General features: G+C 65.0%; 48 protein-coding genes and 2 pseudogenes (1 of these 50 only partly in view). 18 read left to right on the forward strand and 32 right to left on the reverse strand.

Features of this window, described 5'->3' with window-relative positions; translation table 11 throughout:
• Positions 1-165: 165 nt before the first annotated feature.
• The gene (locus tag CRT23_RS19060; protein WP_103711252.1) at positions 166-1476 is read right to left on the reverse strand and encodes a dicarboxylate/amino acid:cation symporter; all 1311 of its coding nucleotides are present in this window, start codon (positions 1474-1476) and stop codon (positions 166-168) included.
• Positions 1477-1679: 203 nt separating this feature from the next.
• Between CRT23_RS19060 and CRT23_RS19065 the strand changes: the two genes are divergently transcribed.
• Entirely contained in the window at positions 1680-2558 is an 879-nt protein-coding gene (locus tag CRT23_RS19065) for a LysR family transcriptional regulator (protein WP_103711128.1), read from the forward strand.
• A 570-nt stretch (positions 2559-3128) separates the two neighbouring features.
• The gene (locus CRT23_RS19070) at positions 3129-3641 is read left to right on the forward strand and encodes a DUF892 family protein (RefSeq protein WP_103711129.1); all 513 of its coding nucleotides are present in this window, start codon (positions 3129-3131) and stop codon (positions 3639-3641) included.
• Between the two features lie 124 nt (positions 3642-3765).
• Here the strand turns inward: CRT23_RS19070 and CRT23_RS19075 are convergent, their stop codons facing one another.
• Complete coding sequence (locus CRT23_RS19075) at positions 3766-4128, reverse strand: cytochrome c family protein (protein WP_103711131.1); 363 nt, start codon at positions 4126-4128, stop codon at positions 3766-3768.
• A 474-nt stretch (positions 4129-4602) separates the two neighbouring features.
• On the opposite strand from CRT23_RS19075, the gene CRT23_RS19080 reads away from it, so the two are divergent.
• Both CRT23_RS19080 and CRT23_RS19085 read left to right on the forward strand, forming a co-directional pair.
• Positions 4603-4881, forward strand: a complete 279-nt coding sequence (locus CRT23_RS19080; RefSeq protein ID WP_103711133.1) for a hypothetical protein — start codon at positions 4603-4605, stop codon at positions 4879-4881.
• 126 nt (positions 4882-5007) lie between these two features.
• The gene (locus CRT23_RS19085; protein ID WP_103711254.1) at positions 5008-5403 is read left to right on the forward strand and encodes a DUF4149 domain-containing protein; all 396 of its coding nucleotides are present in this window, start codon (positions 5008-5010) and stop codon (positions 5401-5403) included.
• Positions 5404-5484: 81 nt separating this feature from the next.
• Here the strand turns inward: CRT23_RS19085 and CRT23_RS19090 are convergent, their stop codons facing one another.
• The 7 genes and pseudogenes from CRT23_RS19090 to CRT23_RS19120 form a co-directional block, all read right to left on the reverse strand.
• Positions 5485-6405 (reverse strand): hypothetical protein, encoded by a 921-nt coding sequence (locus CRT23_RS19090; RefSeq protein ID WP_103711135.1) that lies wholly within the window; start codon positions 6403-6405, stop codon positions 5485-5487.
• 148 nt (positions 6406-6553) lie between these two features.
• On the reverse strand, positions 6554-6928 hold the full coding sequence (locus tag CRT23_RS19095) for a hypothetical protein (protein ID WP_146056424.1): 375 nt from the start codon (positions 6926-6928) through the stop codon (positions 6554-6556).
• Between the two features lie 41 nt (positions 6929-6969).
• Positions 6970-8099 (reverse strand): annotated as a pseudogene (locus tag CRT23_RS19100) (patatin-like phospholipase family protein).
• A gap of 181 nt (positions 8100-8280) precedes the next feature.
• Positions 8281-8760, reverse strand: a complete 480-nt coding sequence (locus CRT23_RS19105) for a MucR family transcriptional regulator (protein WP_245436373.1) — start codon at positions 8758-8760, stop codon at positions 8281-8283.
• 26 nt (positions 8761-8786) lie between these two features.
• On the reverse strand, positions 8787-10280 hold the full coding sequence (locus CRT23_RS19110; RefSeq protein WP_103711139.1) for an efflux transporter outer membrane subunit: 1494 nt from the start codon (positions 10278-10280) through the stop codon (positions 8787-8789).
• Between the two features lie 9 nt (positions 10281-10289).
• Positions 10290-11855 carry a DHA2 family efflux MFS transporter permease subunit gene (locus tag CRT23_RS19115; RefSeq protein WP_245436375.1) on the reverse strand — a complete coding sequence of 522 codons (1566 nt, stop codon included), beginning with the start codon at positions 11853-11855 and terminating at the stop codon, positions 10290-10292.
• Complete coding sequence (locus CRT23_RS19120; protein WP_103711140.1) at positions 11852-13123, reverse strand: HlyD family secretion protein; 1272 nt, start codon at positions 13121-13123, stop codon at positions 11852-11854. The genes CRT23_RS19115 and CRT23_RS19120 overlap by 4 nt, the downstream gene beginning before the upstream one ends.
• A 179-nt stretch (positions 13124-13302) precedes the next feature.
• Here CRT23_RS19120 and CRT23_RS19125 point away from each other — a divergent pair, with 179 nt between their 5' ends.
• Positions 13303-13962 carry a TetR/AcrR family transcriptional regulator gene (locus tag CRT23_RS19125; protein ID WP_103711142.1) on the forward strand — a complete coding sequence of 220 codons (660 nt, stop codon included), beginning with the start codon at positions 13303-13305 and terminating at the stop codon, positions 13960-13962.
• Between the two features lie 148 nt (positions 13963-14110).
• Here the strand turns inward: CRT23_RS19125 and CRT23_RS19130 are convergent, their stop codons facing one another.
• From CRT23_RS19130 to CRT23_RS19140, 3 genes are all read right to left on the reverse strand, one after another.
• On the reverse strand, positions 14111-14332 hold the full coding sequence (locus tag CRT23_RS19130; RefSeq protein ID WP_103711143.1) for a hypothetical protein: 222 nt from the start codon (positions 14330-14332) through the stop codon (positions 14111-14113).
• A 26-nt stretch (positions 14333-14358) separates the two neighbouring features.
• Complete coding sequence (locus tag CRT23_RS19135; protein ID WP_055949616.1) at positions 14359-14781, reverse strand: hypothetical protein; 423 nt, start codon at positions 14779-14781, stop codon at positions 14359-14361.
• 72 nt (positions 14782-14853) lie between these two features.
• Complete coding sequence (locus CRT23_RS19140; protein ID WP_103711145.1) at positions 14854-15114, reverse strand: hypothetical protein; 261 nt, start codon at positions 15112-15114, stop codon at positions 14854-14856.
• Positions 15115-15322: 208 nt separating this feature from the next.
• Between CRT23_RS19140 and CRT23_RS19145 the strand changes: the two genes are divergently transcribed.
• Positions 15323-15589 carry a hypothetical protein gene (locus tag CRT23_RS19145; RefSeq protein WP_103711147.1) on the forward strand — a complete coding sequence of 89 codons (267 nt, stop codon included), beginning with the start codon at positions 15323-15325 and terminating at the stop codon, positions 15587-15589.
• Positions 15590-15916: 327 nt separating this feature from the next.
• On the opposite strand, the gene CRT23_RS19150 is transcribed toward CRT23_RS19145, so the two are convergent.
• A complete protein-coding gene (locus CRT23_RS19150; protein WP_103711148.1) occupies positions 15917-17497 on the reverse strand; it encodes a DHA2 family efflux MFS transporter permease subunit in 1581 nt (526 codons plus the stop codon).
• The gene (locus tag CRT23_RS19155) at positions 17494-18711 is read right to left on the reverse strand and encodes an HlyD family secretion protein (RefSeq protein WP_103711258.1); all 1218 of its coding nucleotides are present in this window, start codon (positions 18709-18711) and stop codon (positions 17494-17496) included. Before CRT23_RS19155 ends, CRT23_RS19150 begins: the two co-directional genes overlap by 4 nt.
• 75 nt (positions 18712-18786) lie before the next feature.
• Between CRT23_RS19155 and CRT23_RS19160 the strand changes: the two genes are divergently transcribed.
• The gene (locus tag CRT23_RS19160; protein WP_103711260.1) at positions 18787-19473 is read left to right on the forward strand and encodes a TetR/AcrR family transcriptional regulator; all 687 of its coding nucleotides are present in this window, start codon (positions 18787-18789) and stop codon (positions 19471-19473) included.
• A gap of 376 nt (positions 19474-19849) precedes the next feature.
• On the opposite strand, the gene CRT23_RS19165 is transcribed toward CRT23_RS19160, so the two are convergent.
• The 5 genes from CRT23_RS19165 to CRT23_RS19190 form a co-directional block, all read right to left on the reverse strand.
• On the reverse strand, positions 19850-22012 hold the full coding sequence (locus CRT23_RS19165) for a TonB-dependent siderophore receptor (RefSeq protein WP_181017387.1): 2163 nt from the start codon (positions 22010-22012) through the stop codon (positions 19850-19852).
• Positions 22013-23058: 1046 nt separating this feature from the next.
• Complete coding sequence (locus CRT23_RS19175) at positions 23059-24402, reverse strand: cytochrome P450 (RefSeq protein ID WP_146056425.1); 1344 nt, start codon at positions 24400-24402, stop codon at positions 23059-23061.
• Positions 24395-25651 carry a methyltransferase gene (locus CRT23_RS27875; RefSeq protein ID WP_146056426.1) on the reverse strand — a complete coding sequence of 419 codons (1257 nt, stop codon included), beginning with the start codon at positions 25649-25651 and terminating at the stop codon, positions 24395-24397. The genes CRT23_RS19175 and CRT23_RS27875 overlap by 8 nt, the downstream gene beginning before the upstream one ends.
• Positions 25648-26025 (reverse strand): hypothetical protein, encoded by a 378-nt coding sequence (locus CRT23_RS19185; protein ID WP_103711155.1) that lies wholly within the window; start codon positions 26023-26025, stop codon positions 25648-25650. The genes CRT23_RS27875 and CRT23_RS19185 overlap by 4 nt, the downstream gene beginning before the upstream one ends.
• A 221-nt stretch (positions 26026-26246) precedes the next feature.
• Entirely contained in the window at positions 26247-27428 is a 1182-nt protein-coding gene (locus CRT23_RS19190) for an acyltransferase (protein WP_103711157.1), read from the reverse strand.
• A 705-nt stretch (positions 27429-28133) separates the two neighbouring features.
• On the opposite strand from CRT23_RS19190, the gene CRT23_RS19200 reads away from it, so the two are divergent.
• Positions 28134-29342, forward strand: a complete 1209-nt coding sequence (locus CRT23_RS19200) for a serine hydrolase (protein WP_103711161.1) — start codon at positions 28134-28136, stop codon at positions 29340-29342.
• A 228-nt stretch (positions 29343-29570) separates the two neighbouring features.
• Here CRT23_RS19200 and CRT23_RS19205 read toward each other — a convergent pair whose 3' ends face one another.
• Positions 29571-30542 carry an AraC family transcriptional regulator gene (locus CRT23_RS19205; RefSeq protein ID WP_103711163.1) on the reverse strand — a complete coding sequence of 324 codons (972 nt, stop codon included), beginning with the start codon at positions 30540-30542 and terminating at the stop codon, positions 29571-29573.
• 163 nt (positions 30543-30705) lie between these two features.
• Here CRT23_RS19205 and CRT23_RS19210 point away from each other — a divergent pair, with 163 nt between their 5' ends.
• Positions 30706-31284 carry a DUF308 domain-containing protein gene (locus CRT23_RS19210; protein WP_103711165.1) on the forward strand — a complete coding sequence of 193 codons (579 nt, stop codon included), beginning with the start codon at positions 30706-30708 and terminating at the stop codon, positions 31282-31284.
• A gap of 832 nt (positions 31285-32116) precedes the next feature.
• Here CRT23_RS19210 and CRT23_RS19215 read toward each other — a convergent pair.
• From CRT23_RS19215 to CRT23_RS19240, 6 genes and pseudogenes are all read right to left on the reverse strand, one after another.
• A pseudogene (locus tag CRT23_RS19215) lies at positions 32117-32370 on the reverse strand (inorganic phosphate transporter); the annotation flags it as partial.
• 290 nt (positions 32371-32660) lie between these two features.
• On the reverse strand, positions 32661-32990 hold the full coding sequence (locus tag CRT23_RS19220; RefSeq protein ID WP_103711264.1) for a sulfite:cytochrome C oxidoreductase subunit B: 330 nt from the start codon (positions 32988-32990) through the stop codon (positions 32661-32663).
• 11 nt (positions 32991-33001) lie between these two features.
• Positions 33002-34207, reverse strand: coding sequence for a molybdopterin-dependent oxidoreductase (locus CRT23_RS19225; protein WP_103711167.1), 1206 nt, complete (start codon positions 34205-34207; stop codon positions 33002-33004).
• Between the two features lie 48 nt (positions 34208-34255).
• Positions 34256-35332, reverse strand: a complete 1077-nt coding sequence (locus tag CRT23_RS19230; RefSeq protein ID WP_103711266.1) for a putative sulfate exporter family transporter — start codon at positions 35330-35332, stop codon at positions 34256-34258.
• Positions 35333-35349: 17 nt separating this feature from the next.
• Positions 35350-36720 (reverse strand): MFS transporter, encoded by a 1371-nt coding sequence (locus CRT23_RS19235; protein WP_103711268.1) that lies wholly within the window; start codon positions 36718-36720, stop codon positions 35350-35352.
• Positions 36721-36790: 70 nt separating this feature from the next.
• On the reverse strand, positions 36791-38461 hold the full coding sequence (locus tag CRT23_RS19240; protein ID WP_103711169.1) for a choline dehydrogenase: 1671 nt from the start codon (positions 38459-38461) through the stop codon (positions 36791-36793).
• 144 nt (positions 38462-38605) lie between these two features.
• Between CRT23_RS19240 and CRT23_RS19245 the strand changes: the two genes are divergently transcribed.
• Entirely contained in the window at positions 38606-39634 is a 1029-nt protein-coding gene (locus CRT23_RS19245; protein ID WP_103711171.1) for a histone deacetylase family protein, read from the forward strand.
• A gap of 159 nt (positions 39635-39793) precedes the next feature.
• Entirely contained in the window at positions 39794-40039 is a 246-nt protein-coding gene (locus CRT23_RS19250; RefSeq protein ID WP_103711173.1) for a hypothetical protein, read from the forward strand.
• A gap of 38 nt (positions 40040-40077) precedes the next feature.
• On the opposite strand, the gene CRT23_RS19255 is transcribed toward CRT23_RS19250, so the two are convergent.
• The 4 genes from CRT23_RS19255 to CRT23_RS19270 are packed head-to-tail and all read right to left on the reverse strand — an operon-like array spanning position 40078 to position 44945.
• Entirely contained in the window at positions 40078-40992 is a 915-nt protein-coding gene (locus CRT23_RS19255; protein ID WP_181017388.1) for a CoA-binding protein, read from the reverse strand.
• A complete protein-coding gene (locus tag CRT23_RS19260) occupies positions 40989-42131 on the reverse strand; it encodes an ATP-grasp domain-containing protein (RefSeq protein WP_103711175.1) in 1143 nt (380 codons plus the stop codon). The genes CRT23_RS19255 and CRT23_RS19260 overlap by 4 nt, the downstream gene beginning before the upstream one ends.
• On the reverse strand, positions 42128-43591 hold the full coding sequence (locus tag CRT23_RS19265; protein ID WP_103711177.1) for an aldehyde dehydrogenase family protein: 1464 nt from the start codon (positions 43589-43591) through the stop codon (positions 42128-42130). Before CRT23_RS19265 ends, CRT23_RS19260 begins: the two co-directional genes overlap by 4 nt.
• 46 nt (positions 43592-43637) lie before the next feature.
• Complete coding sequence (locus CRT23_RS19270) at positions 43638-44945, reverse strand: MFS transporter (RefSeq protein ID WP_103711179.1); 1308 nt, start codon at positions 44943-44945, stop codon at positions 43638-43640.
• Positions 44946-45183: 238 nt separating this feature from the next.
• On the opposite strand from CRT23_RS19270, the gene CRT23_RS19275 reads away from it, so the two are divergent.
• Positions 45184-46044 carry a LysR substrate-binding domain-containing protein gene (locus CRT23_RS19275; RefSeq protein ID WP_103711180.1) on the forward strand — a complete coding sequence of 287 codons (861 nt, stop codon included), beginning with the start codon at positions 45184-45186 and terminating at the stop codon, positions 46042-46044.
• An 81-nt stretch (positions 46045-46125) separates the two neighbouring features.
• The gene (locus CRT23_RS19280) at positions 46126-46338 is read left to right on the forward strand and encodes a hypothetical protein (RefSeq protein WP_103711182.1); all 213 of its coding nucleotides are present in this window, start codon (positions 46126-46128) and stop codon (positions 46336-46338) included.
• A 154-nt stretch (positions 46339-46492) separates the two neighbouring features.
• Here CRT23_RS19280 and xsc read toward each other — a convergent pair whose 3' ends face one another.
• On the reverse strand, positions 46493-48268 hold the full coding sequence (gene xsc / locus CRT23_RS19285; protein ID WP_103711184.1) for a sulfoacetaldehyde acetyltransferase: 1776 nt from the start codon (positions 48266-48268) through the stop codon (positions 46493-46495).
• 208 nt (positions 48269-48476) lie between these two features.
• On the opposite strand from xsc, the gene CRT23_RS19290 reads away from it, so the two are divergent.
• The 5 genes from CRT23_RS19290 to CRT23_RS19320 all read left to right on the forward strand — a co-directional run bounded on the left by CRT23_RS19290 (position 48477) and on the right by CRT23_RS19320 (position 55594).
• On the forward strand, positions 48477-49253 hold the full coding sequence (locus CRT23_RS19290) for an IclR family transcriptional regulator (protein WP_103711186.1): 777 nt from the start codon (positions 48477-48479) through the stop codon (positions 49251-49253).
• A 40-nt stretch (positions 49254-49293) separates the two neighbouring features.
• Positions 49294-50244, forward strand: coding sequence for a bifunctional enoyl-CoA hydratase/phosphate acetyltransferase (locus tag CRT23_RS19295; protein ID WP_103711188.1), 951 nt, complete (start codon positions 49294-49296; stop codon positions 50242-50244).
• Positions 50245-51837: 1593 nt separating this feature from the next.
• Positions 51838-53721, forward strand: a complete 1884-nt coding sequence (locus tag CRT23_RS19310; protein ID WP_103711190.1) for an AAA family ATPase — start codon at positions 51838-51840, stop codon at positions 53719-53721.
• Positions 53715-54839, forward strand: a complete 1125-nt coding sequence (gene mcrC / locus CRT23_RS19315) for a 5-methylcytosine-specific restriction endonuclease system specificity protein McrC (RefSeq protein ID WP_103711192.1) — start codon at positions 53715-53717, stop codon at positions 54837-54839. The genes CRT23_RS19310 and mcrC overlap by 7 nt, the downstream gene beginning before the upstream one ends.
• Positions 54836-55594 carry an ASCH domain-containing protein gene (locus tag CRT23_RS19320; RefSeq protein ID WP_103711194.1) on the forward strand — a complete coding sequence of 253 codons (759 nt, stop codon included), beginning with the start codon at positions 54836-54838 and terminating at the stop codon, positions 55592-55594. Before mcrC ends, CRT23_RS19320 begins: the two co-directional genes overlap by 4 nt.
• A gap of 4 nt (positions 55595-55598) precedes the next feature.
• Here CRT23_RS19320 and CRT23_RS19325 read toward each other — a convergent pair whose 3' ends face one another.
• Positions 55599-56994, reverse strand: partial view of a DEAD/DEAH box helicase gene (locus CRT23_RS19325; RefSeq protein WP_103711196.1) — the 3' end only. Its footprint extends 1583 nt past the window's final position; the window shows 1396 of its 2979 coding nt (coding positions 1584-2979); its start codon lies off the right edge, out of view; the stop codon is at positions 55599-55601.

Here is a 56994-nt window from a genome sequence, read left to right on the forward strand (position 1 = left end):
GCCGGTCATCAGCGCGGTCTGGGGCGGCAGGCCGCCGCAGGGCGGGTGGTAGGGCGAGGGGGTCATGGGGCGTCTCCGGTGGTCCGGTTTGGACTGCGCAACCGGCCGGACGGCCGGGCAACTGCAGGGGGCTGACCGCACTGGGCAGGTGTCGTGGGATCGCCGTCAGGTCGAATGCGGCGCCGCGACGGGCGCGTCGAGGATCGCGGCCGTGTCTGTCGTGACGTGTCCGTCGAGGACACGCTGCGCCTGCGCCCGGTCGATGTCCCCTTCCCACGCGGCGATCACCACGGTCGCCACGCAGTTGCCGATCAGGTTGCCGAGGGCGCGGGCGATGCCGACGAACCAGTCGATCGACAGCACGAGCACCAGTCCGATGACGGGGATTTCCGGGACCGCCGACAGGGTGGCGGCCAGCACGACGATGGCCGAGCCAGGCACCCCGTGCGCGCCCTTCGAGGTGAGCAGTGCGATGCCGAGGATCAGCATCAGGTGACCGAAGGAGAGATCCGTATTCGTGGCTTGGGCGATGAAGACGGTGGCCAGGGTCAGGTAGAGCGAGAAGGCATCGAGGTTGAACGAGTATCCGGTTGGGATCACGAGGCCGACGGTCGAATCCTTGATGCCCAGGCGCTCCAGCTTGCGCATCACCTGCGGCAGCACGCAGTCCGAGGAGGCGGTGCCGGCCACCACGGTGAGTTCTTCGCGCAGGTAGGCGAGGAGCTTGAGGATGCTGAAGCCGGCCAGGCGCAGGATGCCGCCGAGCACCACGAACACGAAGAACGCCACGCCTGCGTAGAACAGCACCACCAGCATGCCGAGCTGCTTCAGGGAGCCGACGCCGTACTTGCCCACCGTGAAGGCAACGGCACCGAGCACGCCGAGTGGGGCGAGCCTGACGATGAAGCCGATGATCTTGAACAGAACCTCGGTGATGCGCTCCAGGCTGTCGGCCAGCGGTTTCCCACGATCGCCCAGGAGGGACAGACCGGATCCGAACAGGATCGCGATGATGAGAACCTGCAGGATATCGCCCTTGGCGAAGGCATCGACCAGCGTGGTCGGGATGAGCTTCATCAGGAAGTCGACGGTTCCGGTGATCTGACCGACGCGGTCGGTGTAGCCGGCGATCGATTTCGCGTCCAAGGTTGCCACATCGACGTTCATGCCGTGGCCGGGGGCGAACGCGTAGGCGAGGACGAGGCCGAGAACCAGGGCGAGGGTCGTCACGGCCTCGAAGTAGATCAGGGATTTGAGCCCGACGCGGCCAACCTTCCGCAGATCGCCGGCGCCGACGATGCCGTGGACGACGACGCCGAAGACGAGCGGTGCGATCGCCATCTTGATCAGCTTGATGAATCCATCGCCGAGCGGCTTCAGCGCGATCGCAACATTCGGCCAGACCATGCCCAGGACGATGCCCAGAGCCAGGGCCGCGACAACCTGCCCGAACAACGATGCGAAGAACCGCTTCATCATACCCCCCGTACCGCGTCCGGTCGTTCCATACCCCGACACTCCGGTTCGACATGGTGTCGTTCGCCCGGCAGGCGCCGGACGGGAATTCTGCTGCATGTCGGCCCGGGCATGCCTGCCGCTGCGGCAGCATGTTGCCAGGCAATCTAGACGTCAAATATTTCATCTGTCTCGATTGATATGTTTCAAATATAAGAAGGGGTATGGAACTCCGGCACCTTCGCTACTTCGTGGCCGTCGCCCGGCATCTCAGCTTCACCGCCGCCGCCGCGAGCCTCGGTGTCGCCCAGCCGCCCCTGAGCCAGCAGATCCGTGATCTCGAGGCAGAGGTCGGCACCGCGCTGTTCGAACGGACGACCCGTCGCGTGACGTTGACGCGGGCGGGCGCCGACTTCCTCGTGCAGGCGCTCGACATCCTGGAGAAGTCCGGCGAAGCCATCGGGCGCGCCCGTGCCATCGGTGCCGGTGCGGCCGGCATCGTCAATGTCGGCCTGACAGGGTCGATGCTGGCCGGCCCCCTCGGGCGCGCCATTCGCGACTTCTCGGTGACCTATCCCGACGTCGCGCTGCGGATCCACGAAATGTCGCCGGACCGCCAGATCGCGATGCTGAAGGCCGGACAGACCGACATCAGTTTCCTGCGCAGCCCACCCCAGGACCTCGACCTTGCCAGCGAACGGGCCTGGTGTGAGACCGTCACCCTCGTCCTGCCCAGAGGCCACCGGCTCGCCGGGATGGCGGCCATCGACCTCGCCGATCTGAACCGCGAGCGCTTCGTATTCCTGCGGCTCTCGGATTCGCTGTTCGCGAAGTATCTTTGGGAATGCTGCATCGAAGCGGGGTTCACGCCGGACATCACGCATCAGGTCGTCGAAGCCGCGTCGTTGACGAGCCTCGTCGCGACGGGGCTCGGGATCGCCATCATTCCGGAATTCGTTGCCCGCTTGGCGCACGCGGACGTCGTCTACAAACCGATCAGGGGGAAGCCGATTCACGCCGACGTCTATGCCCTGTGGGCGAGAGAGAAGGCCGGGCCTTTGATCCGCAATTTCCTGGAGCTCGTTCGCTCCGCAGGACCCTAGTTCGCGTCGCATGACTGGCGAAGATTGCTGCGAAAAGGATCGAGCGTGGAGAGGGGGAATGGCTTCGGCGCAGAGCTGGCGTCAGGATCGCTGCTGCCGGCGTCCTCGATCTCGTTTCCAGATTCCGTCTTTCTGGGAACGGGGTTACCTCGGCGCCCTCAGGGATGGGCTAGCAAGTTTTACCGGCCACCATCCAGCGCCTATCCGACCGGCTTGTGTGCGCTTCAAGTTGTCCCGGACGCGCCGCACCGAAACCCTGACGGCCTCCGTGCCCCGCAGGCCTCGCAACCGGTTGGCGACTTCGTAGACCTCGACCCTACTCACCATGATCCCTACCCCGGCACCGTTCGCGGCATCATAACGCCTGGGCGTAAAGAACCGGTCTCCATGCGGATGCGCCCGGCCACGCATCCCGGTCGATGAGTAGCGCAGGACGCTACCCGATACGCGAGTCCTTCACCCCGGCACCCATAAGGCTTGGCGGGGCGCTTCCGCCGCAGGATGCATCTGGAACGCAGGTAGTCGCGTCACGTTGGCCGCCGAACCCTATGACAGCGGAGCAATGACTATATGGCCAGCACGGATATCGGCAAGATCTACGCGGGAGCACTTCGGAATACACGCGCCCTGGAGAAGCAGGGCCTCGAACAGATGGAGCGCCAGCTTTCCGGATTGGAGCGCTATCCCGACTACGCCGCCGTCCTGCGTCGCCACGTCGGGACCACGAAGGCGCAGATCGACCGTCTGGACAAGGCCCTGGCCGACGTGGGCGAAAGCTCATCGTCCCTGAAGGAGACGGTCACCAGCGTCGCCGGCTCCATCGGGGCGGCGGTCCATGCCATCGCCCAGGACGAGACCCTGAAAAACCTCTACGCGGGCTACGCCTACCAATACGATCAGGTCGCCGCCTACCGTTCCCTGGCCGTCATCGCGGAGCGGGCCGGCAAGGCCGATCACGCCTCGGCCTTCCACAGCGCCGCCGAGGATGAGGCGAAGGTTGCCGAGGAGATCGCGGGCCTGATCGAGCCGGTCACCAAGACCTATCTCGACCTCACCCTCAGCGGCGCCAAGGCCGATAGCTGAGCCCGTCCCGGGCGGCCTCGCGGTGGCCGCCCGGCCCTTACTTACGTGCCGGAGGCCAAGGCGGGACGGAGGCGCTCCCACCGGCCGGAAACGCCTACCCTGGCGTCCCCGGCTTCGGCAGCGCCTACTTCATGGTCGCGAGATAGGCGATGACGTCGGCGACCTTCTTGTCGTCCTTGAGACCTTGATAGACCATCTTGGTGCCCTTCACTTTGTTGGCGGCAGGCCCAATCAGCCATTCCTTCAGATTGGCCTCGTCCCACGTGATGCCCGACTCCTTGAGTGCCGTCGAATAGTTGTAGCCCTCCACCGACGCGGCCTTACGTCCGACGACGCCGGTCAGGTTTGGGCCGACGCCGTTCTTGCCGAAGGCATGGCAGGCCTTGCAGGCCGTGAATGCCTTCTCGCCAGCAGCCGCATCCTGGGCGCGGGCGGAAACAGTGGGGATGACGAGCGCGACGGCGGCTCCGAGAATAAGATTACGCATCGGTATGGATCTCCAGGTGCGACAGTGGACGCTCGCCCGTGACCGGTTGGCCACGCCGCAGAACCTGAGTCGCTCACTCAACCTAGGAAGGATACTATCTGCGACCCGGGGGAGACCGATGCGGCCAAAAGCAGCCTGGCCGCTGCGGATTAAACTCGACCTACAAGCTCGATGAGGATCGGCAGGCATTGGTGGTGTCATCCAGCATGATGACGTCGGTACCGGTCACGTGCGGTGGTTAAGCGCATCGTCAATGCGGATTGGCTTCACAGATAGCGCAGCTACGACCGAGAGCGTGCTCACTGTCCATGCAGTCTTAAGTCAGGACATGCTTCGCCACCCCTCAAAGCAAGTCAAAAACGGTCATCGGCAACCCGACGGCCGCGGCAACGCCCTATCACCAGGCCCTATGACGCCGATGAATGCTTGGGTCCCCCAATGTTTCCGAACCACCTTGATCGGAGAATTTTGAAAATGCCGGTCCGCTCTTTCCTGCTCGTGATGCTGGCATCGGTTGCGACACCAGCCCTGGCCCTGCAGCCGCAGGACACCTTGCGTGACTGGACTGCCGCATCCGGCTCGGATCGGGACAGCCTGCTGCAGCAAATGGAGAAATCCGGCGGGGGAGGTGCTTCCCGCAAGAACGTGCTGTCCTGCCTCAACGACGCTGCGGGCATGGATGCCCATGCCGAGTTGGCGATCAGCGATGTGTTCATGGCCTGCACGAAGCATAAACCCGAAGATTCGATCTGAGTGCCAGTCTCCGCTCCCAACGCTTGCGGAGCAGGCAAACGCTGCCCCGCCCAGGGGAACGGCATCAGCCAAGCCAGAGAAACGAATACCGCCCGCAAGGCTGGACGAAACCAAATGATTGGAACGATGCTCTCGCAAGCCGCTATCCTCCTGACCGCCCTCCTGTTCGGCGGGATGATCCTGTACTCGTTCGGCTTCGCCTCGTTCCTGTTCAGCGCCCTCCCCGCCGACGCCGCAGGCCCGCTCCTGCGCCGCGCCTTCCCGCACTTCTACGTCTTCGTCATAGGATGCGCCCTCGCCGGCGCGGCGCTGACAGCCAATGTCGATGGGACCTCCGCCCTCATCCTCGGGCTTATCGCCGCCACGGCACTTCTCGCGCGCCAGATCCTCATGCCGGCCATCAACGAGGCGACCGACATGGGCAATCGCCGACGCTTCGGCGTACTTCATACCGGATCGGTCCTGATCACCCTGGCCCACATCGCCGGTTCGGCTGCGGTGATCCTGAGGCTTTCCGCCTAGGCGCCAAAAGTCGACGCTTCCTCAAAGGCGCACGGACCGTCAGGTACGAACACCTCATTTCCCGCCCAGGCTAGCGAAACCTCAGCGCGCGGACGGCTTTCCGGTGCGGATCAGGTGTCGCACGTCCGCGCCGGCCTGGTTGACCGCGCCGATCCGCTCGATGAGCTGGGCCGGCCGGCTGCCGCGCAGGCCCGCCAGCGTCAGCTCCCCGTCGCGGACGTAGGTGTAGACACCGCTGACCGCGAACGCCGAGGCGTAGGCGACATGGTCGGCCAGCCCCACGGTCGCGGCTTTGAAGGCGTCGGACGCGTAGAACGTCCGACGCACAAGCGGCGAACGGAACGCCAGTTCCAGGACCGCGATCAGCCGACGTTCGTCCGGGACCGCATGGTCCACGTCTGGCGCGGGCGGAGCAGGCTTGGCGTTGTCGTAGGGGTCCGGCAGGTGGAGCCGCACCTTGAGGACCGGGGCCTCTGCCGCGAGAGCGCGAGCCAGTCCCGCGATGCGCTCGCCGAACTTCGACGCGTTCCCGTGCGAGGCGCCGAGGTGGAGCTCGATCCGGTCGAGGCCGTCGTCCCCGTTGGGGGACGCCTCCGCCACGCGGTCCACCAACGTCGTCGACCCATGCGGGAGTGCATACGCGACCGTGGCGGCGAACATGTTCTGCTCGTCGGCAAACAGGATCGGGCAGGCCTCCTCAAAGGCTGCCTGATCAGCGGCGGAGATGAACCCGATCTCGACGCCCCCGTCCAACTCGTAGTCCGGAAATGGCCCGATGCCCTCGACCACCGGCCACAGATGCGCGTCCCGTTCGCGGTCGAGGTGCCTCTGCACGTACCAGCCGAGACCGGGGATGCGCGAGCACAGAGGGCCGTGAACGTCCCGCCAATAGGTCGCGAAGAGCTCATGCGGAACCCGGGGGCGGCGCAGCACCGTCGTGTAGGTGTTGATCGCGATGGTGGCATCGCGCTCGGAGTAGTCGCTGGCTGTCGTCGTGGGCATGTCGGTTCCTATCGCCAAGTTCAAACTGATCCTCAGGACGCCGGGGCATCCTCGGCGCGGCGTTCGGGCGCGAGCTCTCCGAACCAGTACGCGGCAGTGACGCCGCCATTTATCAGGAAGCCTCGTCGATGCAGTCGCCGTACAGCCGCTACTCGGGCGGCCGTCGCAGGCAGCTCTTGACGATGGGCGCGCACGCGGCGTCGTGGCTCATCAACGACGAAGTGTCGCCGCTGAACGTGACGCCGGTGACCCGGTCCCCCGCGATCCGGACGGTGGCGTGGCAGTATCCATTGAACGACAGGCTGACCAATCCGGCCGACATCCCAAACGTCCGGGTCGCGTTCGCAAAGTAGGTCAGCAGCGTGGTCCTGCCCATGACCAGTCGCTGGTCGGGCAGGCCGAGGCACGTCTGGACGTCAAGCGCGGACATGCCGACCAGATCGACCTTGGCCGCCTGCGCCACCCGCTCGTCGATGGCGGCGCAGCCAACCAGGGAGCCCACGAAAAGCAATGCCGACATCACCCCGAGCAGGGTCCTAGCCCCCCTTGTGCCTCCGGCCCTCGTCATCGAGACGCGAGCTTCTTCGCAACGACGGGTGCGACCGGGACCGTGCCCTGCCACGCGGTGCCTGAGCGGGCCTTCTCGTAGCCGATCTGGTAGAGGCTGCGCATGTAGGCGGTGTCGAAGCCCTTCGCGGTGGTCGTACGCGGCGCCGCTTCGTCGATGTACGTGAGGTGGAATCCGATCCGGTTCGCCCGGGCGAAGGCGTAGGTTGCGGCGAGGCTCGCGCGGCTGCGCGCCTGACTGCCGGTCGCCACCGTCTGCTCGACGATGGACAGGGTGTCGTTGCGAACCAGCTCGAAGTCGGGCTCGATCCGCCCATTCATCAGCACGTAGATGTCGACCTTCGACGGGGCGACCGAGCGGCCACGGCCGTTCGCGATGACGGCTTGCGGGACCGTGAACACGGGCGTGACAACCGAACCGTCGACGTGAAGCTCCTGGAAGCCGTGCCCCGCTGCCTCGACGTCGAGGAGTTGCGCCGGGAAGACGGCGGGTATGCTGGCCGAGGCCGTGAGGACGTCCCTGAAGAGCGCCGGAGCGCCACTCGCGGCGATGGCGCCCATGTTCCAGATCATGGCGCGCTTCGAATCCAAATTCGTCGTGACGACGAGGAGGCGTCGGCCCTTGGCGTACTCGGCCGCGACCGCCGCGAGCAGGTCCGGCGTGACGTAGCGCCCGACGAGATCGCGCAGGCGCCCGTCGCCGAACAACCCGGACCCGAACACGACATTCACGAGGCTCGGGTCCTTGACCAAGGTGCCGGCGACGCCGCTGGTGTAGATTTCGTCCAGTACCGGGTCGTAGGCCGATCCCAAGAAGGCGAAGGGCGCGGTCAGAGCGCCGGTGGAGACGCCCGAGACGAGGCTGAACTCGGGCCGGGTCCCGCTCTCCTTAGCACGCCCGCGCCGTAAGCCCCGTCGCCACCGCCGCCCGACAGCGCAAGGTAGGCGAACGGTCGGCCTTGCGCGCCGGGCGCCGCCATCATGGTACTCAGGGTCGCCATCGGCGCATCCGCGAAGGCTCGGGCATTCGGGATGCCCGTGACTTCCGCGATTTGCGCCTCAGCGGCAGTATAGGCTTGGCGCGGCACCGAGGCACAGGCGCCCAAAGTCAGCGTCGCCGTCAGCATAAGCACTTGAGTCGGCGTGGGCGACCGCTTCGACGACTTCATCGGGGTTCATCCTATGGTGCGCTTGGGGGGGCGGAAACCCGGGGGATAGGCAAACGGCCGGTCCGATGACGATCGGGAAGGTCGAACCGGCCGTCGCACCGCGCGCTGGGGGCATGCGCGCGATCCGAAAAAGGATGGGTCAGGCAGGGCGAAGGCCCAGATAGGATGGGGACGGGGCTCCACCGGCTGGAGCGCGCTCAGTCGAGCCAGGTCGCCGTGTTCCGAGCCCGATGTCCTTCGCGAACTTGGACCGCCGCTGACTGAAGCCAGGGGCGACCATGGGGTAGTTGTCGGGCAGTCCGAACCGTTCGCGGTATGCGTCCGGATCGAGCCCGTGGACCCTGAGATGGCGCTTCAGCACCTGGTAGGTCTTGCCGTCGATGAAGCTGACGATGCCATCCGGTCGAACCGACGCTCGGACCGCCTTGGGCGAGCACCAGCGCGGATCGACCTCGACCGGGCCGGGCGGGAGGTTGTGGCAGAGGGAGCGCAGGCTGCCATGGACGAGCCTGAGCAGGTCCGCGAGCTCGCAGGCCGGCAGGCTATTGTTCGCGACGTAGGAGCGAACGACCGCCGCCGAGCAGGCGAGCACCGGGTCGTCCGTCTTGTTCCCAGTCATGTGCATCTCCGGGTCGGCAGGAAGGATCAGCGTTGGACGAGGGCGACGCGCTCGGTGGGCAAGCCCCAGCCGAGGCCGAGGCTCTTCTGCAGTGCGACGTAGTCGTTGGTGTACTCGGCCTGCGCCTGGGCGAGGCTCTGCTCGGCCTGCAGGCGCTGGCGCTCGACGTCGAGCACGTCGATGGTGCTGATCGTGCCGGCCGTGTTGCGCTGGTCCGTCAGCATCGAGGCCTTGCCGGCCGAGGCGCTTGCCCGGGCAAGGCGGGCGACGGTGGCGCGCTGGTTGCCGTAGCGCGACAATGCAGTTTCGGCGTCCTGCATCGCCTGGAGCACGGTCTGCTCGTACTGCGCCAGCGCCTCGTCCGTGCCTGCCTCGGACTGCCGGATCTGTGCGAGCGTCCGGCCGAAGTCGAGGATGCTCCAGGACAGGGTCGGCCCGAGGTTGTAGGTCGAGGCGGCGAGCGAGCCGATGGACCCGATGTTCGGCGAGACCCAGCCGGCGTTCCCGATGAGGTTCACCTTCGGAAAGAGCTTGGCGACCGCCTGGCCAATCTGGGCGTTGGCGGCCGCGACCTGCCGCTCGGCCCGGCGGATGTCGGGACGCCGGCGGAGCATGCCCGCCGGGTCGCCGACGGCCAGGGTGGACGGCGGCATCGGCACCGACCGGGCCGGCTTCAGGAGGGCGTCGACGGCTCCCGGCTCGCGGGACACGAGGACGGCGATCTGGTTCAGGGATTGGTCGATCTGGGCCTGGAAGGCCGGCGCCTGGGAGGCCGTGGTCTCGAACTGCGTGCGCAGGCGTTCCACGTCGAGGGACGAGGCCGCGCCGCCGGCAAGCCGCTGCTGGCTGAGCCCCACGGCCTCGCGCTGGAGGGAGGCGGCGCGCAGCGTCAAGGCGAGGCGACGCTGAGCGCCACGGAGCGTGACGTAGGCCTGCGCGACCTCGGCGGCGACCTGGACCTGGGCGTCCGCTACCGCGGCCTCAGCGGCCTCGCCCTGCGCGGCAGCTTGCTCGATGGCCCGCTGCTTGCCACCGAAAATGTCGATTTCCCACGTCGCGTCGAAGCTCGCGTTGTAGAGGTCGAAATTCATCGATTTCGGGATGGCGCCCCCGGCGCCCCCGGCAAGGCCGCCGAGGCCGCCGCCGACGAAGTCCCTGACGGGAACCTGGTTGTTCAACGCCACCGTGTTGGTGGAGATGCTGGGCGCGAGGTCGGCCGTACGCTGGCCCAGCACGGCGCGTGACTGGCGCAGCCGGGCGGAGGCGACCTGCACGTTCGTGTTGGTCGCCAGCGCCTCCTCGACGAGGTCGGAGAGGATGGGGTCGCGCAACGACGTCCACCACCGGGCCGGCGGATCGACGGCAACCATCCGCGTGGAGGTGGCGCGGACGAACGGGGCACCGGTCTCGGCACGCGGCGCGGCGACCGGCGGTCCGGCATAGTCGGGGCCGACCACGCAGCCGCCAAGGAGTCCGGCGACCGCCAGGGCAAGGCCGGGACGGAAGTTCAGGGGAAACATCGCGCGGCCTCAGTGCGTCGCCACCGGGCCGCCCTTCGGCGGCGGGCGCAGGAACAGGACGAGCGGCAGGACCGCGAGCAGGATCCAGCCGAAGACGAAGTACAGGTCCGAGAAGCTCATCACGGTCGCCTGCGCCGAGATCATCCGCTTCACCCCGCTGAGAGCCAGCCGCATGGCCTCGGGGCCACCGGAGCCGACCATGGCGTCGATGCGGTCCTGGACGATCACCGAGTTCGCGCGCACGGACTCCTCCAGGCGGGCGTTGTGGAAGTCGTCGCGGCGCTGCTGCAGGGTCGAGATCAGGGCGAGGCCGAAGGAGCCGCCGAGGTTGCGCGCGCCGTTGAACAGGCCGGAGGCGTCCTCGGCCTTGTCCCGTGACACCGCGGTGGCCGCGGCCTGGTTGAGGAACAGCAGGGAGAAGGCTTGGCCCACGCCGCGCAGCAATTGCGAGCTGACGAACTGCGGGCCTGCGTCCTCGGTGGTGAGGCCCGACTCCATGAAGCAACTGGTGGCGTAGCACAGGATGCCGAACCCGATGGCCACCCGGATGTCGAGGAGCCGCACCAGCATCGGGAAGAACGGCATTAGCGCGAGCGTCGGGATGCCCGAGATCAGGACGACGTAGCCCGACTGCTCCGAGTTGTAGCGCGGCACCTGACTGAGGAACTGCGGGATGATGTAGAGGATGCCGTAGAGCGCCCCGCCGATGGCGAAGCTCATCAGGAAGACGCTGCCGAAGCTGCGCGTGAACAGGATGCTCATGTCGATGACGGGCTCGCGCGCCGTCAGCTGCCCGAGGACGATCAGCACGAAGCCGAAAGCGGCGAGGACGCTGAACCAGACGATGAAGGAGGACTCGAACCACTGCTCGCGCTGACCCTCCTCCAGAACGATGGTCAGGCAGCCGAGCCCGACCGCGAGCCCGACGATGCCGAGCCAATCCCCCTGCAGGATGCGCTCGATCGGCGCCGGCTTGTGCGGCAGGCCGACGAGCAGGAGCACGACGAGGCCGATGCCGATGGGCAGGTTGAGGAAGAACGAGTAGTGCCAGCTCACGTTCTCGGTGAGCCAGCCGCCGACCAGGGGACCGAGCACGGGGCCGAGGACGGCCGTCAGCCCGAACAGGGCGACGCCGACCGGACGCTGCGCCGGCGGCAGCCGCGTCGAGACGATGCTCAGCGCCGTCGGGATCATGGCGCCGCCGGTGAAGCCCTGCCCGACGCGTCCGACGATCATCGTGCCGAGGCTTCCCGAGACGCCGCACAGCATCGAGAAGCTGACGAACAGGACCGTCATGACCAGAAGGAAGCTGCGCAGCCCGAAGACCTTCTCCAGCCACCCGGACAGCGGAATCATGATGATCTCGGCCACGAGATAGGCGGTCGAGATCCAGGTGCCCTCCGAGCCGGAGGCACCGATCTCGCCCTGGATGGTCGGCAGCGCCGCGTTGACGATGGAGGTGTCGAGCGTCGCCATCAGCGCGCCGATGGTGCCGGCGGCGACGGCGAGCCATGCGGCTGCGTCCGCCTTCTCGCCGCCTTGCGGCTTGTGCGCGGATGGGTTCTCGGCGTTCACGGCCGGGCCTTCGCGCTGCGGGTCCGCTGGGCGGGCTGGGTCCCGGGCCCGGCCTCGGAGACCTTCGGCTCGTCGGTCTCCTCGTCCTCCTCCCCTTGGTCGTCGCGCGCCCCGCGGGTGTCCACGGAGACGACGACGGACAGGCCGGGGATCAGAACCTTGCGTGCCTCGCCGCCGGCCTTGAAGCGGATGCGGACCGGAACGCGCTGGACGATCTTGGTGAAGTTGCCGGTGGCGTTCTCCGGCGGGATCAGGGCGAATTGCGCGCCCGTTCCCGGGGAGAAGCTGGCGACGCGCCCCTTGAGGTCGTGGCTGGATAAGGCGTCGACCGCGATGGTGACGGGCTGGCCGACCCGCATCAGCCCGATCTGGGTCTCCTTGAAGTTTGCCTCGATGTAGAGGTCGTCCACCGGGACCACCGCCATCAACCGGGTGCTGCCCTGGACATACTGCCCGATCCGGGCGGTGAGGTCGCCGATACGACCGGCGATGGGGCTTTTCACCACCGCGTGGTCGAGATCGAGCTGTGCCGCGGTCACACCCGCCCGAGCCTGCTCGACAGCGGCCTTGGCCTGCGCGACGGCGGCCTTGAGGGAGGCGACCTGCTTCTGCGCGGACTGGACCTGAGCCTCGTTGACGTCGACCTGAGCCTGGTTCTGCTCGGCCTGGCTCTTGTACTGGTCGAGCTTCTCCACCGTGTCGGCACCGGACGCAGCCAGCGGCTTGTAGCGCCGGACCTGCTCGGCCGAGAACTTGGCGGTGACCTGCGAGGCCGCGACCTGGGCCTTGGCCTGGTCGATCTGCGCCTGCTGGCGGACGAGGTCGGCCTCGGCTCGTGCGACGTCGGCCTGCCGGGCGTCGACCTGCGCCTGCTGCTGGGCGAGCTTGGCGCGGTACTGCCCGTCGTCCACCGTCGCGAGGATTTGCCCGGCGGTCACGATCTGGTTGGCGGCGACCGGCACCGTCGCAACGTATCCGGAGACCTGGGGCGAGATCGCGACCTGATCCGCCTGCACGTAGGCGTCGTTGGTCTCCTGGATGAAGCGTCCGACGGTCCAGTATCGGAAACCCCAGATGCCGCCCCCGACGAGGACTGCAACGAGGAGGACGGCGAGGAGAACCTTCACCCAGGGCTTCTTCAGCGCGGAGGGCTTCTTCTCTTCGGATTGGCTGGACTCCTCCGGGCGTCCCTCCTTGGGGCCACCAGCATCGGAGCGTTCGGTCCCATCCGGGGGCGCCCGGCCTTCGTCCTCATTCGCGCGCGCCATCAGAAATCGATCCAGATAAAGAAACTGAATCGTTCCCTACAGAGTTTGTTTCCCGACTGCAACTTGGCGTGAGACGGCAGCGGCCCGCCTTGCACAAGGTGAGGACATGGGAGCTATGCTTGACGTATCGTCCCGTGCTAAATGTTCTGCGCACGTTTCCGTGAGCCGGTGAGGTCGTCGTGAATGCCAAGGACGTGACGCCGCGGGCGCCGAGCCGCCTCGGTCGCCCTCCACGCGGCTCCGAGGGCGAGGCCACGCTGCGCATCCTCGCGGCGGCGAAGCCCGTCTTCCTGAACGAGGGTTTTGAGGCGACGAGCATCGATGCCATCGCTGGGTCGGCGGGCATCTCCAAGAAGACCATCTACGGGCGCTTTTCCTCCAAGGAGGATCTCTTCGAGGCCGTCATCGTCCGGTTCATCGAGGAAAACGTCCCAGCCATCGAGCTTGCGGCTTCGCAGGCCGGCCCCGTGGCGGAGCGGCTCCATCGTATCGCGCTTGCGGTGCTGGAGGTCGCCCTCACCGTCGACACCATCGCCGTTCGCCGTATTATCGTCGCCGAGGCCGCGCGCTTCCCGGAGTTCGCTCGGCTGCTGCACGATTTCGGACTTGCCCGTGTCGCCCCGCTGATCGAGCGATGCCTTGAGGAAGGCAACGCCTCAGGCGAGATCGCGGCCGACGACGTCAGGCACGCCGGCGACATGTTCCTCAGCATCGCCATTCGCGGTTTCATCGACAAGGCGGAGCTCGGCCTGGACCGTCCGGGCCTATCGCACGTGAAGCGGGAAACGCTGAGACGCTCCATCGAGTTCTTCATGGCGGCGTGCCGGAAGCGAGATTAGCCGGTCCGTGGGAAAGGCCCGCCGGCACAGTGCGGAGAGGCCGCCTTGCTCCCCGGGCGGCTCCTTCCTCCGCCGGGAAGCGCTGAGTGAAAAGATACGTTCTAGGGCCCGGACCGCACAGCATGGGGCGCGGATACCGGAAAGGCGCTCAGGAACGGAGATAGCGGACCATGATCTCGCCGGCGGCCCGACGAGCATATCCGGGGACGTCCTCATCACGGTAGGGCGGGACCAGTTCGGTCGGGTCGAGTTCGCCGAGGACGCCGTCGAGTTCCTCCGCGGTGAAGCCGCCTTCGAGCGCCTCCTGGATGGCGCGGCGCGCATACGGACGCGCCTGTGGCCATGGGCTGGCGCGCCCGTACCCGTTCAAACGACGTCGTGGGGCCCTCCTCAACATCACTCCCCGTCGGTTACGACGGAGGCAGGAGCCGGGCGATGCGAGGCGAGCAGGGCGTGTGAGACAGGGGAGCCGACGCGCGCGACCGACGTGGACGGCATCATCGCCGCGCCGGAGGCGACCAGTCCCGCCATCATGCGCAAATCCTCGGGCTGGCGCGGGTCGGAAGCGACGCGCTCGGCATCCGCCTGCAGGCGCATGTTGCACGCCTTCGACGGCAGGCCGTCGTCGGGCGTGCAGGCATCGTGGCGGGCGCACGCGGCATCCAGCGCGTCGACCGGTGCGGCGGGAGCGTTGTTCCCTGGGCCGCAATAGTTGCCGTACAGGAGCAGCTTCGGCTTGCCCGCCGGCGAGCCCTCTTGGGCGTTAGCCGGCACCGCGAGGGCTGCAAGGAGCCCGAGGGCAAGAAAAGATTTGGTCATGGGTTCTCGTCCTTAGGTTCACGTGTAAGCCGGGGCGGTCGAGCCGCCTTCGGTTGGGGAAAGGCTTGCGTCTCAGCGCCGGATGGCGGTTCGCCGAGCTCCATCGTCCCGCGGACCCGCGTCGAACACGGCCCTGCAGGCGGGGCTCAGGCTGGCTTCCTGCGCCCGCATGCAGGCCACGATCCGACCGCGGTCGGGTATCGCCGTCAGGCAAAGGCGCATGACGTCTTCGCGGCACAGAGCCACCTGCTCTTCCTCTCCGGCCCTGGCACCGGATTGACCGGTTACAAGGATGCCCAGGACCAGGGCGACGTCGAGGAAAGGCTTCGTCATCGTATCGGTCCCGTCTCGGTACGCCCGGGCATCCAGTTCGGGCAGGGTCCGACATGGAACGTTAAGGATACGACTTCGTTCCGTTTAAACGTCGAGTGTTCCGAAGCCTCGGTATCCGGGGATCAGGCGGCATACTTGACGCTGCATCCGGGCATGGTGACCGCGAGTGCGCCAATGATGCGGATCGGAACACGGGGTATGGACTGACATGCTGGCACGGATCGCGGCGGGCGCCATGGGCGTCATTGTTCTGTTCGAACCCGTCTCGGCCAAGGATGCGGTCGGCGCCCGCGCTCGCGCATGGGTGGCGAGCGTGGTGGAACGCATGGAAGGTACGGCTGCGCTGGTGGCCGCGACGACCCGTGGGCGAAAGGTCCGGACCATCGACGTCCACCTCCGTGTCGCCGCCGATGGCACCGTGCAGGACGTCGCGTTCGGGAACCCGGTTCTTATGGACCCCTGGAAAAGCGTCTGAGGGGGGGGCGGTCCTGGCCGCCGGTCCGTTCGGCCCGCCACCGAACGCGTTACTCGCCCTCGACGGAACGACCGACCTGGATTTTCCCATGAGGGTGTCCGACCGACGGCAATGAGGGCGGCGGCCTCGATGTGTCCCATCCCAGGTTGGTGACGGCCTCGCCTAGGTGCGCGACAGGACTGACGCCTTGCCCGCGAAGGTGGGAATCGCCGCGGCACGCAACGTATCCGAAAGGTGTCGTGGCCGACCCGCGCAGGGGGCGGAGCGCAGGTCGGCCACTGATCGCATGGTCACAAGGCGGACCATGCGATCCGTCGAGCGGCAGGTTCAGTGGGCCTCGATGGGGCCCGCCGTCCGCTGCGGCTTTTTCAGGATGGCGACAACGCCCAGGCTGAGGACCAAGCTGACGCCGACGATGTAGAACCCGTCCGCGTAGGCCATGACGTAAGCCTCGCGGCGAACCTGCTGGGCCAGCATGCCGATAGCGGCGCCCTTCGCGGCCGCCTGGTCGGCGATATGCCCGTGCAGGCCGGCGGCCAGCGCGGCGAGGCGTTCCTGGGTGCGCGTGGCGTTCACGGTGATCGCCTCGGCCAGCACCGAGAAGTGCATGTGCTCGCGCCGGTCGATCATCGTCGAGAGCATGGCAATGCCGATGGAGCCGCCGAGGTTGCGCATCATGTTCGACAGCGCCGAGGCGTCGGCCGTGTCGCGCGGGGCGAGGCCCGCCGTCGAGAGCTGCGAGAGCGGGATGGTGAACAGCGGCTGGCCGATGGCCCGCATCAACTGCGGCAGGATCAACTGGTCCATGCCGACGTCGTGGGTGAGGCCGACGTTGATCCAGCAGCTGGCGATGAAGAACAGCGTCCCGGTCACCACCAGCAGCCGGGCGTCGAAAACCCGCATGATCAGGGGCATCATCGGGAACAGCAGCAACTGCGGCAGCCCGGACCACATCACCACGTAGCCGATCTGCTGGGCGTTGTAGCCCTGGATCTGCGCGCAGTAGACCGGGATGATGTAGATCGAGCCGAACGAGACCGCTCCGAGGACCGTCATCAGCACGCACGAGCCCCCGACCGAGCGGTTGCCGAGCACCCGCAGGTTGATGAAGGGCCGCTCGGCCATCAACTCGCGGACGATGAAGCCGGTGATACCGGCGGCCGCCAGCAGCGACATGTTCACGATGATCTGCGAGCCGAACCAGTCCTTCCGCTGGCCCTCCTCCAGCACGTAGGTCAGCGCCGGCAGGCCGGTGGCCATCAGGCCGATGCCGATCCAGTCGCCCTTCAGGAGCTCGGCCCACCGCGCCGGCACGTCGTCGAAGGCGCCGAGCTGGATGCCCATCGCGAGCGGGCCGAAGATCAGGTTCAGGTAGAAGATGTAGTGCCAGGAGAAGTTGTCGGTGAGCCAGCCGCCCACCGTCGGGCCGATGGCCGGGGCGAAGGTGGCGGTCAGCCCGAACATCGCGATGCCGATGGTCTGCTGGCTCTTCGGCAGGCGCGTGCGCACGATGACGATGGCGGTCGGGATCAGCACGCCGCCGGTGAAGCCCTGGCCGGCGCGGAACAGGATCATCTGCGGGAGCGATGTCGAGAGCGCGCAGGCGAGCGAGAAGGCGGTGAACAGCATCGTGTTCACCGACAGGTACCGTCGCAGGCCGATCACCGAGGAGAACCAGCCGGTGAGTGGGATCACGATGATCTCGGCCATGAGGTAGGCGGTTGAGATCCAGCTTCCCTCCTCGGTGGAGGCGCCGAGTGCGCCCTGGATGTCGGCGAGCGAGGCGTTGGTGATCTGGATGTCGAGAATGGCGGTGAACGCGCCGAGGATCGCGCCGAACACCGCCAGCCAGTCGCGGGCGCTCGCCTTGACTTCAGGCGCCGTCGTGGCCGTCGCGCCGGCGCTCATCGCGGCAGCGCCTCGCTCACGAGCGCCGGGCGCGGCTTGCCCTGCCGAGTCTCGACCCGCTCGACCTCATACCGTGTATGCACCGTCGCCTCGACCGAGAGGCCCGGACGCAGCCGGGCGAGCAGCGGGTCCCCATCATCCAGGGCGATGCGGACCGGCACGCGCTGGACGACCTTGGTGAAGTTGCCGGTGGCGTTCTCCGGTGGCAGCAGGGCGAACTGTGCGCCTGTGCCGGGCGAGAAGCTCTCGATACGCCCTTCGAACGCGTGTTCGCCAAGCGCATCGACCGTGAAGGTGACGTGCTGACCTTCGACGATCCGCCCGGTCTGGGTCTCCTTGAAGTTCGCCACGAGGTAGATGTCGCGGCCCATCGGCACCACGGTCAGCATGCCCGTGCCGGCGGAGACGAACTGTCCGACCCGCAGCGAGCGGTCGCCGACCACGCCGTCAACGGGCGCCGTGATGGTGGTGTAGGTCAGGTTGAGCTGTGCCTGCTCGACCTTCGCCTGCGCCGCCTCAAGGCTCGCCTTCGCGCTTCCCTCCAGGGCGCGGAAACTCTCCACCTGCTTCCGGGCTGCATCAAGGGAGGCGATGGCCTTGTCGTGTGCCGCCCGCTTCTGGCGCAGGTCGGCATCGGCCTGCTGCTGGCGCTGCGCCGTGCCCGAGCCGGTCTGCAATAGGTTCTGGTAGCGGGTGTATTCCTTGCCGGCGAAGTCGAGAGCCGCGTCGGTGTTCTCGACCTCGGCCTTCGCGGACTGGACCTGGGCCTGCTGCTGCAGGATGGCGGCAGCGGTGCTGAGGAGCTGGGCCCGACCCTTGCCGACCTCTGCCTCGGCCTGCTTGAGCATGACCCGATACTCGCGGTCGTCGAGGCGGGCGACGACGTCGCCGACCTTCACCGGCTGGTTGTCGCCGACCAGCACCTCGGCGACGTGGCCGGCGATGCGCGGGGCGACGGTCACCTTGTCGGCCTGCAGGTAGGCATCCTCGGTCGTCTCCAGGAACCGCCCGACCGTCCACCAGTGCCAACCGTAGCTGCCACCACCGCCCAGGGCGGCGAGGAGGAGAGCGGGAAGGATCCAGCGCGCCTTCCGACGCTTGGCAGCCGGTGCAACGGCTGGGTGGCCCGAGGCGGCCGGTGTGGGATTGCCCCCGGTCCCCGTGATAGCGGTCGGAGCTTCCGTTTGGGGAAGATCGCTGGATCGAGCGTCCATGGTGCTGGCCAACATCAATACGATACGGTAGTGTATCGATATAGGATGAGACCGGACGTGACAAGGAGCATGATGATGGCTGAGACCTCGGCCGCCGAGCCCGAGGCGACATCGAAGCGAGGGACCGGCGGACGGCCGACACGCGAGGAAGCCGCCCGGCGTGAGGCGCGCATCGTGGAGGTCGCCACCCAACTGTTTATCGAGCGAGGCTTCGACGGCACCTCCATCGACGCGGTGGCGGAAGCCGCGGGCGTCAGTAAGCCGACGCTCTATTCCCGCTATCAAGACAAGCGCGCCCTGTTCGAGGCGGTCCTGCAGGGCCGCATCCGAGAATGGCTCGCGCCCCTCTCGGCGGCGGCGGAGATGCAGGCTCTTCGGGCCACCCCGAAGGATGCAGCGACGGTGCTGGATGAGCTCAGCCGCAACCTGCTTGCCCGCTCCCATGCACCGGGAGCCGCAGCGCTCACCCGCTGCATCGCCGCCCAGGCCATGCAATTCCCCAACCTTGCCAAGCTCGCCTACGAGGAAGGTTGGCTCCGGGGCGTCAGGGCGGTCGGCTGCCTTCTTGGTGTCATGGTCGAGCAAGGACAGATCGCAGTCGATGACCCCGAGATCGCCGCCGACCTGTTCCTCAATCTCGTCCTCGGGCGGAGTTCGAGGCAGGCCCTGTTCGGCATCGAGGTGGATGCCGAAGCCCAGGAAAGGCGCCGTCGCGCCGCCATTGCCCTGTTCCTCGCCGGCGTCCGACCCGAACCTGCCTGAAGCACGCGAGGACGATACCGATTTTTGGTAAGCGGATTGCAGTTAAAACCCTGCGTCACGTCGCGAAGACCTGCGATGCTCGTCGTAGCTTTACAGGAATGTCCGCTTCGTCGCCCATTCGCCTGAAAGCAGACCGGCAAAAATCCATCCTTCTCGGACTTTGCCGCCTATAGTGATCTGTGTCGGTAAAACGACCGATTTCGCCACCTACCAGATATGGTGGTGAGTGGGTGTCTGCCCCGACCAGAGTTGCTCGTGTTTCCTTAGGGTGGATTTCAGCTTTTCCGCTTACCGGCAATTCAAGCGTTACAGCAGTCGTGGACGCCAGACAGATGGGCGATCCGTCGCAGAAGCCCCTTCTTGGCAACGATAGAGGTCAAAAGCGTGCTGCGACACCACCCATGATCGTGCGTGGTGTACCCGGTGTCGCGTAACGGTTCTGGAAGGCGCGGTCGTAGTAGTTCGTGTCGAGTAAGTTGTCGACGTTGAGATAGATCCGCACCTGCGGAGTAATCCAATAGTACGAAATCAGGTTGACGACCGTGTAGTCCGGCAGCCGAAAAGTCGAGAGGGCGGTGCCTGCCACGCGCTGACCGACATAAGTCACGCCAGCGCCGAGGCCGAGGCCACGCAACTCCGCCCGTTGGAACTCGTAGACGCTCTGCAGGGCAAGGGTGTCGGCAGGGATGTTGGCGATCCGCGTGCCCACGGGCAGTGTGTTGTCACGACTTACAGCGGCATCGGCATGGGTGTAGGTGCCGATCATTCGCCAGCCGGGTGCCAGATACCCGGCGACGGTCAGGTCGAAGCCCTGGCTCCGTACCTCGCCGGCCGCCACGCTGAAGTTTGGATCGACTGCATCGGCCGTGAGGACGTTGGTGCGCCGAATGTCGAACAGGGCTGCCACGGCGCTCAGTTGCCCGTCGAGCAGGCTGAGCTTGGCGCCGACCTCGTAGCCCTCGCCTTGCTGGAAGGCGAAGGGCCGTCCCGAGCGATCCGTGCCGGTATTCGGCAGGAAGGAACGGCCGTAGCTGCCGTAGACCGAGACCTCATCGGTGAGATCGTAGGTAAGGCCGAAGCGCGGGGTCGCGACCGTGTCCTGCAGGCTCGTGGTGCGGCCAGTGCGGTAGTCGGTGGAAACGAGGCCGAGGTTCTCCACGCGCACGCCCAGGAGGGCATGGAGGCGTGGGGTGAGGTCGATCTGATCCTGAACGTAGCCGCCGAAGCTCTCGGTATTCTGCAGGAAGTTCGTGATCGAGGCGAGAGGAGGCCGGGTGGATTGCCCGTAGCGGGGCGCAAGGAGGTCGAGGGTGAAGGGGAAGAGGTTCGCGTTCGAGCGGTTGAAGATCTCGCGATAACGGTACGTGTCGTACTCCAAGCCCATCAGCAGGGTGTGGCGGAAGGGGCCGGTCTCGAACTTGCCCGCGAGGTTGAGCTGCAGGTCGAGGTCCGACCAGCTCAAGTCGCGATGTTCGAAGGTTCGGCGCAGGGTACGCCCATCACCGAGGACGTTCATGGCGCCCACGCCGTCGCCGACGAGGCTCCCGCCCAGAGCCTGGACGCCGGCGGTGACCACCCAGTCCTGATCGAGCTTGTGCTCGATGCGCAACTGGCCAAGGGCGTTGTCGTTGCGCACCGGCGGGATGCCAGGCTCGCCAATGAAGCGGTTGCGCGGCAGGGCGCGGATGTTGCCGTTGATCGGCACGACACCCCGGTCGAAGGTCGCGGTCGTGCTGGCAAACTCGCCCTCCAAAGTGATCGTGGTGTCGGCGGTCGGCTTCCAGGCGATGACGGGGGCAAGGTAGTAGCGGTCGCTGTGCACGAAGTCGCGGAAGCTGCCGTTGTCCTCGACGGCGCCCGTGACGCGGGCGAGCACTCGGCCTTCCTCGTCGAGGGCGCCAGTGGCGTCGAAGGTGCTGCGCTTCTGGTTGAAGCTTCCGAACTGCGTGCCGATCGCGAGGGCGCGCTCGGCCAAGGGCTGTTTGGTCACGATGTTGAAGGTGCCGCCGGGATCGCCGCGTCCGTATAGGAAGGCGGACGGGCCCTTCAGCACCTCGATCCGCTCAATGGACACCACGTCCGGCGAGGGCGGGTAGCCCCGGTTGATCGGGAAGCTGTTGCGGTAGTACTCGCCCGTGTTGAAGCCGCGGATCGTGAACTCCGTCAGGCCAAGGCCTGCGAAGTTGTTGGCCCGGCCGACGCCGGCAAGATCGAGGGCGGAGTCGACCCGCGTTGCGGCGGCGTCCTGCAGAACCCGATCCGGCACGACGACGACCGTCTGGGGCACCTCGCGCAGCGGTGTGTCGGTGCGGGTCGCGCTGACGCTGTCCCGTGCAAGGTAGCCATCGACCTTGCGTGCTGTTCCGCCCGCAGGCCCTCCGATGCCGGCCACCGAGAGTTCGTCGAGCTGCACCTCTTGTGAAGCATCTGCGGCGAGCTGGGCTACGGCCGAACTGGGCCCAAAACTGACCAACGAACCCGATTGCGCCACAAGCACGAAGGCAGCGGACGCCGCCAGGGTAGTGCTTCTTTTGGTCATTTTTCTCGACACGATCACGGACGCAAACCAACTTGGATCAATTCCGTCCGTTACGGTCCAGAAACATACGCGGTCAAGCTCGCGGGGATCCGAGCACACACGTCTAGCTTCGAGGTCTTCGAATGTATCTCAGTCTAGATCTAGAAGCGTTATAATCTGTCGCGTCTCGCAGGAAATGTGTTGCATGCGCGTAACAGCGGTGAAGGTCGTTCGCGGGTCAGCAGTCCTGTTTGTCTTGCATTCGGTTTGTAGCGGCATCCCGTCTGCGTACCTTTAACGAACAGCGCAACCGCTGGACGCCCTGACGGTTGGATGGCTGCTTTCAGGAAGTGCTCGGAGATGGCCGTATGACCGACGGGGGTCGTAAGCGGAAACTACCCGATCGTTCTCAAATCCGACGTTAGGCAGAATATCCTGTCCGCGAGGGCATGCCCTGGCGGACACCTCGGACGCGCCAAAAAGTCTGTCCGGATGAGCTACAAAGATACAACTGTGATCGTCACCAGCAGGGCCGAAACCCTTAATGGGGTTCGGGGAGCGAAGCGACGAGAGCATGGTCCCGAAGGGACGCACCCTGCTGGCAGCGTCATGGTACTCTGGTAGGCTTCATCTGGGACGTTTTCTATGTCGCTGATTTTGGAAGACCGCCCCTGGGTCGTGTTCGATGGTGAATGCGTCCTCTGCAATCGGTTCGTTGGTGTTCTACTCACCCACGAGCGTTCACCGGAGTTGCGGTTTGCGACCACGCGCTCGCGTATGGGACGGGCGCTCGCGTCTCGTCACAGTTTGACCGAGAGCGATCTGGACAAGACCTACCTCGTTGTCCGAGGGCATCAGGCCTGGACGCGATCCGATGCCTGGATCGAACTCATGAGCCTCATGCGGGCGCCACTGGGGTGGTTGCGACATCTGCGCGTGGTGCCGCGATCATGGCGGGATGCCGTTTACGACGGGATTGCACGCAATCGGTATCCTTGGTTTGGGTGCCATACGATCTGTCAGGTTCCCTCGGCAGAGGCACGCCATCGGTTCGAGCTCGACTGAGGTCAGTCGACCGCGCGCGTCCAGCGTTGCCGCAGGCCACCACGGGGGCGCAGAGAGAAACGGGCCTCCGGGACCGGATCGGCGCTCTCTGGATGTGGCGTCCAGGTCCGAACGAGCGTGGCGATGGCGATCGATACTTCCATCAGCCCGAAAGTCTGTCCAATGCAGACGCGAGGGCCTGCGCCGAAAGGGAAGTAGGTGAAAGGCTGATGGTCTGAATCGAGCCACCGGCGGGGATCGAAGCTCTCCGGATTGGGAAACCAGCGCGCATCTCGTTGGGTGATCCAAGGCACGACCTGAACAACGTCCCCCCGGCGCACCGGCAGCCCGGCGATCGTCACGTCTCGGACCGCCCGGCGTAGGAACATCGTGTAGGCAGGCGGATAGAGTCGCAAAACCTCGCGGACCGTGCCGCTGAGGAGAGGCATAGCCGGTAGGTGGTTTGCCGCAACGGGTCCTGTCCCGCAGACAGCGACGATCTCCCGGCGGAGCGCCTTCACGAGGTCGGGCCGCGGCGCCAGGGAGGCGAATGTCCACGTCAGAGCCTCGGCCGAAGTCTCATGGCCGGCGATGAGAAGGCCAGCGACATCGTCGCGGATCGCATCGGGCTGATCTTCTCGACCGGCAACGAGTGTGCCGAGGAGGTCGATCCCGGCGGACGCACCATTGGCGAGGCGTGCGACGACCAGGTCGCGCACGAAGCGCCCGAAGGTGTCCATCGCCCACCTTTTCCGCCGCTTGGCCGGTGTCGGCAGACCATCCGGTAGGACGATCGGCGTGGTCGCTTCGCGGTAAGCGATCTCGGACAGGGTCCGCACGGCGATGCCAATCTCGTCGAGCACAGCATGATCTGGGACCGTCCCGAACATGGTGGTGAGGGCGACATCCAGCATGAAGTGGCCCATGGTCACGTCGACGTCGAAGATAGGCTCCGGCTCGCCCGCTGCGATCGCTTCGGAGAAGGCGGTCGCGCGTCGGGCGATCGCGTCGGCATAGGCCGACAGGTTTCGGGTCGCAAAGACCGGCAGGACGTGTCGGCGCCTCTCGCGCCAGGCCGGTCCATCCGCCGTCAGAACGTTCTCGCCGTTCCACTGGCGCAGGATCCGCATCAGCCGTTCGAACCTGATGAACTCCTGGGCCTGCCTGGCCATCACGGCTTCGACGTGGTCGGGATGGAACAGCAGCCAGAGCCGGTAGGGCCCGAGCCTCAGGCGCACGGCGTCCCCGTGCCGGGCCTTCATGTCGTCGTAGAAGCCCAGGGGATCGCGGCGCAGGCGGAGCAGGTGATCGGTGCCGAGGGTAGGGCTGAACGGCGTAGCGGCACGCAGCGGGGGGGCGTCAGACAAGGCGGCGCTCCTTGGCCTCGCGCACAGGCGAGCGCGTCGAGAAGGGGGCCAGAACAAGCAGCAGCGCCGAACCGAGGAGGACGGCCGCGAAATTGATATGCGACAGGGCCCAGGCGACCGCGTTTGGACCTTGGGCCGCGTAAGACCCGTCGACGTACCGCAAAGTCGTGCCCGGGCGGACGTCCAGGCCCCTGACTCGCCGTTCGAGCCAAGCGGCGAGGAGCGGCTGCCATGACACGGTGGGTGAGAACTCGAACCGTGCCGGCTCGACCGTCCATGGGTGCCAGCGCGGCCACCACTCCGGAACGGCCTCGCGATAGGCCAGCCAATCGGCGGGGAAGCGCTCGAGGAGGTCGTATCGGTGGTGCCATCGGACCATGCCGAGGACGAAGACGAGCGCCATGGCGGCCGCTGCCATGACCCAGGGGTTTGCGAGGACGGCGCCCATGAGCAGCCAGAGCGCGGCCGTACAGGTCTGCATCGGATTGCGGATGTAGGCGTAGATCCCACCCCGGACGAGCCGAACGGTAGGATCGAGGGGGATCGGCGTCCCGCCGCCGCGGAGGGCGAAGAGGTGCGCGCCGGTTGCTCCCAAGAGGAGCAAAGGCGCGGCGACGATTGCCGCGGGCACAAGGATCCAGGGTGTCCTCGGCACATCGCTCCAGGACCCACCCATGGCCCGCATGATGAGGGTGGGCAGGAGCGCGAAAGCAAGCCAGCCATAGCCGAAGGCGAGCAGGGTGACGCGTGCACCGAGCCTGCGGTTCTCGGCGGTCCAGCGTGCGAGGAAGAGCGCCGGGATATGTGCGATCAGGAAGACGACGAGTACGCCCGTGAGCCAATCTGAGCCTGCATGCACGAACGGTCGCAACGAGGAGAACAGCGGCGCATGGAGGCAGACGACGATCGAACCAGCCAGCAGGACGGGATTGGTCTGCGGCGCCGCGAGGAACAGCACGGGGCCGAACAGCAAGGCTCCTCCAAGCAGGATATCGAACGGCATGCCTGCCAGCATCAGGGCGCCGCCCCCGTAGTGCCACCACCCGGCAGCAAGGGCGACCTGATGGGCGACAAAGATCGTTCCCATGCCGTAGAGTAGGGCAAAGAGCGCCGCGATCCGGCGGCGGTCGTCGCCCTCCCGCTTCATCAACCAGCCAGCGCCAGCCAGCGGCCCCAGAAACAAAGCCCAGCGCAGCGCCCAGAGCGCTGGTTCGGGCCATGCGCCGTTCGGAAGATAGGAAGCGATCACGCCAGTACCGCGCGCACGACACGGTCACGCCAAGTCGGCGGGATGCGTGTCTCGAACAACTCGACCAGGAGGAACACGACCGGCAAGCCGAGCGCGAGCGGGAGTGCGAGCGAAGGGACCGCCACGATCAGCGTAAGATGCGCGGCGGTGGCGAGGCGCATGAGGAGCCCTTCCTGCGTGCGGGTGGGCGGCATCCTGAGCAGTGCCGCGACGAGAACAACGGGGAAGATGACGCCCAGGGGCAGGGTCAACAGGGCGGTCTCCTCTCCCATCTGCAAGGCATGGAGCGCGACGGCGACGCGTAGCAACCCAAGGGCCGCCAGCGTACCGAAGATGGCTCGAACCACCCATTGCTGCGGGCGGAACCCACTCATGGCGAAGCTCCTGCGCTTACGATAGGACCAGGGGATGCCTCGCCAGTTGATACCGGCGAGGTCGGGTAATGCCCACCGCAATGTCGACCAAACTTTCCCCAGTACGGGCCACGCGACGCGGTCGTCGAAGTGACCTACGTCCAGATCGGGCCGAAGGCGGAAGGCGCTAAATCTCAGGAATGCGATCGTTTTATCTACATAACTTTGTTTTTGATGCCGTACTAGATCTGGCTTGCAGCACGCCAAGCGCGAAAGCTGCGCGTCAGGTGTGCGAGCGTCCGGTCAACAATCCGGCCGAACCACATTCGTAAGGCCGGTTCGACACGGGTTGCCACGGCAGTTGCGGCTAAGCACGCCGTGCTCATACCAAACAGGAGCGACGCCAAAGGTGGTAGGCTGAAGACCAGGGCGAAGCGCATAGCTAGAACGCCAACGAAGGTGTGCAGGAGATAGAGCGGGTAGGTCGCTAAGCCGATCGTTCGGATCCAGGCGGCACCGCGTTGCCCGACGACAGCGTGTAGCTGTCGATCGAGCACGAGGCAGGCCGCGAGTAGCGTGAGGAAGCCAACGAAGACCAGCTCGGGAACGTAGTTGAAAGTCTGTATCCCAAGTTCCGCCTCAGTTGCTCGAGCGTCGTAGGCAATCTGCAGAAGGCTGCCGAGGCCGCAGAGGCACGATACGACGAGACGCTGTCTAGTGATGCCGCGGAACGCCATCAGCCAGACGAAGACGCCCAGCGCGAAGTCGCAGCCATGGGTAATCAGCAACAGCTTGGCGATACGCTTGCTTGCCAGCACATCGAGACCAGGGAGCCAGGGCGTCGAGGCCGCGATCCAGATCACCGTGGAGATCAGACCAACCACTGTCATGACGATTTCCAAGCGATGCCCGGCCCGCAGGAGCAGCAGCGTGAAGACGACCGCGTAGAAGGCGATCTCGATGGCCAGCGTCCAGTAGACCCCGTCGATCCAGGTAGGCACGGGAAACAGCACGAGTGTACGGAGGTAGGTCAGGGTGAGAGCCGTGGCCGAGAGCGGCAAGAAGGCGAGTGCGAGGAGGAAAGTGATCGTCGCGCAGATCCAGACGCCCGGCATCAGCCGCAGGAGGCGGCTGCGCAGGAAGCGTTCCGGCGTCGCGCCTTCGGCCGAGTAGGCAATGACGAAGCCCGAGATCGTGAAGAAGATCGGTACGCCGATCCACCCGACGGCGGCGAGTTCGAGCAGATCCGGGAAACGGGCCTTGCCATCAAGGAGCATCATCGCCTCGCTCGAGGGAATGATCCAGGACGTGCAAGCGAGGTGGAACAGCATGACAGCGCTGGCCGCGAAGAACCGCAGAAGATCGATCCCGACGACTTGCGTCTTCCTGCTCTCACCCGGGGGGACATGCGCTTGTAAAATCATGCGAGGACATCGATGGTGAGCGCGCCTGTCGCAGAACAGCCGCTGGAAACGTCACCTTGCCACCAATTCCTCCAACACGAAGAGAGCTTCCATCCTTTATTGGCTGACCGAGACGTTTTTTTCCAGCAATCACCAGGTTTTACTACGGATCGCCGAGGGATCGCGCCTCTTTCAGGTTAAGCAGCCGAATACTCCCGATGGCTCGACTTTCAGGGCTCACGCGCTGCGGGCTGGATACATCACGGAAAGTGTAAGCCTAGGCGTGGATCCCACGTGCATTATGGACCAAAGCGGGCATCGGGACCCGAAAACGGTGGTCGGGTAAGCCGCCGATGCTGGCGAGCCAATGTCGACACGGGGCCAACGCACGAGGACCTTGCCCTGCGCATCGATGCCGTGAACTTGGAACACGTTCTTCGCCAGATCGAGGCCGATGGCGCTAACCTGTGCCATGGACGGCTCCTGTCGATGAGATCAACGACCTCATCTTGGCGCAGCGATGCCGTGGCGGGGGCCGTCCACCCCATCAAGCTCCGTGGTCGCGCGCTACGGATCCGCTCCGGGAGTGGTCGCATCTCTCGGACGGAAAATGGGACTTGATATCCTGGGAGGATAGAAATGCTCAGCTACCGAAGGACATCGGACGGAACACGACGTGGCAGAGCCCGAAAGGCCAGCATCCATCCCGGAAGGATCCCAGCTTTAATGGGCGGCATACTCGCGGCGCTCGCGCTCCATGCCGCATCCTCAGCGCATGCCGGCGGCGGCGGAAGCTACGCCCATGCCACGGAGACGATCGGCACAGGCCAGCAGCTCTACGATGGCCTGCTGACGCCGGATCTGACCGTGAACACCCTCCGCAACGTTGACCGTCTGTTTCCGACGCGGGCCGTGGCGGCCTCCGCACGGCCGGCCGCCTTTCGGATCGCGCGGAAGCAGCTCGGACAGATCAGGTTCGCCGTCGGCGACCGGACTTACGACCTCACCGACTTCCTCGCTGTAGATCGGGTATCCGGCATGATCGTCCTGAAGGACGGCGAAGTCGCCTACGAGACCTACCAGCTCGGCAACACGCCGGGCACCCGCTGGACCTCGATGTCGATTGCCAAGTCCGTCACGTCGACACTGATCGGCGTAGCGGTCAAAGAGGGTCTCATCGAAAGCTTGGATGAGCCGGCGACGAAGTACGTGCCGCGGCTCAAGGGTAGCGCCTACGACGGCGTAAGCATCCGCGATGTGCTAATGATGTCGTCCGGCGCGAAGTGGAACGAGGCCTACACCGATCCTGGATCCGACCGGCGCGATCTCCTCAAGGCGCAGGAATCTCAGCAGCGCGACGCCGCCATGGATGTCATGGCGAAGCTGCCCCGCGCGGTCGAGCCCGGAACGAAGTTTAACTACAGCACCGGTGAGACCCAGGTGGCTGGCGAGATTCTTCATGGCGCTATCAAGGGTCCTCTCGCCGACTACCTTTCGGAGAAGATCTGGAAGCCCTACGGCATGGAGGTCGAGGCCAGATGGTGGCTGGACTCGCCCGGCGGGCTTGAGATCGCCGGCAGTGGCCTGTCGGCGACGCTGCGCGATTTCGCGAGGTTCGGCCAGTTCTACCTCGACGGCGGCGTGGTCGAGGGCAGGTCGATCCTGCCCGACGGATGGCTGCAGGAAGCTAGCACCGCCAAGATCCTGAAGGGTGGCGCTCCGCTGGACTACGGCTACATGTGGTGGATCGCCACCTCGGCTCCGGCACGGGCCGACAGAGCATTCATGGCCCGTGGCATATTCGGCCAGTTCGTCTACATCGACCCCAAGGAGCGCGTCGTGATCGCCGTAACGAGCGCGGCCTCAAAACCTCAGAACCTTCAGCTGATACCGCCTCAGGTGTTCTTCGACGCCGTCGCGGACGCTTTGAAGTAGCAGGAGCGGCGATCGCACGGATCCGCAGTCTCAAGAAGCAACGGAGTAGAATTTGCACGCTCTTTGAGAGTATATTCTTCGCAGCATGCGTTCCATTCCAGCCAGCTTCTGCCGGACATGGGACGTCCTTTTTACGGGCTTTATACCCGAAGGCGGACCAGCAGATTTCCACTCAACCCGGTCATAGAGCAGACAGGCCGGCGTCGGCCAGCCGAGCCGTACAGACTGCTATGATGGCCGCCAAAAAGCGGACGTAGGCGTGGGTTCGACCCGCTCAGCCCCCTGCCGCAAACCACCGTCCTGCTCGCGTGATCCGGTACTGCTCGGCGGCGCAGGTTCGTTCCGCGGCGGGTGTCCAAACATGGCCTTGTAGGCGCGGCTGAAGGCTGCCTCCGACGCGTAGCCGACGCGCAATGCAACCTCTCCGACACGCGCTTCGCGGGCGATCAGCATGTCCCGGGCGAGCGTGAGCCGCCACTCGTTCTGGTAGCGTAGGGGCGAGCGACCGACGAGCGCCGTGAACCGGTTGCAGAAGCTCGACCGTGACATGCCGGCCGCGTCCGCCAGGGCCTCGACGCCCCAAGGACGTGATGGACGCTCGTGCATGACCTTCAAGGCCCGGGCGATGCGGGCGTCCGAGAGTCCTCCCAGCCATCCGGTGGTGTGCCCGCGCTGTACCCAGGTTCGTAAGGTGCGGATGACGATGACATCGATGATCCGCGAGATCATCAGGGCCGCGCCCGGCTCGTCGTCGGTCACCTCGACCATCAGGAAGGGTACGATGCCCTCCAGCCACCCCGCCCCCTCGTCGCGCCGGATGTGGATGCGCCCGGGAAGGGACGAGACCATGCCGTGCAGGGCGTGGGGATCGAACCAGAACCGACAGACGATCACCGAAGCGTTCGAGGCGGAGGCCACAAGCCTGGCCCCTCCGAGCCCGCTGGGGAGAAGCACGAGATCGCCCGTGTCGATGACGACTCGCTCCCCGCCATTGTCTTCAACGTGAAGGGAACCCTCGGCGACCACGAGGACATGGGCGGCCCCAACCTCCAGGTCCAAGATCCCTGACCGCTCGACCTCATGGGACCGGACGTGGTCCCCGGTGAGCCTGATCTGCGCCAGGACGAGGGAGAGGAGGTCGCCGGCGACGCTCGGTCCATCCTCCGGAGGAACGGTCAAGTTTTCCAGCGATCCGGTCATGGGTGTCATCGGTGTCCGTTTGTAAAAGTGCCTTCCGAGGCGAGGCATATCCCCTGCAAAAACACCGTTTCCACGAAGTCCGGCGTTTCGGTCGCCGGCGTCCTCCGCGTGATTGTGGGTCGTGCCGATTCTCCGCGTTGCCGCGCACCCAAAGGGAACCACGATGACGATTATCCAAAGACCCGGCCATGACACTTCGCGCTGGCTGAGTTCCTATTACTTCCTCCGTGCCGGAATATCCGTCGGCTGGGTCGCTGCCGCCTTCACCATCGGCAAGGCCATGCCGCCGGCCGCGGCGGCGCTCCTGGTCGCTTATCCCGCCTGGGATGCCGTCGCCAACGTCATCGACGCGCGCCGCAGCGGCGGCCTGGGTGCCAATCCCAGCCAAGCCCTCAACGCGGCCGCCAGCACCGTCGTCGCCGTCGCAGTGGCGCTCGCGCTCGGATGGGGCATGCACGCGGTGCTGGCGGTGTTCGGGATCTGGGCGATCCTCTCCGGCCTGTTGCAACTCGCGACCGGCGTGCGGCGCTGGCAGGCGGGCGCACAGTGGGCGATGGCGCTCAGCGGAGCGCAGTCGGCCCTTGCAGGCACGCACTTCATCCTCAAGGCGAACGGTGCCTTGATGCCGGCGATCACGGACATCGCTCCCTACGCCGCGTTCGGCGCCTTCTACTTCCTGGTCTCGGCCGTGTGGTTGACCGTGGCGCAGGCGCGGAAAGGAACGACGGAACGGATTGCATGAACCATCGCGGCGCCGGCGGAACGTCCGAATCCCGCGCCGACGCCGCCGGCTGTCTCCCATGACCACCGTCCTCGGCAAACGGGCCGAGGACGCCCGAGACCGGACGGTGACACGGCCGTGCAGGATGACCCGTTCCATCGGCTGCGGTCATTCGGGGCCGCCCGCGGGATCGCCCGGGGGCGTGTCGAGCGTCATGGCCGCGACTCGCAAGCGCTACCGCCGGTGACGCGCGCAAGGCTACGCTAGGAAGTTCGGCACGCGCTGGAAGGTGCTACGGGCTCACATCCCCAACCTTGATTAAGCTGACGTTCAATAAAATCTGGCGCTAGAACGCGCAGGCAGTGTTTTTCGCAGAGTATAGTTAGGTACAGCACCAAGACTAGGCTCAGTAAACCTATTTTAGACTTATATGTAATACTGAGCCAGTTTTAAGTGTGAATTGAATCACTCTTAGGTGTGGCCGATAAGTCGTTAAATCAGTGGCTGGGGGACCAGGATACTGATCCACCAAACCGCCAAACAAAAACCTAAGCCCTTACAAACATTTAGCTTCGCTGCCGCCACGGGATGTGTAGCAGCGGGGTGGAGCAGGGGCAAGTAAGATCGAAGGCATCGTCTCGCCGTCGCCGGTGCATGAAGAGAGTTGCGAGCCCCAGCCGCCCTAGTGGGACGCAGACCCCCACAGACTCGGCCTGCGCCGTCGTCCGGTCCATCTGCAGGTTGGCTAGGCGGACCTTCAAGCGCTCGATGCCGGATAGCAGGATCGCCTCGAGTCCTACACCGCTGCAGAGGAGGTCGTCGGGACGGCCGATGTCCGCAATGCGCTGGGCTAGCTGACGATGCCGAAGGCCACCGCGCCGAGGAGGTTCAAGAAGCCGGACCATACCACCGCGACGTTGGCGGGCAGGAAGGCGTGTAGATTACGGAGGAAACGGCGCTGGCGGTGCCGTGGAAGCCTTTCACGAACTCGAAGCCCAGCGCGATAACCAGCGCCACGAAGAGCAGGATGCAAGGCAGGTAGCTGACGGCCTTGACGCCCGCGGATATAGTGTAGCCGACACAAAGCAGTGCCGCCCTGATGGTGCCGATGAGGGCGATCATCACAAGCGAACGGTTGCTGTCGAAGTTGGGCCGTCCTTGATGCTTGCTCGCTGCAGGCTAAATCATCCCCGACTGCAGATGTCCTGTACCTGACCCATCCATGTTCTTAGCCTCGTGCCTGCCGGAGGATTCGTTGATCCTCGCGGGGCGCGACCCTGAGCCGGCGGCGACGCATTCTTGATGGGATAGGGTCAATCGTCGCTGACGAACGTGCGATCCAACGCTGTTTTCGCAGGCGCCTGAAACAGCAGCGCTCGAGAGAATGCTGCTTCTCTTCAATAGGTCTCGGCGAGATAGGCGGCGATGGCCTTGGCGTCTGGCTCCGTGATGGGTGCGCCGTAGACCTTAATCATCTTCGTCACTTCCGACTCCCAAAAGGCTTTGCCCTTACCCGGCGGCTGCATGGCGATGTAATCGGACGAGTGGCAGGTGAGGCAATTGCCCTGCGCTGCCGCCAAGCCCGCTTCGCCCTCATGCCCCTTGGCGAGCTTCAATTGTGTCGTCTCTTCCGGCAGGGCATAGGCCCGTGGGGCGGCCGACGCAGGCCCCGCGGCGAGGAGAACGAGGCCGCTCACAAGCGCGCCGACGAGAATGTGGTTAGTCATCTCAGCCTCCCTCACGCCGCTGTCACGCGGACGGTCTCAACTACGTTGCGCATGTAGCCGGGCGGGTTCCAGAGGGGATCGAGGGGTTGGGACTGGCCGATTCGATTTGTAGCTTTGACCTTGATGGCATGCGTGCCGGCCGCAAGGTGCACTGGCAGGCTCCATTGCCGGAAGGAGTAGCGCCCGAGATCCTGGCCTAGAGCCGCCGAGGCCCATGTCCGACCATCGTCGGTAGATACGGCGACCTCGGTGATTCCGTAGCCGCCGTCGAAGGCCATACCGCGCAGCGTCGTCCGCCCGGCCTTCACGCTCGCCTTGTCAGCGACGCTAGTGACAAAGGATCGGACGTTGAAGCGAGCAATCGGCATCGTAGAGGCCGGCGCTTTCCCGGGCTCGGTGCAGGCGCAAGCATTGGCTGGAATGCGATAGGCCTTCTGCATCCAGAAGCCGTCGAAAGGCCTGTCGAGAACTGTGATGGCGTTGAGGTGCTTGACCCAGTAGGTGCCGTAGAAGCCCGGCACCACGAGGCGTAACGGATAGCCGTTGAGCCAGGGCAGGTCCTCGCCGTTCATGGCCCAGGCCAGCATTACCTCGCCGTCGCGGGCGTGGTCGATGTCGAGCGCCTTTGCGAAATCGGGTGTCTCGGGCACCACGGGCCCGTCCAGGCCCTCGAACGATACCTGCACGGCGCCCTTCTTCACACCAGCCTTGTCGAGCACGGTCTGCAACTTAACGCCGGTCCAGCGGGCATTACCCATGGCGCCGTTGGCGAGCTGGCCGCCGGCGACGCGGGGCTCCACGAACCCGCGCGAATTCCCCGAGCATTGGTTTACCGCCACCACCTCCACAGAGGGCAGCGCCTTGATTTCAGCGAGCGAGAGCGAGAGCGGCCTCTCGATGCTGCCTTTAACCTCTAGCCGAAAGGTCTCGGAATCGATGGAGAGCGGGATGTCAGCGAGGTGGTAGCGCACGAAGAAGGCGTCGTTTGCAGTGATGACGCCCTCGTCAAAGACGGTGAAAGGGGTCTCGAGCTGTGGTGGACGGCTGGTCAGCCGGATCAGCGGGCGCTTGCCGGGATAGGTCACTAATTCGCGCTCGCCCGCTCCAAAGGGCAGGGTCACGCCGTCGGCGGTGGCAAAGGCCCTTCGGCTGCTCAATGGACCTGCGGCCATCAGGGCGGCGCCCGCGCCGCGCAGGATCTCGCGTCGATGCAACATGCGTCCCTCCGTTGTCCGGCTCGGCCTCGTGCGGGCCGGCCGTTATCGTCAGCCGAGGCCGAGCAGATGGATCAGCCCAAGGCTGATCCCGAGCAGCAGCATTAGCGAGAGCGTCACGGCCGCCGTCACCCGGCCGCCGACGCGGCCGATGACGCGCACGTCGACGCCGAGCCCTAACGCCGCCATGGAGACCACGGTGAGCAGGCCCGCGACCTTGGTGATTGGTCCGATGGCAAGATCCGGTACTAGGCCAAACGAGCGCAGGGCCGCCAGCAGGAGAAATCCAAGGATGAACCAGGGCACTAGCTTGAATAGGCCAATGCGCTTCGCCGGTGGGTGGCCCGGCTCGCCCCGGCGAAGGCGCGGCGCCAGCAATGAAAAGGCGACCACCACGGGGCCCAGCATCAAAACGCGAACGAGCTTTACCAGGGTACCAATTTGCGTGGCGGCAAGTCCAGCAGGCACGGTAGCCGCTAGCACCTGTGGCACGGCGTAGACGGTCAGTCCCGCGAGGATGCCGTACTGGTTGGCAGTGAGGCCGAGCAGCGGGATCAGCAGTGGCAGACCGAGCACCATGACCACGCCGAGGATGGCGGTGAACGAGATCGAGGAAGCGACGTCGTCGCCGTCTGCGCTGATCACCGGGGCGACGGCGGCGATGGCCGAGTTGCCGCATATGGAGTTGCCACAGGCGATCAAGATGGAGATCTTCACCGGTAGCCCGAGCCCCCGGCTGATGCCGAAGCTGGCGATGATGGTCACGATCACCGTCGCGACGATGGCTGCCATCAGCAGTGGCCCCGAGGCGACGATGGCGGCTAAGCTGATTGAGGCGCCGAGCAGCATCACCGCTACTTCAAGGAGCTGTTTGGCGCTGAAGGCGATGCCGGCCCGCCAGCGCTGGCTCGGCGCCCAGGCGGTGCGAATCGCCATGCCGAGCAAAATTGCGATGACCAGTGCCTCGACATAGGGGTGCCCGAAGCTCCCCTCCTCGACATGTTGGATGCCGATGGAGAGGAGGGTCACGCCGATGCAGAGCGCGATGCCTGGCAGGAGCTCAGCGATCCGCGCGCCGAGCGCAGGAGCACGCGTGGGGGCCGTCACCGCTGTGCCGTCATCGACCATGCCCCCGCGCACGCCGGTCACGCGGGCTGCGTCCGTTCCACTGCGGCATGCCCGACGCGAGACGCCTCGGCCAGCTCCTCGCGCTGTCCGGCGTGCCCGATCCAGATCGCTGATGCTGCGCTAATCAGACCCGCCAACGTGCAGTAGCCACAGATTAGCCAAGGCTTGTCGGCGCCAGAGTACTGGATCAGTGCTGTTGCGATGATGGGAGTGAGTCCGCTCGCGAAGATGCCTGAGAATTGATATACAAATGAGATACCCGTGTACCGCACGTGCGCCGGGAAAAGCTCAGAGAAGAGAGCCGCTTCCGGTCCGTAAACCGAGGCGTAGAGAATGCCGAAGGGCAGTATGATCGCCATGTAGATGGCGCTTGTATTGCCGGGATAGGCCAGGAAGATCCAGAATGCCGGAAAGGCTGACAGACCCGTGATTACCGAGCCCCAGGCGTACACCCGCGTCCGTCCCATCCGGTCGGAGAGCGCGCCGAAGAACGGGATTGTCGCGCACATCACCAGCGCCGCTGCACAGACGCCGAGCAGCGCCTCGGTGCGCGGGACCTTGAGGGTCTGCGTGAGATAGCCGATGGAAAAGACGGCAAAGATGTTGAAGAACACCCCGTCGATCATGCGGGCGCCCATGCCGGCGAGCACGTTTTTCGGGTAGCTTTTGATCATCGAGACGAACGGGATCGCCGCCTCGCGGTTTTGCTCCTTCACCTTCGCAAATTCGGGCGTCTCCATCACGTTGAGGCGGATATACGCTCCCACCGCGACGAGAATGACGCTCAGCAGGAAAGCGAGGCGCCAGCCCCAGGACAGGAACTGCTCGTCCGTGAGAGTGTAGGACAGGGTCGCGACCACGCCCGAGGCGAGGCAGAGCCCAAGCGCCAGCCCGATCTGCGGGATGCTGGCATAGAGGCCGCGCTTCTCGGGTGGCGCGTATTCGAAGGCCATGAGCACTGCGCCGCCCCATTCGCCTCCGAGCCCGATGCCCTGGATGACGCGTAGGAACAGCAGCAGGATCGGGGCCGCAACGCCGATCTGCGCGTAGGTCGGCACTAGCCCGATGAGGAAGGTCGCCACGCCCATGAGCATCAGGGTGATGACGAGCATGCTCTTGCGGCCGACCTTGTCACCGAAATGCCCGAACACGACGCCACCTAGCGGCCGCGCTACGAAGCCCACCGCGAAGGTGGCGTAGGCGAGCAGCGTCGAGACCAGCGGGTCGCTGACAGGGAAGTAGAGCTTGTTCAGGACAATGCCCGCGACGACCCCGTAGAGAAAGAAGTCGTACCACTCGATGGTGGCGCCGATGAGCGCCGCCGATACCACGCGGCCGAGCCCTCCCCTCTGGGAGCCTTTACCCGCGTCCTGACCCAACCCTGCCATGCCCGCCTCCTTGCGACTGTTCGTCTTGCCCCGTACCCGCTCCTTGACGGGGCTACGGTTGCCCGGTTCGTTAGTGATGCGCATCCGCCAAGGCCGGCTTCTCCGGTGTTGGAGTGGTGACGCTGATCGCCTGTGCATCCCCGCGCGCATCGGCGAGGATCATGTCGGAGGCCTTCTCGGCGATCATGACCACCGGGGCACTGGTATTGCCCGATACCAGCGTTGGCATGATCGAGCAGTCGACGACGCGTAGGCTCGCGATACCGTGGACGCGCAGGCGCGCATCCGTTACCGCCATCGGATCGTTGCCCATCTTGCAGGTGCCGGAGGGGTGGAAGATTGTAGCGCCGGTCTCGCGGGCGAAGGAGAGCAGCGCGTCGTCGCCCTGTACGTCCTTGCCGGGTTTGTGCTCCTCCTCGATTAAACCGCCGAGTGCCTTGGTGGCTGCGAGGCGCCGGGCGAACTTGATGCCCTCGACGGTGCATTGTTGGTCTGTTTCGGTAGCGAGATAGTTCGCGCGCATCACCGGGGCCTCGAACGGATCAGCGTTGCGCAGCGTCACGGTTCCGCGTGATTCCGGGCGGAGCTGGCAGACGGAGAAGGTACATCCAGGCCAGGGGTGCGGCTTGGCCCCCGCCATATCGGCCGAGAGCGTGGCAAAGTGGAACTGCACGTCGGGCGTGCCGGGGCCCGCCATCACCCGCGTGAACAACCCTCCCTGGTTGATGCCCACCGCCAGCGGGCCGCTGCGCGTCAGCAGCCATTGCAAGCCGATCCGCGCCTTGCCGTAGAGCGTGGCTAGGTCGTCGTTGGTGGTGATCGGCTTGGCGACCTTGTACATCAGCCGGACCTGCAGGTGGTCCTGCAGGTTCTCGCCGACGCCGGGCAGATCGTACGTCACATTGATGCCTTGGGCCGCCAGCGCCCTGGCCGGACCAATGCCGGAGAGTAAGAGAAGCTGCGGGCTCTGGAGCGCGCCGGCTGCAAGGATGACCTCGCTCGTCGCTCGGACCTCCCGGACCTCGCCGCCCTGCCGGTATCGCACGCCTACTGCACGCCGGCCTTCGAGGACCAGTCCGGTGGCTTGCGCATCCACCTCGATGCTGAGGTTCGGCCGGCCACGTGCGGGGTCGAGATAGGCCACCGCCGTGCTGCAGCGCCAACCCTTGCGAGTGAAGAGCTGGTAGTAACCAACGCCCTCCTGATCGCCACCGTTGAAATCGGCCGTGCGCGCCACGCCGAGTTCCTGGGCGCCCGCGATGATGCCTTCGATCAACTCGTGCTTATGCTTGATGTCCGAGCACCAGAGCGGACCGTTGCCGCCGTGAGCAGGGCTGGCGCCTCGGGTGTTGTGCTCCGAGCGCATGAAGTAGGGTAGCACGTCGTCCCAGGACCAGCCGGCATTCCCAAGCTCGGCCCAATGGTTGTAATCCTCGGCCTGCCCGCGCACGAAGACCAGCCCGTTGATGGAGCTTGAGCCGCCCAGTGTGCGCCCGCGCGGCCAGTAGATCCGTCGACCCGCCATGGCGGGCTCCGGCTCGGTATGGAAGCCCCAGTTCAGGGTCTTGTGGAACATCGTTTTCCCATAGCCAATGGGAAGATGAATCCAAGGCGAGCTGTCGCGTGGGCCTGCTTCCAGCATCAGCACCGAATGGCGCCCGTCCTCGGACAAGCGGTTGGCCAGCACGCAGCCGGCGGTGCCGCCGCCTACGACCACGTAATCGAACTCGGCGCGCTGCATTGCCGCCTCCCTGCAATTGCCAGGTTTTCCCAGCGCAACATCCGTCTTCAAGCTCGGTTGTCTCGAAAAACGGTACGTTTCATTCGATTAAAGTGGTGTAAGGTGTGTCTGTCAATGCTTCGATAGCTAAATGAGAGACACGGCATGCAGATCGTCCATCACCCGGACAGCGTCCGTCACGATCCGGCTCAGTACTTCCGGCGCGGCAGCTTGATTGCGCATCCGGAGCAGGCGGCCCGCTACATCCTGCTGCGGGACGCTGCGCGTGACGCGGGCCACGATTTGGTCGAAGCGAGTGATGTGGGCGGCGCCTCAATTCTCGCTGTCCACGATGCCGGCTACGTCGCCTTCCTGCGTGAGGCTTGGGAGCTACGCGGCGAACTTGGCGAGGTTGGCGACGAGATCCTCACGGGGCATTTCGCAAGGCCCCAAATGCATCGCCAGCCGGAGGGGATGCTCGGCCTGCTCGGGCTCTACACGGCCGATACCTCCACCCCAATCCGCGCCGGAACCTGGGAGGCAATCTACGGCTCGGCTCAGGCTGCGGTTTGTGCCGCCGAGTTGGCGCTGGCCCAGGGGCATGCCTATGCGCTGTGCCGTCCGCCGGGCCATCACGCCTACGCGAACTCCGCGGGCGGCTTCTGCTACCTCAACAACACGGCCATCGCCGGCGAGCACATGCGCCGCGCGACCGGCGGTCCAGTTGCGATCATCGACATCGACGTTCATCACGGCAACGGTACGCAGGGCATCTTCTATGCGCGCGACGACGTGCTCACCGTTTCGGTCCATGCCGACCCAGCGAATTACTTCCCGTTCTTCGCGGGCTATGCCGACGAGATAGGCACTGGCGAAGGTGCCGGCTTCAACCGCAACATTCCTGTGGTGCACGGTGCTGGCGACGCACTTTGGCTCGCGGCGGTCCGCGATGCGCTCGCGGCCGTCGCCGGCCATCGCCCCACCGCCCTAGTGGTGGCACTTGGGCTTGACGCCTCACAGGACGACCCCATCGGCGTGCTTCAGGTGACGCGGGAGGGATTTGCGACCGCCGCCGAAGCGATAGCGGGCTCTGGCCTGCCGACAGCGATCGTCCAGGAGGGGGGCTACCTGTGCGAGGCACTTCCTCACAATCTGGTGGCGTTCCTGGAGGCCTTCGACGCCGCTCGGAAATGACCGAGAGCCTGCGCAGGTCTAAAAGAAAACTCTTCTTTTACGATCAATCAACAGAGAAAAAACCTCTTGATCCAAGCTCAAAATAGAAAAACATTACTATTGCTTCCAAGCTGGCGTCCACGACATGTAATGCTCATATTGAGCGAGCGAATCTAGGTCATGCGTCAGCTTCAGTTCGATGCCTTTGGCGAGCCGATAACACAGGAGCTCCGCGCAGCAGCCGAGCCCGCCAACTGCACCGGTACCGCCTCGCGCATCGCGCTCAAGGCTGGCATCGGTGTTTTCTGGACCCTTGTCGTCGTGATCGTGGCTGCGCGCGCCGCCTTTTTCGATCCGAACTTTGCCGAGCATTTCAGCAGCATCGCAGCGCTCGGCCACTACCTCCAGCAGCTCAGCGCGACCTGAGTTTGGTCGCCCCCTGCTGTAGTTGAAGGGCGTTTCGGCTACGCGCGAAGATGGACTGCGGCGGCCAGTTCGGGCTGAACCGCGCCGAAGCCCGGCCCTAGAAGATGCGGAATCTCGGAAGGCGTATCGGCCACCACAATGCCCGCCGCCTCCAGCGCATGCCGTTTGCCGGCATAGCTCCCAACATTTCCCGAAACGATGGCTCCGGCATGTCCCATCTTCTTGCCAGCGGGCGAAGCGCGTCCGGCGATGAATGAGACTACAGGCTTCGACATGCCGGCCGCGTATTCTGCCGCCGCCTCTTCCATCGCTCCGCCGATCTCGCCGACTAGCACCACGGCCCGCGTGCGCGTGTCCTGATCAAGCGCAATCAGCGCGTCGCGCGTGGTGGTGCCGATCATTGGATCACCGCCGATGCCGAGGAAGGCCGACTGGCCGATACCTGCGCGCGTTAGGTTCAGGCACATCAAGGTGCCGAGGCTGCCCGAACGCGAGATCACGCCGACCTCGCCCGGCTGGAAGATATTGCTGTTATGCCCTGGCATGATCCCGACGAAGCCCTCACCGGGTGTGACGATGCCGGCGGTATTTGGTCCGATGATCCGGGTGCCGTGCTGCGCGGCAGCGTGGTGGATCGCCATTACGTCGCGCGCCGGGATGTGTTCGGTGAGGATGACGACAGTCTTCGCGCCGGCTTCGACAGCGTCCATCGCCGCGTCCTTGGCGGCCGAAGGCGGGATGAACATCACCGCAATGTCAAAGGGCGTCTGGGCCATGGCCGCCTTGGCGGTAGCGTAGACGGGTACGCCGAGATGGCTCTGCCCTGCCCGCTTCGGGTTGACGCCGGCGACGACGGTAGTGCCTGCGCCGATCATCTTCTCGGCCCAGAAGGTCCCTTGCTTGCCGGTGATGCCCTGGACGAGGACGCGTGCAGTCTGGCGATAGATGATCATCGGGCAGCACTCCCCTCGGCAGCGTGAACGGCGGCTTGGACCGCGTCTTCCATTAGGTCGAAAGGCTCGAGGCCGAGCCCATCGCGCACGAGGCGCACTGCCTCGTCCTCTCCAGTGCCGTGGATCGAGAAGAACACGGGCACGTCCGGATTCAACCGCTTCCAGGCGGTGACGACGCCCTCGGCCATCACGTCGGTGCGAGCGAAGGCGCCGCAAAAATTGACCACGAGGCTCTTCACGCCGGGGTTCGAGAGTACGAGACGCAGCGCCGTTTCAGACTTGGTGTAGGCCTCACCGCCGATCTCGAGAAAATTGGCCGGCTTGCCGCCGCAGTGGCTGATGACGTCCATGGTGGTCATGGTCAGCCCGGCGCCGTTGGCGAGCACGCCGACATTGCCGTCGAGCTGGATGAACTTGAGCTCGTGATCGAGACCCTCCTGCTCCAGCGCGGTCATCGGCTCGGCGGCGGCCGCGACGGCGAGTTCCGGCTGCCGGAAGGCGGCAGAATCGTCCAGTGTTAGTTTGCAGTCGAGCGCAACCACTCGGCCGTCCGCCAGGAGCGCCAGTGGATTGATCTCGATGAGCTCGGCATCAACTTCGCCGCTCAGCCTATAGAGTGAAGCGAGGATTTTTTCGATCTCTGCGCCAGCTGTCCCAAGATCGAGTCCGGTGACCAACGCGCGGGCCGCCTTCTCATCAAAGCCTTCGCCCAGATCGACGAGGTGGCGCCGCAGCGCATCGGGACGCGTGGCTGCGACCTCCTCGATATCCATGCCGCCCTCAGTGGAGAACAGCACAAGCGGCTTGCGGCTGGTGAAGTCGGTGAGGATCGCGGCGTAGAACTCGCGCTCGATCTTCGCCTGCTCCTCCAGCAGCACCGTATGGACCTGATGGCCGTCGATGCTCATGCCGAGAATGCGCTCGGCCACCGTCCTTGCCTCGTCGGCGGAGTTGGCTGGCTTGATGCCACCGGCCTTGCCGCGCTTGCCCGTGGGCACCTGCGCCTTGATCATGCAGGGGCCGAGTTCGGCGAACGCTTCGGCCGCCGCCTCGGGGCTGTTGCAGAGGATGCTGCGCGGCACGGGGATGCCGATCGGCGCGAGGACCTTCGACTTCGCGTTGTGTTCAAGAAAATTCATCGTCCCGCCTCCTCATAGCCAATTGTCTTCCAGTGGGGGCCGAACAGCTCTTCCTCGCTCGGCTTGTCCTCCGGGATTGGGGTGACGAGGTGGGTGATATTGAGCATGTGCCGGTAGCTCAGGTTCTCGGAAATGCTGTTCTTTTGCCAAGAGCCGCAGCCCATGCTCAGCGTGAAGCCGAGCCCGGAATTGAAGCCGCCGCCATTGCCGAAGGTGTGGGCGAAGTTCACCAGCACGCGCACCACGTCGAGGTCTTCGGCAAGCTCGCGGGCGCGGTCCATGTTGGTGGTGTGGATGCCGCAGGAATGGCCTCGGCCCTGGTAGTCGAGGATCTCGCGGACCCGTGCCTTCGCGGCGGCGAAATCCTTGGCGCGGTAGACCGTGAGCACCAGCGCCAGCTTCTCGCCCGAGAACGGATGTTCGCGGCCGACGCCATCATCCTCCACCAGGAAATAAGCTTTGCCCTCGGCCTTCGGAGACAGTTCGAAGGCGCGCGCCAGCACGTCCGCGTCGCGAGCGATGAGGTCGCGGTTGAGTTTGCCTTTTACCCAGAGCTTGTCCTGGATGCGTGCCTTCTCCTGTGGAGTGCAGAGATAGGCCCCGGCCCGCTCCAGCGCTGTGATGGCCTGGTCATAGACCGCGTCGACGATGACCACCGAATTCTCGGACGAGCAGGAGGTCGAATTGTCGAAAATCTTAGAATCGCGGATCTTCTCCGCTGCTGCGTCAAGATCGGCGGTCTCATCTATCATCACCGGTACGTTGCCGGCGCCGACGCCAATGGCGGGCGTGCCGCTGGAATAGGCCCGACGAACGTTGTCCTGCGAGCCCGTCACGACCACCAGGTCGCATAGCTTCATTAGGGCTTCGGTCGAGTCCTTCGTCACCGGATCAGGCAGGATCTGCACGAGGTCGCCCGGCAGCCCGATGCGCTCCAGCTCCTGGCGCATTAGTTCCACGACGCGGGCCGTGGTGCGGTAGCCGAGTGGAGAGGGCGCCACTACGATCGCGTTGCGGCCCTTCAGCGCCATCATCGCCTTGTTGACCGGCGTGGCGCCGGGGTTGGTGGAGGGCGTCACAGCGCCGACTACGCCCATGGGCTTAGCGTATTTCACCAGCCCCTTCTCGCGATCGTGCTCAATGATGCCGACGGAGCGGCCGCGCAGCAGGTCACGCAGGGTTCCGAAGGTTTTGCGCTGCTTCTTGCGGATCTTGTCGGCGACGTTGCCGAGGTTGGTGTCGGCCACCGCCAGCTCGGCGAGTTCCTTGGCGTTCTCCGGCTTGTAGAGCGACCAAGCCAACGCACGGACGGCGGCGTCGGCGCCGTCCTGATCCACCTCAGCGAAGAGCTTCTGAGCTGCGCGGGCGCGGAGCATGACCGCTTCGACAGGGGCGGGATCGTAGGTCTTGATCGGTGCCGGACCGGAGCGGCCGGGCGGCTGGAAGAGGGCGACGGACATCGCAGGCTCCTTCGTCGGGATTTTTCAAGGATAGAAAGAGGCTCGATCAGGCCGTGGGCCTGACCGCAATGGGCGGCGGCACGCTGCACGCGACCGGCTCGATATCGTCGAGGAAGGGTTCGTCGGGCCGCATCCGCAGCGCCAGCGCAGCGCCGAGCAGGAGCAGGCCAAGGGAGGCGATGAAGGGCAGGTCCCAACGCCCGGTGGCGTCGATGATAAGGCCGAACACCACCGGCGAGATCATTCCGGCGAGACCGAAGCCGAAGTTCATGAAGCCCGACGCCGTGCCCGAATGCTGGGGCGCGATATCCATGGGCACCGCCCAAATCGGCGCGACGATCAATTCGGCAAAGAAGAACGCGCCGGACAGGCACAGCGCCACGGTGACGAGATCCTTTACGAAGATCACTGGCAGCATGAAGCAGAAGGCGCCGAGGAACCCGACTACGATGACGCTGACGCGGGCCTTCGAGACGCTGCCCGTCTTCCTCAGGATGCGGTCACTGACGATGCCGCCCACTGTGTCCCCAACGACTCCCGCGAAGAAGACGCCCGAAGCGAAGATCGCCGATTTCTTGATGTCGAGGTTGTGCTCGTGGAGGAAATAAGAGGGAATCCAGTTGAGGAACAACCAGAGCGTCCACCCGTAGCAGAAGTCAGTCATCGTGACCGGCAGCATCCGCTTCAGCAGCCGGCGCCACGGCACGGCCCGTCGCTCGGATGCGATCTTTAAGGGCGGCAAGACGGTGAGTTCGGCCTCGGTGATGTGCTTGTGGGCACGCGGATCGTCCCGGAAGTACCACCACCACAAGGCGACCCAAGCGAAGCTGATCAGACCAACGATGATAAACGAATCGCGCCAGGAGAGCGCTACGATGAGGAAGGCGATGAGCGGTGGCGTCAGCGCGTTGCCGAGCCTCGCGAAGGCATGGGTGATGCCCTGCGCAAAGCCTCGCCTGTCGGCCGCCATCCAGTTCGCCAAGGCGCGGGTGGCGGTGGGGAAGGCCGAGCCCTCGCCGATGCCGAGGAGGAAGCGCGCTGCGACGAGTGACACGGCGCCCTCGACGTAGCCGATAGCGACTGTTGCCGCCGACCAGATTGCACCGCAGATCAGGAGCGTCAGGCGTGGGCCCAGCCGGTCGCCGAGCCACCCGCCGGCGATCTGGAAGAATGCGTAGGGGTAGGCGAAGGCTGAGAAGGCGAGCCCGAGCTCGGTGTTGGTGAGCCCCAGCTCCTTCTGCATGGCCGGGGCGGCGGTGCCAATATTCACCCGGTCAATATAGGTCACGAAATACATCAGGCAGATGATCAGCAGGATGCGATCTGTCGCCTTGAAACGGGTAAGCCCGAACATGCTGCCCTCCTGCTGGAAGCGCCGTCCGCGAAAGCCCGAGCACGCGCAGCGATGCGCGAGCGTGGGTCCATCCCCGACGCCGGTTGAGCGTTCCTCATGGTCGTCGCCATCGGTATCGGAGGGTCTAGTCGCCCGCCTGCAGAGGCTTGCCGATCGCGTCCGACTGGAAAGCTAGCCCTTGCGGCGACAGGAGAAAAATTTATTGTTTTCATCCTGATCATTCAGGATATTGATCGCTATGATTCCGGATCTCGAGATTTCCCTGCTCCGGACCTTCATCGCTGTGAATGAAACTGGCAGTATAACGTCAGCTGGGCGTTTGGTGGGGCGGACTCAGCCGGCGATTACCCACCAGATCCAGCGGCTTGAGAAGGCGGTCGGTAAGCCGCTCTTTCAGGAGGATCGGCGGCACCTGAACCTTACTCGCGATGGGGAGATGCTGCTTGGCTACGCCCGCACCCTGCTGAGCCTCAACGACGAGATACGCGATCGATTTCAGGCCCCTGATATCGTCGGTCACGTGCGCCTCGGCGTGCCGGACCTCTACGCAGCCTTCCTGCTGCCGGCCGTGCTTAGCGGCTTTGCGCGGGCCTATCCGCAGATCGAGATTGAGCTGCGCTGCTCCCGCAGCTTGCCGCTGCGCGCCGCTCTGGAACGCGAGGAGATCGACATCGCTCTGATGACGCGCCAGCCCGACTCGGGGGGCACCGCGGTGCGATCGGAGCCGCTAATCTGGGTCGCGGCTCGCGATCGTCCGGTGGAAGCGAAAGGCCCGGTGCCACTCGCGCTGCTGCCGGTGGGCAGCATCTACCGCCAGCACGCGCTCGACGCGCTCGGCCATGTCGGCCGTTCGTGGACTATCACGGCGGTGAGCGACAGCATCGCCGGGCTGCAGGCAGCGGTCTATGCTGGGCTCGCGATCTCGGTCTTCCCACTCTGCGCGCTCAGCCCGCATTTGCGTCGGCTCGGGCGCGCAGAGGGGATGCCGGACCTGCCCACCCTGGACATCGTCCTTCAGCGCAAAACGAGCGGCGTGAGCGCCGCCGCGGAACATTTGGCGCAGTACATCGTCGCGGAACTCGGGACCGCGACCATCTGACAATGCTGCCATGCAGCAGAGTCGTTTTGCATCGCAGCGCGGCTAGGGTATTGAAGGGGCTCACTGGAGCCGGCCCAAGCGATGAACGACTTCACCCGCCTGCGCGAGATCTTGCCGTTCGCTGCAGCGCTCTACCTCGCCACCAGTATTGCCCAGCTGCAGGCAACGCAGGCCGGCGACCTGCACCGCACCGGTCAGAGCATTGGCTCGGTGGTCTCGAGCCTGAAGTGGCACATGCTTCAGGTCGCTGGGAACGAGCGCAGCGAAGGCTTGACCCTCTTTCCTGGGAACTGACCGCCCAGATTGCATCGGGGCGGCGGCTCTGGGCCTTCTTGCACCGCGCCTTCTTCCGACAAACTTGCATCCTTCTTGTCAGACGGCATTTCGGACGCGAAGGGCCGGGACAGCGCAGATGCGCGATCCCGGCCAACTGGTGAGGTGGGGAGGTTCAAGCGTAGCGCTGCGGCTGCATGTCCGAGCGCTCGATGCCGGCAACGCCTACAGGCTTCTTCATGGCATCGCGCCGGAAGGGCTCGCCCAGCTCCTGGTTCAGGATCACTTCGATGAAGGTGGTGAGACCGCGCGACTGATCTTCTGTGGCTGTCTGCAGAGCGACGGTGAGCGCCTCCTGCGTGTCGACACGGACGCCCTTAAAGCCGCAGCCTTCGGCGATCTTGGCGTAGCTCAGCTTCGGATCGAGCTCGGTACCGACGAAGTTATTATCGTACCAGAGCACGGTGTTCCGTTTTTCTGCGCCCCACTGGTAGTTGCGGAAAATCACCATGGTGATTGCCGGCCACTCGTCGCGGCCGATGGAGGTCATCTCGTTCATGGAGATGCCGAAAGCGCCGTCGCCGGCGAAACCGAAGACAGGCACATCTGGGCAACCGATCTTGGCGCCGATGATCGACGGGAAACCGTAGCCGCAGGGGCCGAACATGCCCGGCGCTAGATATTTCCGGCTCTTCTCGAAGCTTGGGTAGGCGTTGCCAATGGCACAATTGTTGCCGATGTCGGTGGAGACGATGGCGTCGTGCGGCAGGCCGGCCTGGATGGCGCGCCACGCCTGACGCGGGGACATCCGCTCCTTTTCGCGCACGCGGGCCTCCTCGTTCCAGGTCGTGCCCGGATCGTCGTCCTCGTGGTCGAGGTAGGATAGCTCCTGGAGCCAAGCCGACTTGGTCTGGTGGATAAGGGCTTGACGCTGCTCGCGGCCGGCATCGCCCGCATGGCTCGCAAGCTGTTCGAGGATCTGCCGGGCCACCTGCTTGGCGTCGCCACAGATGCCCACGGTGATTTTCTTAGTGAGCCCGATGCGGTCGGGGTTGATGTCGACTTGTATGATCTTGGCGTTCTTCGGCCAATAGTCGATGCCGTAACCCGGCAGGGTCGAGAACGGGTTCAACCGAGTGCCGAGCGCCAGCACTACGTCGGCCTGAGCGATGAGCTGCATCGCCGCCTTTGAGCCGTTGTAGCCGAGCGGACCTACGGCCAGACGGTGACTGCCAGGGAAGGAATCGTTGTGCTGGTAGCCGCAACAGACTGGCGCATCGAGCCGTTCGGCCAACGCGATGGATTCGCCGATGGCGTCTCCGATGACGACTCCTGCCCCATTGAGGATCACAGGGAACTTGGCGCTGGCCAACAGTTCGGCCGCATCCGCGATGGCCATTTTGCCTCCGGCCGAGCGCTCGAGGCGGACAATCTGCGGCAGCTCGATGTCGATGACATGGGTCCAGAAATCACGCGGGATGTTGATCTGCGCTGGGGCGCAGCCGCGCCAAGCCTTCTCGATCACGCGGTTGAGGACTTCCGCCACGCGGGAGGGGTCGCGCACCTCTTCTTGGTAGCAGACCATGTCTTCGAACAACGCCATCTGCTCGACTTCTTGGAAGCCGCCCTGGCCGATGGTCTTGTTGGCCGCCTGGGGCGTCACCAGCACCATGGGGGTGTGGTTCCAGTAGGCCGTCTTCATCGCGGTGACGAAGCCGGTGACGCCGGGGCCGTTCTGGGCGATGGCCATGGCCATCTTGCCGGTAGCGCGGGTGTAGCCGTCGCAGATCAGGCCGGCATTGGTCTCGTGCGCACAGTCCCAGAAGCTGATCCCGGCTCGCGGAAACAGGTCTGACACCGGCATCATGGCGGAGCCGATGATCCCGAACGCATGCTCGATTCCATGCATCTGCAGGACTTTGATGAAGGCCTCTTCGGTGGTCATCCTCATGGCGCGTTCTCTCTTGTCGGCACGATTGCGATACGTGATGGCGATGCTTGGCGGCCGCGGCCGCGGGCTGTCCACGTTTGGACCATCGCCGCACCCTCCCTGACGCCGTGCCATTGAGTGGCACTGCATAATCCCTTGTTGAGCCCTCAGGCAGCCGAACGCAAGAAAAATCTCGTTTTATAGCTTTATACGTTCGGAAAAATGGAATATGAAACAGGAAACCATGGAAGACGCACCCGACTCCTCACCCGCTCTGAAAGCTTTCGGCCTTCTGGAGACCATCGCCGCAATGGACCATGCGCCGACGCTCGCCGAACTGACGGAGACGGCAAACCTCCCTAAGCCCACGCTGCACCGGTGGTTGGCGATGCTGGAAGGGGCCGATCTGCTGCAGCGGCTGCCGGACGGGCGGCGCTACGAACTCGCCTCGCGCGCGACCGCGCTCGCCTTCGCGATCCTGTCCAACAATCCCGGCTCGACCCTGCGCCACCAGATCCTGCAGCGCGTGGCGCGGGACCTCGGCGAATCCTGCAATCTCACTGTGCTTCAGGGCACAGAGGTGATGTATCTTGATCGCGTGGAGGCGGCACTGCCCCTGAGGGTGGCCTTCCAGAAGGGCTCGCGCGTACCGGCGCACTGCTCGGCCAGCGGCAAGCTGTTCCTGGCGATGATGCCGCCGGCCGCGCGCCAGCGGCTCGTCTGCACCCTTGTGTTCGAGCGACACACCGAGAACACGCTTACTGACCCGGTCGCGTTCGAAGCCGAACTTTCTCAGATCAAACGCGTCGGCTACGCCCTGGACGACGAGGAGTTTCTCTCCGGCCTGTTCTGCGTCGCCGTGCCGATCTTCGACAGAAGCGGCAAAGACTGCATCGCGGCCATCGCCCTCCAGGCCCCGGTGGTACGGCTGTCGCGGGACAACGCAGCCGATCGACTACCGGCGCTGCGGACCGCGGCCGAAGCGCTCTCGGCCACCTTGTCATGACCTCCAAACCGGCAGGAGCCGACTGATGTCGTTAACGCCCATGACCGCGTTCCCTCTTGGGTTCGCCCCGCCGATCTTCGCCCATCCGCGGCTCGACACGCTTCAGGAGCGCGCGCGCGCCTGCGGAAAGCTGCGCGTGGGCGTGGTCTATCCCTGCGAGGAGGGCGCGCTCGGCGCCGCTTTGGACGCGAGTGAGCAGGGCTTCATCGATCCGGTCCTCATCGGCCCCTCGGCTCTTATTCGCCGGATCGCCGCCGACCTCGGCAGGGATCTCGGCGGCATCGAGATCATAGAGGCGGTCGATGCCCGCTCAGCCGCTCGCAGCGCCGTGGCGTTGGCGGCGGCCGGCGTGGTCGGCGCGCTGATGAAGGGCTCGCTGCATACCGACGAGATGCTCGGCGCCGTGGTCGGCCGCGAGAGCCCCCTGCGCACCGCGCGTCGGGCGAGCCACGTCTTCTGGTTCGATTGCCCGAACTACCACAAACCACTGATGCTGACAGACGCTGTGGTCAACATTGCGCCCGGACTGATGGAGAAGGCCGACATCGTGCGCAACGCCATCGACCTCGCCCACGGGCTCGGCATCCCGAACCCCAAGGTTGCGATCCTGGCGGCGGTCGAAACCGTGAACCCAGCACTGCCCTCGACCATCGATGCGGCGGCACTGTGTAAGATGGCCGATCGCGGCCAGATTACCGGCGCCACGCTCGACGGCCCCCTCGGGTTCGACAACGCTGTGTCCCTCGATTCGGCCAGCACTAAGGGCATCGTTTCGCTAGTCGCGGGCGAGCCGGATATTTTAGTGGTGCCGAGCCTGGATGCCGGCAACAGCCTTTACAAGTCACTGGTCTATCTAGGCGGCGCGGCCTGTGCTGGGCTAGTGCTCGGGGCTCGCATCCCAATTATCCTCACAAGCCGCGCCGATTCGCGGCAGTCGCGAGTCGCTTCCTGCGCGCTCGCCGCGCTCACGGCCCGGCAGTTTGGCGGCTGAACCGCGCGCCAATCAACTCTTGAAGCGCAGATCTTCCCGGTCGGGAACTGTGAGCGACGGCTTCCGCTCTTCGTGGGGGAAGGCGTGCAAGGCCTGCGGCATCTCAGGTCTGACATCCCATGATCTGGGCGGAACGGTCGTGAGTCGCTTGGCGCTGGCTGAATGCTCTGAGACGGAGATCGCGACGCTGACCAGTCGCTCACTAAACGACGTGCGGTCGATCCTGGATGCTCACTACCTGAATCGCGACCCGGCTCTCGCCATCGCGGCCATCAGGAAGCTCGAAACGCGAACAGCTTTTACCGACTAACTGCTCAACCGAGCCGAGCTGTTCTCAGTCTGAAGTGGAAAAGCGTAGTTAAATCAGGGCTGGTGGGCAGGATGCTGACCCACGAGACCACCGCACAGAAACATAAGCCGCTACAGTCGGTTAGCTTCGCTGCCGCCATAGGATGTGTAGCAGCAGGGTGGAGCAGCGGCAAGGAGGATCGGTCGCCCCCTCCCCTTTTTCGGCGTGCTAGTTGCCCTCCCCGGCAAGCCCGCTAGTCGAGCCCTACCGTCGATTTCCCGCACTATCTCTCACGCTCCAACACGCTGTTCCGGTTGTGGCGGGCATCAAGGATTGGGCTCTCAGGTTAGCCGCTGTAGAGTGATGGCGGCGGGCGGAGTTTCCGTTGGGGCGCGAGTCGTTCGCCGGCAGATGAAGTGCCGGTTGGATCTGGGTCTCGTACGGGCGTGTGGCTGGGCTATGTGGCGGAGGCCGGTGATTGGCGCGGCCTCGTTTCCCTGTCCTAGATCCTGGTGAACGTTGGATGGGGGCAGGCTTGCTCGCCGGAGAGGGACGCGGGATCCCGGAGCGACGCCGTTGGTCGACCGGCGGATCGAGGCGCAACCTTGTGACAGGCAGCCCGGGGTTGGGCTGTCGGCCTTTACTCACCGCTTCCCGCCATCTTGGGCGGCCAGCGCGAACAAACCCCGCCTGCTTGATCCGCGGACAGTGGGTCGTTTCGGAGGGCTGGGGCGACCCACGTTCTCCGTCCTACGGCACGCGGTTCGCGCGATGTGCCGCTTGTTCCCGATGCCCTTCGGACGTCTATCCGGCGATCCCCATCCCGCTTGGCTAGGGGTGGAGGCTTGGAGCTCGTAGGGAGCGTGGTGTGTGTTTCTTGCCTCTCAGTGGATGGAAGCTCGTCGCCATTCGACTCAGGCGGTGAAGCGCTTCCGCGTGCTCGACGAGCCCGCCGTTTATATCGAGGTTCGCGAGCAAGCAGACCGCCACTGTTGACCGTAGCGGTCTGGAGTGGCTGGAATGCAGGCAATGGTCGCCGCGCCGATCTTATCGGCCAGCGCCACCGCTGCCGTCTGGCCGCACGGGTAGTCCTTGCCGGCAGCGTTCTGGCAGAGCTGTGCGCTCTCGGGTGTCGACGCCCTGCAGGCGGAATGCCTATGGTGGGATGCGTCGAGTTTGAAACATTTGGCCGAGCGTGAACCGACGTGCATTGGGCGATGTGCCCGCCCGGGTGGTTGCGTGCTATCGCTCGCCTTTGCTCTGCGAGACGCATCTCGAGTGCCAAACGAAGGTAGGCCCGCCGCATGAATGACTCCACTGCGATTTCAACGCGAGGCCCACGCTTTGTCCGTTACTTCCCGCTCGTGCTCGAGGCCCTACGGGCGAAGGGTGGGACAGCGCGCGCTGCCGAGGTGTACGCCTGGATCCGCACACATGGCAGCCTGTCCGAGCCTGACCAAGAGGATCGACTGGCCAATGGGCAGCCCAAGCTCGAGAATTGGATCGGCTGGGCCCGTTTCTACCTCAACAAAAAGGGCCTCGTGGCGAGCGACCGCCGCGGTATCTGGACCCTGACAGATGTGGGGCGGAGCCACGAGCTTTCCCCTGCTGAGGCCTACACGCTATTTCGCGAGGTCCACGCGACCTTTGCGAGCCCGAGTGCGGATGAGGAGATCGATACTGCGCCGGCACCTAGGGACGAAGCTAGCGTGGCCGAGGCAGAGATGTCACGCTCCCTGCCAATCCTGCCAGATGCACCGATCTACTGGTTTGTAGGGACGATCTGGGGCGAGAACGGCGACCAGTTCGGGCGCTTTCGCGACGAAGGCCTTTGGGAAAACGGCTACGACGATCAGTTCACGGACGAAGTCCGCCGAATGCGCCCAGGTGAGCGCGTCGCCGTTAAGGCTTCCTTCGTGCGTAAGCACAACCTGCCCTTCGCAACTGCGGGACAGCCTGTCTCGGTCATGCGTATCAAGGCGACCGGCACGATCCTCGAGAACCTAGGCGATGGCAAGCGTGTGCGCGTCGCCTGGGATCCGCCGTCGGCACCCCGAGAGTGGTACTTCTACACCTTTCGAACCACGATCGTGGGCGTGTCGCCCAATGACGCCTACGGAGAGCGGCTGATCGCGTTCACCTTCCTAGGTGAAGCACAGAAATACGCCTACTGGCTCAACGAGTCGTACTGGGCCGGCCGCTATCAAGCTCCGGACGTCAACGCTCTGCTTCGCACCGACGTCAATCCTGAGGCTGAAGCGCTTGACGAAGTTGCAGCCGAGGCTCAGGCGCCGCCTTACACGACCCAGGACATCATCGCTGACGGGTGCTTCCTGCCCGAGGCGGATCTAGATGAAATGCTCGACCGCCTGCGTGCCCGCAAAAATCTCGTCCTTCAAGGCCCTCCGGGCACGGGGAAGACGTGGCTCGCCAAACGGCTCGCCGCGGCCTTGATCGGCCGATCCCCTCTGGCTGCCGCGAACCGCCTCGCTGTCCTGCAATTCCATCCCTCGCTGTCCTACGAAGACTTTGTGCGAGGTTGGCGTCCTAATGGTAGTGGAGGTCTGAAGCTCACGGATGGCGTCTTCCTGGAGGCAGTGACGGCCGCGCGCTCCGAGCCTGACACGCCGTTCGTCGTGGTGATCGAGGAGATTAACCGCGGCAACCCAGCTCAGATCTTCGGTGAGCTCCTCACACTTTTGGAGCACGACAAGCGCGTGCCTGACGAGGCGATCGCGCTTGCCTACCCTAGGCCCGACGAGCGGGGCGAGCGCGTATGGCTGCCGGAGAACCTCTACGTGATCGGCACGATGAACATCGCCGATCGCTCGCTCGCGCTCGTGGACTTGGCGCTCCGCCGCCGCTTCTCGTTCAAGACCTTGAACCCACACTTCAACGACGCTTGGCGCACCTGGTGCGGCCATCATCCGGCTCTCACTGACACAGTTCTCGACACCGTCGCTGCGCGGATGGAGCGGCTCAACGGCGCGATCGCGCAAAGCCTCGGCGAGCAGTTTCGGATCGGTCACAGCTACGTGACGCCGAGCCGCAAGCAGGTGATCGCCGATGGCCGGACTTGGTTTGCGGCAATCGTCGACTCGGAGCTCAAACCGCTGCTCGCGGAGTATTTCTACGACGATCCGCAGAACGCCGACGCTCTACTGGCGGACCTTTGCGCCGGATGGTGAACTCGGCTCAGGAGGTGCTCGTTGAGGAGAAGGCGGTGGGGCAAATCCCCATTCGCAATCTCTGGTTCCTGCTCGTCTACGCCTGGGATCTTGGAGCCTTTGCCAAAGCGTTCGCGGCAACCGTTGAGGCCTCGCCGGATCTGCCGCATCTCGTCGTCGCGCTGTTCACTGGCATCGTGGAGCGGCGCCTGCGCCGCAATTTGAGCCGGCACTACGTCCCTCGCGCCGAGGTGCTGACGCGTGTGCGAGGCCGCATCGATGTGTTTCGCACCACCATCGATCGCACGCTGGAGCGGGGCGAGATCGCTTGTCGCTTCGAGGAACTTTCGATCGACACGCCGCGCAACCGCTTCGTGCGCCACGCGCTGACCCAGGCCAGCACCCTCAAGGTCGACCGGGCGCTAGCCGCGCGCTCCCGCAGTCTGGCAAGCCATCTGGCGTTTGCCGGTGTCACAGGCCACCGCATGACCGAACGCGACCTGCGTCGCGAGAGCTTCGCCCGGCACGATGCCGAAGACCGATTGATGATCGAGCTAGCGCGCCTTGTGGTAGTCCTGGCGCTTCCGACCCAGGAGACCGGCTCACGCCTGCTTCCGTCCCCGCACCGGGACGATGTGGCCTTGCGCAAGATCTTCGAGCGCGCTGTGGGCCGGTTCTACGCGCACCATCTGCGTTCGTCCGACGGCTGGTCGGTGCGCCCCGGCGAGTGGCTGGATTGGCCGCAGCAAGCGGCGACACCCGGGCTTGCTGCTCTACTGCCGCGGATGCAAACCGACATCGTGATCGAGCGCTCCGGCCGTCGGCTCGTCATCGACACCAAGTTCACGGGCATTCTCACGTCCAATGCGCGCGGGACTGACCGTCTCAGATCGAATTACCTTTACCAGCTCTATGCCTACCTGCGCTCACAGGCCGACCGGGGCGGCGCTCATGCTCAAGCCGACGGCTTGCTGCTGCACCCCGCCCTCAATCTGCATCTCGACGAAGCCGTTACGATCCAGGGTCACCGCATACGGTTTTCGACGCTCGATCTGATGGCGCCAACGGCGGTGATCGAAGCGCGCCTTTTACAGTTGGCGAACGATTTAGCAGCTCCGGAGCCCGGTACCATCGCATGAGAGGCCTTCTCGTCCGCCAACCCTGGGCCGAGCTGATTTTGCGCGGCACGAAGGTCTGGGAGCTGCGTAGTCATGGCACCAGCTTGAATGGACCGATAGCGATCATTCCCCAAGGGACGGGCCAGATTGCAGGGATCGTCGACTTGGTGGCCGTCCATCCGCGGCTCTCGCCGGAGGAGCTGGCAGCAAGCACGCAGCAGCACTGCGTTCCGCTCGAGCAGCAAGCCGAGGTGATCGCAGCCGGCTGGCTAATCCCGTGGGAGTTCGCGCGGCCACACCGGCTGCCATACCCGGTCCCCTACCGACACCCGTTGGGGGCGGTTATTTGGGTCCGGCTCGAGCCAGAGGTCACAGCAGCGATCCGAACCCAGATCGCTGTGAACTCGCTGCCATCGGTGCAGCCTCGCCCGATCGCGCGCGCCATTCCATTGATCACGGCCGCGCCTGACGCCCGGACGGCTGAGGTTCCGCTCACCGAGGGCAACCTTCGGAACGGGCATATCTATCTGCGTTCGGCCCGACACTTGTTCCGTGATGTGCATATCGGGGGCTCCTCCAAATCGGCCCCCGCGCTGCAGCCGATCACCGTGGAACTCGGAGCGCACGACGCGATCACCACCGACATCGCGGGCGACAAGATGATCCTTCGCGAGCGCCGTGCCGTACGTGCCTTTCTGCGAGACGCTCAAGCCGGAGACCACGTTCGCATCGAGCGTCTCGATATTGACCGGTTTCGTTTCACGTTAATGCCCTAAGGGCTCACGTGTCCCCGATGGTGCGCTCAAAGATATCGCGCGTGTCGCGGGCGCTAACCGGTGAGGCCAACATCTCGCGCGAGAGAGCCCGCTTGTGTTGTAATAGTTCGTCGAGGGTGCGGTCGAAGGAGGCCTCGGGATTCTCGGAGAAGATTGCCATAGGCAAGTGGATGGTGACGTCGCGGGTCTGGCCGATGCGATAGGCGCGGTCATTGCACTGATCCTCGACGGCCGGATTCCACCAGCGGCTTAGGTGAATCACGTGGTTGGCCGCCGTAATAGTCAGTCCGACGCCGGCGGCTTTCGGGGATAGGACCAGAAGGCCGAAGCCCGGGGGGGCCGCCTGAAAGGCGTCGACGATGCGTTGGCGGTGTTCGCCCGGCGTGCCGCCATGGATGATGCCGGGCAGCGCCGACAAATCAAAGAGTTCACTGACACCGCGGGCGACAACCTGCTGCATCGCGAGACTCTCGATGAAAAGGATAGCCTTCTCGCCGCGTTGTCGAACCGATTTTAGGATGTCGAGGGAGGTCTGAAGCCGCGCCGAGCGCGCAGCGAACGCCTCGAAGGAGCGCGCATCGCCAAGGCGCACAGTCTCCGGATTGTCAGGGTGCAACGAGACCCCGCGCAGCCCGTGGATGATGCGCAGCATGTCGCCGGTCTTGCGCGGCCCCGCCCCGTGCTGCGCGTCCATCACGATCCGCAGATAAGCTCCGGCCTGCGCCGCGGGCATCGGCACTGGGTAGCGAACCTCGTGCTTGTTCGGCAGGCCCTCAAGTACATCGCTCTTCATCCGACGCAGCATCACGGCGGGTGCTGCGCCAACCGGCTCATCGAGTTTGCGCTTGAGGGCACGCAACTGATTCGCGTTCTCGTCGCAGTAGGTGGTGCTGAAGCCTTTCAGGTCGCCGAGGTAGCCCGGCGTGAGCCGATCCATAATGCACCATAGATCCTCGAGCCGGTTCTCGATGGGCGTACCCGTCAGACCCAACACGAAATCCGCGTTCAACGTCTTGGCGGCCTTGGTATTAAGTGTGTCGGGCGCCTTCACCTTCTGCATCTCGTCGAACAGCACCACGCTGTAACGGATCCGCGCAAAGGCCTGCTCGTGATCGGTGAGGGTCTCGTAGGTCGTCAGGATCCAGTCGGCCGCGCGTAGACGGCCGACATCGAGGGTCTCGCCCGGATCTGATCGCTGCTCTGGTGGGAGCTTGAGGTGGCGCGAACCCGCACCGTAAACGTCGAGGCGCGCGCCGAGCCCGGTTGCGGATAGGTGCTGGCGGCACTCCGCCTCCCAGTTCTTCAAGAGTGCAGTGGGTGCAACGACAAGGATCGGCCCGCGATCGACCTGCCCTGAACGAGTTCCGGCCTCCTGGTTGCTACGGATCCAAGCGAGGAAA

The sequence above is a fragment of the Methylobacterium sp. V23 genome (assembly GCF_002917135.1).
Taxonomy (GTDB): Bacteria; Pseudomonadota; Alphaproteobacteria; order Rhizobiales; family Beijerinckiaceae; genus Methylobacterium.

Bases quoted from the DNA above. Each gene is read 5' to 3' on its own strand.
- CRT23_RS19320 (WP_103711194.1), top strand. From the start codon at position 54,836: ATGAGAGGCCTTCTCGTCCGCCAACCCTGGGCCGAGCTGATTTTGCGC.
- CRT23_RS19185 (WP_103711155.1), bottom strand. From the start codon at position 26,025: ATGAGTGGGTTCCGCCCGCAGCAATGGGTGGTTCGAGCCATCTTCGGT.
- CRT23_RS19150 (WP_103711148.1), bottom strand. From the start codon at position 17,497: ATGAGCGCCGGCGCGACGGCCACGACGGCGCCTGAAGTCAAGGCGAGC.
- CRT23_RS19245 (WP_103711171.1), top strand. From the start codon at position 38,606: ATGCAGATCGTCCATCACCCGGACAGCGTCCGTCACGATCCGGCTCAG.
- CRT23_RS19290 (WP_103711186.1), top strand. From the start codon at position 48,477: ATGAAACAGGAAACCATGGAAGACGCACCCGACTCCTCACCCGCTCTG.
- CRT23_RS19155 (WP_103711258.1), bottom strand. From the start codon at position 18,711: ATGGACGCTCGATCCAGCGATCTTCCCCAAACGGAAGCTCCGACCGCT.
- CRT23_RS19060 (WP_103711252.1), bottom strand. From the start codon at position 1,476: ATGAAGCGGTTCTTCGCATCGTTGTTCGGGCAGGTTGTCGCGGCCCTG.
- CRT23_RS19085 (WP_103711254.1), top strand. From the start codon at position 5,008: ATGCTCTCGCAAGCCGCTATCCTCCTGACCGCCCTCCTGTTCGGCGGG.
- CRT23_RS19225 (WP_103711167.1), bottom strand. From the start codon at position 34,207: ATGTTGCATCGACGCGAGATCCTGCGCGGCGCGGGCGCCGCCCTGATG.
- CRT23_RS19310 (WP_103711190.1), top strand. From the start codon at position 51,838: ATGAATGACTCCACTGCGATTTCAACGCGAGGCCCACGCTTTGTCCGT.
- CRT23_RS19165 (WP_181017387.1), bottom strand. From the start codon at position 22,012: ATGACCAAAAGAAGCACTACCCTGGCGGCGTCCGCTGCCTTCGTGCTT.
- CRT23_RS19205 (WP_103711163.1), bottom strand. From the start codon at position 30,542: ATGACCGGATCGCTGGAAAACTTGACCGTTCCTCCGGAGGATGGACCG.
- CRT23_RS19200 (WP_103711161.1), top strand. From the start codon at position 28,134: ATGGGCGGCATACTCGCGGCGCTCGCGCTCCATGCCGCATCCTCAGCG.
- CRT23_RS19110 (WP_103711139.1), bottom strand. From the start codon at position 10,280: ATGTTTCCCCTGAACTTCCGTCCCGGCCTTGCCCTGGCGGTCGCCGGA.
- CRT23_RS19145 (WP_103711147.1), top strand. From the start codon at position 15,323: ATGCTGGCACGGATCGCGGCGGGCGCCATGGGCGTCATTGTTCTGTTC.
- CRT23_RS19295 (WP_103711188.1), top strand. From the start codon at position 49,294: ATGACCGCGTTCCCTCTTGGGTTCGCCCCGCCGATCTTCGCCCATCCG.
- CRT23_RS19080 (WP_103711133.1), top strand. From the start codon at position 4,603: ATGCCGGTCCGCTCTTTCCTGCTCGTGATGCTGGCATCGGTTGCGACA.
- xsc (WP_103711184.1), bottom strand. From the start codon at position 48,268: ATGAGGATGACCACCGAAGAGGCCTTCATCAAAGTCCTGCAGATGCAT.
- CRT23_RS19240 (WP_103711169.1), bottom strand. From the start codon at position 38,461: ATGCAGCGCGCCGAGTTCGATTACGTGGTCGTAGGCGGCGGCACCGCC.
- CRT23_RS19270 (WP_103711179.1), bottom strand. From the start codon at position 44,945: ATGTTCGGGCTTACCCGTTTCAAGGCGACAGATCGCATCCTGCTGATC.
- CRT23_RS19105 (WP_245436373.1), bottom strand. From the start codon at position 8,760: ATGACTGGGAACAAGACGGACGACCCGGTGCTCGCCTGCTCGGCGGCG.
- CRT23_RS19255 (WP_181017388.1), bottom strand. From the start codon at position 40,992: ATGATCATCTATCGCCAGACTGCACGCGTCCTCGTCCAGGGCATCACC.
- CRT23_RS19135 (WP_055949616.1), bottom strand. From the start codon at position 14,781: ATGACCAAATCTTTTCTTGCCCTCGGGCTCCTTGCAGCCCTCGCGGTG.
- CRT23_RS19230 (WP_103711266.1), bottom strand. From the start codon at position 35,332: ATGGTCGATGACGGCACAGCGGTGACGGCCCCCACGCGTGCTCCTGCG.
- CRT23_RS19140 (WP_103711145.1), bottom strand. From the start codon at position 15,114: ATGACGAAGCCTTTCCTCGACGTCGCCCTGGTCCTGGGCATCCTTGTA.
- CRT23_RS19120 (WP_103711140.1), bottom strand. From the start codon at position 13,123: ATGGCGCGCGCGAATGAGGACGAAGGCCGGGCGCCCCCGGATGGGACC.
- CRT23_RS19275 (WP_103711180.1), top strand. From the start codon at position 45,184: ATGATTCCGGATCTCGAGATTTCCCTGCTCCGGACCTTCATCGCTGTG.
- mcrC (WP_103711192.1), top strand. From the start codon at position 53,715: ATGGTGAACTCGGCTCAGGAGGTGCTCGTTGAGGAGAAGGCGGTGGGG.
- CRT23_RS19090 (WP_103711135.1), bottom strand. From the start codon at position 6,405: ATGCCCACGACGACAGCCAGCGACTACTCCGAGCGCGATGCCACCATC.
- CRT23_RS19065 (WP_103711128.1), top strand. From the start codon at position 1,680: ATGGAACTCCGGCACCTTCGCTACTTCGTGGCCGTCGCCCGGCATCTC.
- CRT23_RS19210 (WP_103711165.1), top strand. From the start codon at position 30,706: ATGACGATTATCCAAAGACCCGGCCATGACACTTCGCGCTGGCTGAGT.
- CRT23_RS19265 (WP_103711177.1), bottom strand. From the start codon at position 43,591: ATGTCCGTCGCCCTCTTCCAGCCGCCCGGCCGCTCCGGTCCGGCACCG.
- CRT23_RS19070 (WP_103711129.1), top strand. From the start codon at position 3,129: ATGGCCAGCACGGATATCGGCAAGATCTACGCGGGAGCACTTCGGAAT.
- CRT23_RS19250 (WP_103711173.1), top strand. From the start codon at position 39,794: ATGCGTCAGCTTCAGTTCGATGCCTTTGGCGAGCCGATAACACAGGAG.
- CRT23_RS19220 (WP_103711264.1), bottom strand. From the start codon at position 32,990: ATGACTAACCACATTCTCGTCGGCGCGCTTGTGAGCGGCCTCGTTCTC.
- CRT23_RS19190 (WP_103711157.1), bottom strand. From the start codon at position 27,428: ATGATTTTACAAGCGCATGTCCCCCCGGGTGAGAGCAGGAAGACGCAA.
- CRT23_RS19280 (WP_103711182.1), top strand. From the start codon at position 46,126: ATGAACGACTTCACCCGCCTGCGCGAGATCTTGCCGTTCGCTGCAGCG.
- CRT23_RS19075 (WP_103711131.1), bottom strand. From the start codon at position 4,128: ATGCGTAATCTTATTCTCGGAGCCGCCGTCGCGCTCGTCATCCCCACT.
- CRT23_RS19235 (WP_103711268.1), bottom strand. From the start codon at position 36,720: ATGGCAGGGTTGGGTCAGGACGCGGGTAAAGGCTCCCAGAGGGGAGGG.
- CRT23_RS19160 (WP_103711260.1), top strand. From the start codon at position 18,787: ATGGCTGAGACCTCGGCCGCCGAGCCCGAGGCGACATCGAAGCGAGGG.
- CRT23_RS19260 (WP_103711175.1), bottom strand. From the start codon at position 42,131: ATGAATTTTCTTGAACACAACGCGAAGTCGAAGGTCCTCGCGCCGATC.